General features: G+C 37.1%; 50 protein-coding genes and 1 riboswitch. Of the genes, 10 read left to right on the top strand and 40 right to left on the bottom strand.

Annotated elements, in window-relative coordinates:
• Positions 1–162 precede the first annotated feature (162 nt).
• The 4 genes from FEZ33_RS04760 to FEZ33_RS04775 form a co-directional block, all read right to left on the bottom strand.
• Entirely contained in the window at positions 163–1161 is a 999-nt protein-coding gene (locus FEZ33_RS04760; RefSeq protein WP_171031285.1) for an MraY family glycosyltransferase, read from the bottom strand.
• Between the two features lie 34 nt (positions 1162–1195).
• Positions 1196–2023: an NAD(+) synthase gene (gene nadE / locus FEZ33_RS04765; protein ID WP_138404261.1), complete on the bottom strand. Its 828-nt coding sequence runs from the start codon at positions 2021–2023 to the stop codon at positions 1196–1198.
• Positions 2024–2026: 3 nt separating this feature from the next.
• Positions 2027–3526, bottom strand: a complete 1500-nt coding sequence (locus tag FEZ33_RS04770; RefSeq protein WP_138404262.1) for a nicotinate phosphoribosyltransferase — start codon at positions 3524–3526, stop codon at positions 2027–2029.
• Positions 3527–3745: 219 nt separating this feature from the next.
• Positions 3746–4681, bottom strand: a complete 936-nt coding sequence (locus FEZ33_RS04775) for a 2-keto-3-deoxygluconate permease (protein WP_138404263.1) — start codon at positions 4679–4681, stop codon at positions 3746–3748.
• A 150-nt stretch (positions 4682–4831) separates the two neighbouring features.
• On the opposite strand from FEZ33_RS04775, the gene FEZ33_RS12575 reads away from it, so the two are divergent.
• Positions 4832–5773, top strand: a complete 942-nt coding sequence (locus FEZ33_RS12575; RefSeq protein ID WP_212746668.1) for a YdhK family protein — start codon at positions 4832–4834, stop codon at positions 5771–5773.
• A gap of 122 nt (positions 5774–5895) precedes the next feature.
• Here the strand turns inward: FEZ33_RS12575 and FEZ33_RS04785 are convergent, their stop codons facing one another.
• From FEZ33_RS04785 to purR, 5 genes are all read right to left on the bottom strand, one after another.
• The gene (locus FEZ33_RS04785) at positions 5896–7035 is read right to left on the bottom strand and encodes a hypothetical protein (RefSeq protein ID WP_138404264.1); all 1140 of its coding nucleotides are present in this window, start codon (positions 7033–7035) and stop codon (positions 5896–5898) included.
• Between the two features lie 258 nt (positions 7036–7293).
• A complete protein-coding gene (locus FEZ33_RS04790) occupies positions 7294–8694 on the bottom strand; it encodes a sugar transferase (protein ID WP_138404265.1) in 1401 nt (466 codons plus the stop codon).
• A 216-nt stretch (positions 8695–8910) separates the two neighbouring features.
• Positions 8911–9894, bottom strand: a complete 984-nt coding sequence (locus FEZ33_RS04795) for a ribose-phosphate diphosphokinase (RefSeq protein WP_138404266.1) — start codon at positions 9892–9894, stop codon at positions 8911–8913.
• Positions 9895–9896: 2 nt separating this feature from the next.
• Positions 9897–11282, bottom strand: a complete 1386-nt coding sequence (glmU, locus tag FEZ33_RS04800; protein ID WP_138404267.1) for a bifunctional UDP-N-acetylglucosamine diphosphorylase/glucosamine-1-phosphate N-acetyltransferase GlmU — start codon at positions 11280–11282, stop codon at positions 9897–9899.
• Between the two features lie 108 nt (positions 11283–11390).
• Entirely contained in the window at positions 11391–12245 is an 855-nt protein-coding gene (gene purR, locus FEZ33_RS04805) for a pur operon repressor (RefSeq protein WP_138404268.1), read from the bottom strand.
• 192 nt (positions 12246–12437) lie between these two features.
• Here purR and FEZ33_RS04810 point away from each other — a divergent pair, with 192 nt between their 5' ends.
• On the top strand, positions 12438–12830 hold the full coding sequence (locus FEZ33_RS04810) for a hypothetical protein (RefSeq protein ID WP_138404269.1): 393 nt from the start codon (positions 12438–12440) through the stop codon (positions 12828–12830).
• A gap of 173 nt (positions 12831–13003) precedes the next feature.
• Here FEZ33_RS04810 and FEZ33_RS04815 read toward each other — a convergent pair whose 3' ends face one another.
• The 7 genes from FEZ33_RS04815 to FEZ33_RS04845 form a co-directional block, all read right to left on the bottom strand.
• Positions 13004–14152, bottom strand: a complete 1149-nt coding sequence (locus tag FEZ33_RS04815; RefSeq protein WP_138404270.1) for a mannitol-1-phosphate 5-dehydrogenase — start codon at positions 14150–14152, stop codon at positions 13004–13006.
• Positions 14152–14595: a PTS mannitol transporter subunit IIA gene (locus tag FEZ33_RS04820; protein WP_138404271.1), complete on the bottom strand. Its 444-nt coding sequence runs from the start codon at positions 14593–14595 to the stop codon at positions 14152–14154. The genes FEZ33_RS04815 and FEZ33_RS04820 overlap by 1 nt, the downstream gene beginning before the upstream one ends.
• A gap of 13 nt (positions 14596–14608) precedes the next feature.
• The gene (locus tag FEZ33_RS04825; RefSeq protein WP_138404272.1) at positions 14609–16663 is read right to left on the bottom strand and encodes an HTH domain-containing protein; all 2055 of its coding nucleotides are present in this window, start codon (positions 16661–16663) and stop codon (positions 14609–14611) included.
• A gap of 26 nt (positions 16664–16689) precedes the next feature.
• Positions 16690–18480 (bottom strand): PTS mannitol transporter subunit IIBC, encoded by a 1791-nt coding sequence (locus FEZ33_RS04830; RefSeq protein ID WP_171031286.1) that lies wholly within the window; start codon positions 18478–18480, stop codon positions 16690–16692.
• A 168-nt stretch (positions 18481–18648) separates the two neighbouring features.
• Entirely contained in the window at positions 18649–19482 is an 834-nt protein-coding gene (locus tag FEZ33_RS04835) for a metal ABC transporter permease (RefSeq protein WP_138404273.1), read from the bottom strand.
• Positions 19443–20135: a metal ABC transporter ATP-binding protein gene (locus FEZ33_RS04840; RefSeq protein WP_138404274.1), complete on the bottom strand. Its 693-nt coding sequence runs from the start codon at positions 20133–20135 to the stop codon at positions 19443–19445. The genes FEZ33_RS04835 and FEZ33_RS04840 overlap by 40 nt, the downstream gene beginning before the upstream one ends.
• A 27-nt stretch (positions 20136–20162) precedes the next feature.
• Positions 20163–21122: a metal ABC transporter solute-binding protein, Zn/Mn family gene (locus FEZ33_RS04845; protein WP_138404275.1), complete on the bottom strand. Its 960-nt coding sequence runs from the start codon at positions 21120–21122 to the stop codon at positions 20163–20165.
• Positions 21123–21439: 317 nt separating this feature from the next.
• On the opposite strand from FEZ33_RS04845, the gene FEZ33_RS04850 reads away from it, so the two are divergent.
• Both FEZ33_RS04850 and FEZ33_RS04855 read left to right on the top strand, forming a co-directional pair.
• Positions 21440–22378 (top strand): ABC transporter ATP-binding protein, encoded by a 939-nt coding sequence (locus FEZ33_RS04850; RefSeq protein WP_138404276.1) that lies wholly within the window; start codon positions 21440–21442, stop codon positions 22376–22378.
• Positions 22362–23123, top strand: coding sequence for a hypothetical protein (locus FEZ33_RS04855; protein ID WP_138404277.1), 762 nt, complete (start codon positions 22362–22364; stop codon positions 23121–23123). Before FEZ33_RS04850 ends, FEZ33_RS04855 begins: the two co-directional genes overlap by 17 nt.
• A gap of 20 nt (positions 23124–23143) precedes the next feature.
• Here the strand turns inward: FEZ33_RS04855 and FEZ33_RS04860 are convergent, their stop codons facing one another.
• From FEZ33_RS04860 to FEZ33_RS04915, 12 genes are all read right to left on the bottom strand, one after another.
• Positions 23144–23551 carry a YbaN family protein gene (locus tag FEZ33_RS04860; RefSeq protein ID WP_138404305.1) on the bottom strand — a complete coding sequence of 136 codons (408 nt, stop codon included), beginning with the start codon at positions 23549–23551 and terminating at the stop codon, positions 23144–23146.
• Positions 23552–23693: 142 nt separating this feature from the next.
• Positions 23694–24896, bottom strand: coding sequence for a YcjF family protein (locus FEZ33_RS04865; RefSeq protein WP_235888774.1), 1203 nt, complete (start codon positions 24894–24896; stop codon positions 23694–23696).
• Between the two features lie 26 nt (positions 24897–24922).
• The gene (locus FEZ33_RS04870; RefSeq protein WP_138404278.1) at positions 24923–25600 is read right to left on the bottom strand and encodes a zinc metallopeptidase; all 678 of its coding nucleotides are present in this window, start codon (positions 25598–25600) and stop codon (positions 24923–24925) included.
• Between the two features lie 208 nt (positions 25601–25808).
• On the bottom strand, positions 25809–27089 hold the full coding sequence (locus FEZ33_RS04875) for a uracil-xanthine permease family protein (protein ID WP_138404279.1): 1281 nt from the start codon (positions 27087–27089) through the stop codon (positions 25809–25811).
• Between the two features lie 866 nt (positions 27090–27955).
• Positions 27956–28771: an ABC transporter ATP-binding protein gene (locus tag FEZ33_RS04880; protein WP_138404280.1), complete on the bottom strand. Its 816-nt coding sequence runs from the start codon at positions 28769–28771 to the stop codon at positions 27956–27958.
• The gene (locus FEZ33_RS04885) at positions 28771–29688 is read right to left on the bottom strand and encodes an ABC transporter permease (RefSeq protein WP_138404281.1); all 918 of its coding nucleotides are present in this window, start codon (positions 29686–29688) and stop codon (positions 28771–28773) included. Before FEZ33_RS04885 ends, FEZ33_RS04880 begins: the two co-directional genes overlap by 1 nt.
• Positions 29689–29757: 69 nt before the next feature.
• Positions 29758–30708 (bottom strand): ABC transporter substrate-binding protein, encoded by a 951-nt coding sequence (locus FEZ33_RS04890; protein ID WP_138404282.1) that lies wholly within the window; start codon positions 30706–30708, stop codon positions 29758–29760.
• An 11-nt stretch (positions 30709–30719) separates the two neighbouring features.
• The gene (locus FEZ33_RS04895; protein WP_138404283.1) at positions 30720–31676 is read right to left on the bottom strand and encodes an ABC transporter substrate-binding protein; all 957 of its coding nucleotides are present in this window, start codon (positions 31674–31676) and stop codon (positions 30720–30722) included.
• Positions 31677–31695: 19 nt separating this feature from the next.
• Positions 31696–32715 (bottom strand): ABC transporter substrate-binding protein, encoded by a 1020-nt coding sequence (locus tag FEZ33_RS04900; protein WP_138404284.1) that lies wholly within the window; start codon positions 32713–32715, stop codon positions 31696–31698.
• 394 nt (positions 32716–33109) lie between these two features.
• On the bottom strand, positions 33110–34108 hold the full coding sequence (locus FEZ33_RS04905; protein WP_268951501.1) for a D-2-hydroxyacid dehydrogenase: 999 nt from the start codon (positions 34106–34108) through the stop codon (positions 33110–33112).
• Positions 34109–34300: 192 nt separating this feature from the next.
• Positions 34301–34972, bottom strand: coding sequence for a SanA/YdcF family protein (locus tag FEZ33_RS04910; protein WP_171031287.1), 672 nt, complete (start codon positions 34970–34972; stop codon positions 34301–34303).
• Between the two features lie 186 nt (positions 34973–35158).
• On the bottom strand, positions 35159–36199 hold the full coding sequence (locus FEZ33_RS04915; protein WP_425328866.1) for a branched-chain amino acid aminotransferase: 1041 nt from the start codon (positions 36197–36199) through the stop codon (positions 35159–35161).
• A 219-nt stretch (positions 36200–36418) separates the two neighbouring features.
• Between FEZ33_RS04915 and FEZ33_RS04920 the strand changes: the two genes are divergently transcribed.
• On the top strand, positions 36419–37087 hold the full coding sequence (locus tag FEZ33_RS04920) for a hypothetical protein (RefSeq protein WP_138404287.1): 669 nt from the start codon (positions 36419–36421) through the stop codon (positions 37085–37087).
• 55 nt (positions 37088–37142) lie between these two features.
• Here the strand turns inward: FEZ33_RS04920 and FEZ33_RS04925 are convergent, their stop codons facing one another.
• From FEZ33_RS04925 to cls, 4 genes are all read right to left on the bottom strand, one after another.
• Positions 37143–38444: an RNA polymerase factor sigma-54 gene (locus tag FEZ33_RS04925; RefSeq protein ID WP_138404288.1), complete on the bottom strand. Its 1302-nt coding sequence runs from the start codon at positions 38442–38444 to the stop codon at positions 37143–37145.
• Positions 38445–38563: 119 nt separating this feature from the next.
• Positions 38564–39910 carry a polysaccharide deacetylase family protein gene (locus tag FEZ33_RS04930; protein WP_171031288.1) on the bottom strand — a complete coding sequence of 449 codons (1347 nt, stop codon included), beginning with the start codon at positions 39908–39910 and terminating at the stop codon, positions 38564–38566.
• A gap of 34 nt (positions 39911–39944) precedes the next feature.
• Positions 39945–40889: a KPN_02809 family neutral zinc metallopeptidase gene (gene ypfJ, locus FEZ33_RS04935; RefSeq protein ID WP_138404290.1), complete on the bottom strand. Its 945-nt coding sequence runs from the start codon at positions 40887–40889 to the stop codon at positions 39945–39947.
• Between the two features lie 27 nt (positions 40890–40916).
• Positions 40917–42476 carry a cardiolipin synthase gene (gene cls / locus FEZ33_RS04940; RefSeq protein ID WP_171031289.1) on the bottom strand — a complete coding sequence of 520 codons (1560 nt, stop codon included), beginning with the start codon at positions 42474–42476 and terminating at the stop codon, positions 40917–40919.
• Between the two features lie 170 nt (positions 42477–42646).
• On the opposite strand from cls, the gene FEZ33_RS04945 reads away from it, so the two are divergent.
• Positions 42647–43090 (top strand): YaiI/YqxD family protein, encoded by a 444-nt coding sequence (locus FEZ33_RS04945; protein ID WP_138404292.1) that lies wholly within the window; start codon positions 42647–42649, stop codon positions 43088–43090.
• 78 nt (positions 43091–43168) lie between these two features.
• Here FEZ33_RS04945 and FEZ33_RS04950 read toward each other — a convergent pair whose 3' ends face one another.
• The 6 genes from FEZ33_RS04950 to FEZ33_RS04975 form a co-directional block, all read right to left on the bottom strand.
• Positions 43169–43786, bottom strand: a complete 618-nt coding sequence (locus FEZ33_RS04950; protein ID WP_438943005.1) for a beta/alpha barrel domain-containing protein — start codon at positions 43784–43786, stop codon at positions 43169–43171.
• A gap of 308 nt (positions 43787–44094) precedes the next feature.
• Entirely contained in the window at positions 44095–44457 is a 363-nt protein-coding gene (locus FEZ33_RS04955; RefSeq protein WP_138404293.1) for an ArsR/SmtB family transcription factor, read from the bottom strand.
• Between the two features lie 50 nt (positions 44458–44507).
• On the bottom strand, positions 44508–45257 hold the full coding sequence (locus FEZ33_RS04960) for a CPBP family intramembrane glutamic endopeptidase (RefSeq protein ID WP_138404294.1): 750 nt from the start codon (positions 45255–45257) through the stop codon (positions 44508–44510).
• Positions 45258–45266: 9 nt separating this feature from the next.
• The gene (locus tag FEZ33_RS04965) at positions 45267–46418 is read right to left on the bottom strand and encodes a PX domain-containing protein (RefSeq protein ID WP_138404295.1); all 1152 of its coding nucleotides are present in this window, start codon (positions 46416–46418) and stop codon (positions 45267–45269) included.
• 26 nt (positions 46419–46444) lie between these two features.
• Positions 46445–47152, bottom strand: a complete 708-nt coding sequence (locus FEZ33_RS04970) for an HAD family hydrolase (RefSeq protein WP_138404296.1) — start codon at positions 47150–47152, stop codon at positions 46445–46447.
• A gap of 103 nt (positions 47153–47255) precedes the next feature.
• The gene (locus tag FEZ33_RS04975) at positions 47256–47963 is read right to left on the bottom strand and encodes a hypothetical protein (protein ID WP_138404297.1); all 708 of its coding nucleotides are present in this window, start codon (positions 47961–47963) and stop codon (positions 47256–47258) included.
• Positions 47964–48174: 211 nt separating this feature from the next.
• Between FEZ33_RS04975 and FEZ33_RS04980 the strand changes: the two genes are divergently transcribed.
• The 4 genes from FEZ33_RS04980 to mgtA all read left to right on the top strand — a co-directional run bounded on the left by FEZ33_RS04980 (position 48175) and on the right by mgtA (position 53924).
• On the top strand, positions 48175–48903 hold the full coding sequence (locus FEZ33_RS04980; RefSeq protein ID WP_138404298.1) for a glucosamine-6-phosphate deaminase: 729 nt from the start codon (positions 48175–48177) through the stop codon (positions 48901–48903).
• 15 nt (positions 48904–48918) lie between these two features.
• Positions 48919–49731: a helix-turn-helix transcriptional regulator gene (locus FEZ33_RS04985; protein WP_138404299.1), complete on the top strand. Its 813-nt coding sequence runs from the start codon at positions 48919–48921 to the stop codon at positions 49729–49731.
• A 218-nt stretch (positions 49732–49949) separates the two neighbouring features.
• The gene (locus tag FEZ33_RS04990; RefSeq protein WP_138404300.1) at positions 49950–50759 is read left to right on the top strand and encodes a helix-turn-helix domain-containing protein; all 810 of its coding nucleotides are present in this window, start codon (positions 49950–49952) and stop codon (positions 50757–50759) included.
• 114 nt (positions 50760–50873) lie between these two features.
• Positions 50874–51040: riboswitch (M-box (ykoK) riboswitch) on the top strand.
• Between the two features lie 241 nt (positions 51041–51281).
• On the top strand, positions 51282–53924 hold the full coding sequence (gene mgtA / locus FEZ33_RS04995) for a magnesium-translocating P-type ATPase (RefSeq protein WP_138404301.1): 2643 nt from the start codon (positions 51282–51284) through the stop codon (positions 53922–53924).
• Between the two features lie 90 nt (positions 53925–54014).
• Here mgtA and FEZ33_RS05000 read toward each other — a convergent pair whose 3' ends face one another.
• Positions 54015–54839: a helix-turn-helix domain-containing protein gene (locus FEZ33_RS05000; protein WP_138404302.1), complete on the bottom strand. Its 825-nt coding sequence runs from the start codon at positions 54837–54839 to the stop codon at positions 54015–54017.
• A 63-nt stretch (positions 54840–54902) separates the two neighbouring features.
• The coding region (locus tag FEZ33_RS05005) for an IS30 family transposase (RefSeq protein ID WP_138404303.1) at positions 54903–55144 on the bottom strand (242 nt) is incomplete at its 5' end.

Genomic DNA, 55144 nt, shown 5'->3' on the forward strand with positions numbered 1-55144 from the left:
GTGTTTGCCTCCGGCTTCCTTCAGATTCCACCTCACGGTGGACACCCTTGCCTTTAGCTAACAGTTCCTACTGCCAAGTCTGTAGTGGACTTTCACCACCAAGTTATCGCCCATGCCGGGCGCACATGCAAAAAAACATCGCAAAAGCGATGCTTTCAGTTACTATTTATTATCAAGGCGCGACATAAATACTGTTAGGAGCACAATAAGTCCCCCTGAAAGAAAAATAAAGACCCAGCGGAATTGATGATATATTTGAGAAAATATCGCAAACACTGAAAAAACAAGTGTAATCCCAATCATCAATATCACAATTTGCGGCACAGTGAAGCCTTGCCGGAGTAATCGGTGATGCAGATGATCCTCATCTCGCTCAACCATGGATTGCCCATTTAAAAACCGTCGAACAATCGCATAAGAAGTATCAAATAATGGCACCGCATAAAATAAAATCGGCACAATTAGTGAAAATATACTGATATTTTTTAAATTATATACTGTTAAAGTCGCGAACATGAACCCAATAAATAATGCTCCCGTGTCACCTAAGTATATTTTGGCGGGAAACCAGTTAAATGGTAAAAAACCTAGAATCGATGCCGCTAATAAAACGAGCATCATAATGAGAGTGAGTCGAATTGATAGACTTGAAATATAAATCATGACTGTCAGTGTCACTAAACTTGTTGTCGCAACACTACTGACTAAACCATCTAACCCATCTAATAAATTCATCGCATTCGTTACAAAATAAATCCAAGCGATCGTTAATACGTAAGCTAATGAGTCAAATAACCAGGCCGGCACTTCCGCGATTAATACAGACGAAAAAGCCACATCCGTATAAAAATAAATGACATTCGCCGCGATTAAAATGCCCAAAGTCTTCTGCCAAGGCTTTAATTCAAAGTAGTCATCGATGATTCCAGTGAGTAATACAATGGCAGAGGCTAAGAAGATATTCCATTGCGGACTGTTAAAAAGCAAGACTGGAAACATCGTAAAAAAGCCCAGCCAAAAGCTAGCAAACACAGCAATACCCCCATAATTAGGCGGTTTCCCGTCTTTGTTAGGAAGTAGCATTTGCAATATAAAAGTAAAACAAAAAGAAGCGATGAATGTCAGCAATATATTCCATCCGCCTACAGTTATGACTGCCAACATTCTCCCTCCTTTAACTCACAAATCTTTTAATTTATTTCCAAAAATCATCATAAATCGTAATTGGTAAATGACGTTTATGACGTGATTTGATAAACCAATCTTCAATAACTTTGGCATCTTTTTCAGCCACATCTTCCCCACGTAAGTAAGCATCAATCGCTTTATAACTCACACCAAGTGCATCTTCATCAGCTAGTTGTGGACGATTTTCTTCTAAATCGGCTGTCGGAACTTTTTCATAAAGTTCTTTGACAGCACCAAGTTCTTTCAACATTTCTGCTCCTTGACTCTTGTTTAAGCGCCAAAGAGGCAGAATATCTGCTGCGCCGTCTCCAAATTTTGTGAAGAAGCCTGTCACACTTTCAGCCGCATGGTCTGTACCAATCACGGCTCCTGCAAGTTGACCTGCAATGGTGAATTGTGCAATCATACGCTGACGTGCTTTGACATTCCCCTTATGATAATCATTCACTTCAATATTATTGACTTCAACAGCTTCAATCATTGCATTTGTGGCTGCTTCAATGTTAACCGTCATTGTTTGGTCGGCTTGAATAAATTCAAGTGCTAGTTGAGCGTCGCTTTCATCTGCTTGAACTCCATAAGGTAAACGAACCGCGATAAATTGATAACGTTCCTCACCGGTTTCCTCACGCAATTCAGAAATAGCCATTTGAGCAAGTCTTCCTGCTAAAGTCGAGTCTTGTCCGCCACTAATTCCAAGAACATAAGTAGAGAGTCCTTGATTCTTTAATAAATAGTTTTTTAAAAAATCAATCGAGCGACGAATTTCTTTTTGGACATCAATCTCTGGTAAGACCTTTAATTCTTCGATAATTTCTTTTTGTAATGGGCGCATAGCTTACTCACCTTCCTTTAAAAGCTCTTCTTCTATCTCAAGGACATGATCGTCAACTTTATCACGAATATCTTTAATGCTACGCATCTTTTCATCGTATAAGTTTTGAGACAGATCGACTGGATATTGTTCTGGATTCAAGATACGTTTGTACTCATCCCATAAAGCAGAGATATTATGAGCCGCATAGTCACGTATTTCGTCGACTGATGGTAAATCATACACACATTTACCGTCTTTCCAAACTTCGGTGAGTAGTGGACGTGCGGTAAAATCAACGACAGTCTTATTAATATAAGTATGAACCGGGTGGAACATAAAGAGTGACTCTTCTAAGTCTGGACGCTCTTCAATAAGTGCCACGTAATCACCTTCTGATTTACCATCATGGTTACGTGTTATACGCCACACTTGTTTTATTCCTGGTGTAGAAATTTTGGCTGCATTACTTGAAATTTTCATTGTTGGCACTAATTCGCCTTTAGAGTTTTCGATACTTACTAATTTGTATACGGCACCTAAAGCTGGTTGGTCATAAGCTGTAATCAGTTTTGTACCAACACCCCAGTCATTAATTTTAGCCCCTTGCATACGCAAGTTAAGAATAGTCTTCTCGTCTAAATCGTTAGATGCTATGATGCGCGCATCAGGGAACCCTGCTTCATCTAATTGTTCACGAATACGTTTTGATTGATAGGCCATATCGCCTGAATCAATTCGAACACCGATAAAGTTAATCTTATCTCCTTGTTCCTTCGCTACTTTAATTGCGGTAGGTACACCTGAACGTAAAGTATCGTATGTATCTACTAAGAACACCACGTTCTTATGCGTTTTAGCATAAGCAGTAAAAGCTTCATATTCATCACGGTACGCTTGAACTAATGAGTGAGCATGTGTTCCAGAAACGGGAATACCAAATAATTTCCCTGCACGCACATTACTTGTCGAATCAAACCCGCCGATATAAGCCGCTCTTGATCCCCAAATCGCCGCTGCTGTTTCTTGAGCACGACGTGATCCGAATTCTGCTAAAGAATCGTCTTCGTCAACGACTGACTTTAAGCGCGCTGCTTTCGTCGCAATTAAAGTTTGGTAATTCAACATGTTTAATATGGCCGTCTCAACTAGTTGACATTGACCTAACGGACCTTCAACTTGAATCAATGGCTCATCTGCGAAACATAATTCACCTTCTCGCATTGAACGAATGGTTAATTTGAATTCCATATTCTCTAAATAAGTCAAAAATTCTTCTGGATATGTTTCTAAGCTTCTTAAGTAGTCCAAATCGCTCTGAGTAAATTTCAAATTATTGATATAATTTAAAATCCGCTCTAACCCTGCAAAAATAGCAAAACCATTCTCGAAAGGTATTGATCTAAAATAAGATTCAAAGACTGCTTTGCGTTGATCCATTCCATTCTGCCAGTATGTTTGTAACATATTAATCTGATACAGATCTGTATGTAACATTAAACTATCATCTTCAAATTTATACATAAGCATCCTCCAGTAAACTGTTTACTTCATTTCTTGTATATTATATCACATAACTAATAGTGTATTTTAAACCCGCTACTAATTATTCAAGCATCACTTAAATTATTTTAAATATAGCATAAATGGACCAGATTTCATATATATTACACTTTAATGGGCTTTTATGAAGCAATAAAAAAACAAGAAACTTCCGAAAAAGTCTCTTGCCACATATAATTATTACGTTAATTTATTTTCACGTGCTGATAATTTAGCAACAATTGAAGGTGTAATTACACTTGTAATAACAACTGCCATTAATGTTTCAGATGCAGCGGCTGTAACATACTCTCCAAGAACCTCTGGATAAATACTTCCTAAAATTCCTGCTGTTGAAACTGATAAACCAGCAACAGTCATAAATGTCGCACCAACTGATCCATCATTGCCTAAGACATTGCGGTCAATGACAACAAAGATAACACTTACAATGTAGAAGACAATCGTTACAATAATTCCAGCTCCTCCTGCTTGGAATGCTTCAATTAAGTTCATCCCGTAACCTAAGTTCCAACCCATTAACATCGTTAAACCTGGTAAAGCGGGCATGAATAAACTTCTAAAGTTCGGATCAATATTACCAAAGGCAATCCCTGCTGCCATTGGGATAAGCGTACTTAACACAGGCATCCAGTCCATGCCGCCCCCACTTGATATACCAAATACAATCATTGGAACTGCAGCGATACTGAATAGACCTGTGATACCGTAAACTGCTGTATCTTGTTCCGTTCCGTATTGTTGCATTAATGATAAATACACAGCTGGGTTAATTGAACAAATAACAATTGTAAATGCTAAGGCATTGATTCCAAAAACTCCTGGTAAGCCAAAGATTGAAATATACAATAAATTTAATCCAACTCCAACAGCAAATTTAACTAACAATAGAACACCTTGACGTTTTAAAACATATCCGATTTTCTTTAAGTCAATCCCAGTTCCCGAGCAAAAAACAATCGCACCAACGATTCCGTTCGTTCCTGAACCTCCAAAAATATGTTCAGTTAAACCACCTACTTGGAACAAGTTTGGCCAAAAAGTATATAAAATTGCACTAATCAACATTGGGACTAGAAATGTTCCTGCAGGAACTTTTTTAATCGCATTTAACACTAAATTTCAATTCCTCTTATTTATTGGAAATCCTATCATAGCATAGTTTAACACTTATAACTATAAATCATTCTGTGTAAACGTATTAATCATATTTTTTGAAATCGATTTAAATTTGTTTTATAGTAATAAACAGAGGAGATGTTATATATGAAAAAATACATTAGTAAAAGTGCAATGGTGCTCTCAGCAGTGTTATTATTCGGAGCATCCTCCGCAACAAGTTTAAATGGCGTATTTGCTCAAGACTCAGATACAGTAGACGAAATTTCTGAATCGATTGGTGATACGGTTGACAATGCATCTGAATCGGTTGGGGATACAGTTGATGACGCGGCAAGTGATATTAGCGATGCTGTGACAGGTGAAGAAAGTGAATCAACAACGGAAGAACCTGGAGAAATGACGCATGATGACGAAGGTCGCTTACCTGGAAATATTAAGATTGAACGCGAACCTACATATAAAGTAGGCGACGATGTTCAAATTAATGCGACACATATGCCTGGTATGGAAGGCGCTCAAGGGACAGTCGTTGCTGCCTTTGATACAACAGCATACGAAATCTCTTACACACCAACAGATGACAGTGAACCCGTAGAAAATCACCGTTGGATAGTGCAAGAAGAAATTGCTGAAGCAGCTGATCAAGAAGACGTAGACGCACCGTTTGAAGTCGGAGCTGAAGTGACAGTTGAAGCTTATCACATGCCTGGTATGGAAGGTGCAACTGCTACAATCGATGCAGTGAATGAAACAACTGTTTACTTAGTTGATTACATCGATACTGAAAGTGGCGAAGAAGTCATTAACCATAAATGGGTAACAGAAGATGAGTTAGCTACTTTAGATAGCTCAGAAGAAACTGCCCCAGCTACATCAGAGTCGGCTCCAGAATCATCAGAAGATGAAAGTGGAAGCGAAGAATCATCGTCAGATGAAGAATCTGGATCAGAGTCTGAGTCTACTCCTGAAGAAAGTTCAGATGAAGAATCATCATCCGAAGAAGAATCAAGTGAAGAAAGTACACCTGAAGAATCTGGTTCGGAAGAATCTAGTTCGGAAGAATCTAGCAGTGAAGGAACTGAATAATTACTAATAATCCTATCCTCCCATTTCGGGAGGATATTTTTTTACTTACTTTAACCCCAACAATTCACTGCAACAAAAAATACCGCAAAGGCGAACCTTTGCGGTATTAAATCAATCATAAATTATTCTGCAGCTTCTGAGCTTTCTTCAGTCGTTTCTTCTACTGACGATTCTTCAGCTGGCACTTCAGTTGTTTCTTCTGATGTTTCTTCAGCAGGAACCGATTCTTCAGATGTACTTTCTTCTAATGATTCAGTATCTTCTGTTGCTGACTCTTCAGTTGAACTTGCTTCATCAAAAGTTGGTGCACCTTCTGGAACTACGATATCAAAGACTTCACCATGGTTAGCAAAGTTGAATTCCATAGAGAATGCTACGTTAAAGTCTTCTGGGATTCCTTCAGTTGTTTCACCCATATCAGCAGCGATTTCTTCCATGTTTGCTCTATCTAAACTAAAGTCCATTAACATATGCGTTAAGTAGTAAGTTTCTTTAGAGTAACGGAATTCCATCGTATCAACTAATTGGAACATTACACTCTTAGTTGCTTCCATTGAAAGATCCATTTGTTCTTCTAACGTTTGACGATCTTCTTCAGTAACTTCTTGTCCACTTGCTTCTGCTTGTTGAATCGTTTGGTCAATAGTTTCTTGTTTGATTTGTTCCATGTCTACGAGACTTTCAACATCTGCCCAGAATTCATCTGGATTAATATCTTGTTTTAAAGTCATGACGTATTCAGAATCCGTCTCACTTAAATCAAAGTATTTTTGAGTCAATTCAGGGTTACTCATTGTATCTGCTTGTTCTTGCATTTGGGCCATTATACTATCAAATTCGGCAGCAATTTGCTCTTCTTGAGCTGATACATCTTCAACTGTCCAGCTTGAACCATCGAATAAGTAAGCAATACCATCAATGACTGACGCTTGTCCTGCGAAATCCAAAGGCATTGTAGATGGGTTACCTTCTGCATCTGTTGTAACTAACTCACCCGTAACGTCCCCAGCTAATTCAAGTGCAAAAGCCTCTTCTACGTTATAACGGAAGTCAAAGTTTAATGCAGCATCGATAAATTGGTCGGCAGAAACAGTAATTGTTCCGTCACCTTCCATAGATACTACCTCTTGGTTTACCTCATTAAGTTGAGTTAGGACTTCGTCCCAGTTAGTGTCTTGAGCTGAAACAGTGGGTGCTACGACACCGAATGCCATTGTTACAGTTGTCAATAAACTAAAAAATATTTTAATAGATTTTTTCATTTTTTCACTATCCTTTCTTTATAGCTAATTATACTATATTTATAGATAGTAAGCCAAATGATATCCCTTTCCAGCGATTAAAACCAAGAAAACTCAGTATAAATTTATCGATAACCCGACCTTTATTTAAACAATTTATTACTACATTCTTATTAAAAATTGCTACTATAACTCTTTATTCCATCGCATTTATCTAAAATTTAAAACAAGCATGGACTCTTTTGAGCACCATGCTTGTTCATATAAGATTCATACTTTTTATTTCACGATAATTATCGTCTTCGCAAAATCAGACCATTCATCTTGTGTTGAAACTTCTTCCTCATTATCAACACCACGCGAACTCACTTTATCAAATAAGATTTTCACCGTTTGGAATAATAGTTTGAAATCAAAGGCTATGGAAAAGTTCTTAATATATAACAGATCAAAGTTCAGTTTGCTATTAAAGTCGGTACTATACTTTCCATAAACTTGCGCATAGCCGGTAATTCCTGCTCTTACGTGATGTCTTAAAGTATAATACGGGTTCTGCTCCTTAAACTGTTCAACGAAGAACGGACGCTCCGGACGAGGTCCCACAAGCGACATATCCCCTTTAAGCACATTTAACAATTGCGGTAATTCATCAATTCGTGTACTTCGAATAAATTTACCGACCTTTGTCACACGCGTATCGTTTTTCGCCGCTAAAACAGGTCCTGAATCGGATTCTGCTGTCACTGACATTGAGCGGAATTTTAAGATATTGAAGTGTTTTTCACCTTTAGTAATACGCTCCTGCTTATAGAAAATAGGTCCTGGAGAATCAATCTTAATCGCAATAGCTGTTCCTAACATAATCGGTAAGGTTAAAATAGTTAAAACTAAAGAAACTAAGATATCAATGATACGCTTTAACATATTATCTTCAGATGGTATTTCAAAACTAGAAACTTCAATAATACTTTCATCTTCAAAGTTCATAATATTTGGATTAACCATCATTAAATTCTCGAATTGAGTACTTATAAATAACTTTTTATTCTGGCGCATTAAATATTCATAGATATCTAAACGTTGTTCTTCCGGTATATACCCTGTTAAATAAACAATATCCACATGATCCGCCAATTCCTCAACATGTTTTAAGTAATCTGATAAGACTACATGTGTCACTTTATGACGTTTGTTTTTCATTAATGAAAAGTTCCGAACTGCTTCAAGTGCCCGGTCCGATTCTCCAACAACTAAGATTTTCTTTTGACCCCGAAGTTGTTGGTACAGTAAGTAAACCAATACATTAAAGATAAATAACACAAAGGTTCCAACAAATAAGTTCACTAGTAACACTGATCTTGGAAATGTTAGCCAGCTTCCCGCAAAAGTCAGAGCCATAATGTAAACATTCAGTACTAACTGACTTAACATTGTAAAGTAAAAAATATCTAACACACTCTTGTTATAGAAAACATAAGTACCAAATAGAAAGTTAATAATAATGTAACCGATAAATATCCATATATAACTATCTTCAAAAGCACTAAAGTTTCTAGCCGGTATATCGCCTAAAAATTTGATGTAAAATGATAAATAAATACACCCAATCGCCACTATTGAGCTTAGTATAACAGCACCAAAGCGTAACAAGTTATTCCATTCATAGCGATGCTTATTCACGCAATAACTTCCTTTCTTTCATTATTCTACTATAAAATAATTTATATATAATGTTCTTTTTCTACCCTGTTTAATTCTATACAATTTAAATAGGAATATCAAAGAATTATTCCATATCTAGGCTAAACTATCAATAGTAATCTGCTTAGAATATGTTTTGACAATAAAAAAGCACCAACAAGATGACTCCTGTCGGCACTTTCAATCACATCATGATTAGTCAATTAATTTAAATTGTTCTTCAAATAATGGACTCACTGAACGGTTTTCGTGGATACGTTTAATCGCCTCTCCCACAAGTTGAGAAACCGTCACTGTTTCAATTTTATCTAAATATTTTTCTTCTGGTAAAGAGATTGAATCTGTAATAATCACTTTTTTGATTGGTGATGCTTCTAAACGACTGATTGCTGGTCCAGATAATACTGGGTGTGTACAACAAACATAAATATCTTTTGCACCCTTTTCCATTAAAGCATCTGCTGCTAATGTAATAGTTCCAGCTGTATCAATCATGTCATCAATGATGACACACGTTTTCCCTTGTACTTCTCCAACGATATTCATGATTTCAGCGACGTTTGCTTTTGGACGACGTTTATCGATAATCGCAATCGGTGATTTTAAGAATTCGGCTAATTTACGAGCACGAGTCACTCCACCGTGGTCAGGTGATACAACAACAACATCATCACCTTCAAGATGGTTATCGATAAAGTAATTTGCTAATAATGGCGCACCTAATAAGTGGTCCATTGGAATATCGAAGAAGCCTTGAATTTGAGCCGCGTGTAAGTCTAGCGTTACTAAACGATCTACCCCAGCTTGAACTAACATATTTGCAACTAACTTCGCTGTAATTGGTTCACGAGGTTGTGCTTTACGATCTTGACGTGCGTAGCCATAATAAGGAATAACAACGTTAATTGTTTTTGCACTTGCACGACGCAATGCGTCAATGGCAATTAATAACTCCATTAAGTGGTCATTCACCGGATACGATGTTGATTGTACCAAATAAACATGGTCCCCACGAATACTTTCATCAATATTAACTTTAATCTCACCATCAGCAAACTGAGATATATTAATATCCCCTAATTCTACACCTACTTCATCCGCAATCTTCTCTGCTAACGGGCGGTTAGAACTTAGTGCGAAAATTTTAAGTTTTGAATCAGAATATGGTTTCTCTATCATTATTAATCCTCCAGATTTTGTTTGTCTTTGAAGCGTTTCCAGTACTTGTCTTTGTTCTCTTGACGTGCTCTAGCAATTGCAAGTGCTTCTTCTGGAACATCACTATTAACCGTAGAACCAGCTGCAATGATAGCACGATCTCCTACTGTTACAGGTGCAACAATATTTGACCCTGAACCGATGAATGCGTCATTGCCAATTGTTGAACGGAATTTATTCTTTCCATCATAGTTTACAAATACAGTTCCACAACCTACGTTGACATCTGTACCAATATCCGCGTCACCGATATAAGTTAAGTGTCCTGCTTTAGAGTTCTTCCCAACAACACTGTTTTTGACTTCTACGAAGTTTCCGATATGTGTTCCTTCTCTTAAGACACTCTTAGCTCTTAAGTGTGCAAATGGTCCCACAGTTACATTTTCTTCGACATTTGCAAATTCTAGCACAGATTGACGAATTTCAACATGGTCAGCAATATTTGATGATATAATTTCTGAATTTGAACCAATCGTTGAATGTGAACCAATCTTTGTATTTCCTTTAAGGGATACGCCAGATTCAATTAATGTATCTTGTCCAATTTCAACATCTGCTTCGATATAAGTTGCTGTTGGGTTAACAAACGTAACACCGTTACGCATATGTTTTTCATTGATGCGTTTAGTCATTAAGCGTGTTGCTTCTGCTAACGCGATACGGTCGTTAACTCCAATAGCTTCATCAAAGTTATCCATCGTAAAGGCTTTAACAGTATCGCCAGCTTCTTTCATAATACTAATCACATCTGGTAAGTAATACTCACCTTGTGCATTTTCGTTGCCGACTTTATCCAAAGCTTCAAATAACGCTTTATTATTGAAGACATATGTCCCCGTATTAATTTCTGTAATGGCTTGCTCTTCTTCGTTTGCATCTTTTTGCTCAACAATTCGTGAAACCTCTTTATCACTTTGTCTAACTACACGACCGTACCCCGCTGGGTCTTCGGCGATTGCTGTTAAAATTGTTCCTTTAGCATTAGATTCTTCATGGAATTCGAACAATTGATTTAATGTTTCTGCTGAAAACAAAGGTGTGTCTCCACATATTACAAGAGTACTTCCTTCTTCATCTTTTAATAGATCTTTAGCTTGTAGTACAGCATGACCTGTTCCTAATTGTTCTTCTTGTAATGCAAACTCAGATTGATCAGCTAATACATCTCGCACTGTTTCTGCACCGTGTCCTACAATTGTTACAATTCGCTCAACATTACTTTGTTGAACTGCTCGTAATACATGTTCTACCATTGAGATGCCGTTTATCGTATGTAGCACTTTATATAACTCTGATTTCATACGTGTTCCTTTACCCGCTGCCAGTACAACGGCTAATCGCTTCTCCATATAAACACTCCTTATTTTAAACATTCTACTCTTAATAATTATAGCGATTATAGGCGAAGATATCTACCGTTTAATTTGACAATCCTAAATGAAACGACAAAAAAACGTTTACTCTGTTAATTGATTAAATAAACTTCCTGGTTGAACATCCAGTTCATAACGTCTCTCTTCATCGTTATAAACTAATTGAACACTAATGAGTGAATCGATTGGTAAAGTTAATTGGTTCGTTTCGTGTGAACGATTCTCACCAAGAACACAAACTCCGACCGCCGTCGAATCAAATTCTTCAAGTAGTGAAATCATCCCTTGCGCCGTTCCACCATTACGAAGGAAGTCATCTACGATTAAGACACGTTGATTTGTTTTCAGGCTATTTTTTTCCAATTCCATTTTCTTAATTGTTTGGTGTGACCCAGATACATAATTAACAGAAATCGTTGGGCCGATGCCATCTGTTGAATCACGTCTCGCGATTACATAAGGAACATTTAAATAGCGTGCAACAATCGTTGCTAGACCAATTCCTTTTGACTCCACAGTCATGACTGCATCAATATTATTATGGATATAATGAGAAGCAATCAATCTGCCTACTTTACTTAACATGTATGAATCTTGCAAAATATCACTCATATGAATGTAATTACCTTGTAAAATTCGCTTTCCATGCATAAATTTCTCAATTAAAGTATTCAACAACTCTTTCTGTTCTATTAAAGGAACTTTTGGATAGAAGATAATTCCACCCGCTGCACCCGGAAACGTCTTTATTTCTCCGAGTCCATTAATTTCAAAGACTTCTCGAATAAAATCAATATCTTCACTAATTGAAGATTTAGCGGCATTCAAAAACTCAACAAAATAAGACAAGTTAATTAACTGTCCTGGTCTATCTACTAAGTAATGGGAAATATACAACATCCGTTGATTGCGTTTTGGTTTATAGTTTTTATCAGTCATAATGAAAGTCACCTCTTAAGCATATATTACCAAAACACAAACAATAAATATATATACTTTGATTTTGTTCGTGTTTAATTTCTTCCTTTGTTCGTGTATTTTTCTTTCTCATAGGGAACAAGCCTATACTATGTTAAAATATAGTCAATATTAAACTTCGCGTGATTAACGTAAAAAAGGTAGGTAAAGTAAATGGCAATCAAAATCACTCGCCGAACGGGTTGGTTATTCAATATGGGTGCAAAATTAAACATAAAAATCAATGGAGAGGTCGTTGGGAAACTGGCAGACAATAGTTCAATTAATATTGACATCTCAACGCCAGAAGTACAGTTACAAGTATCTCAATTCGGTGGTTTGCGTAGTAATAAGCTCCCAATCTTTGATGGCGATATTGTCACAATCACTGCCTCACCTTTTAGTTCCTTTAGTTTTCTTGCGATCATCTTGTTGATGTTAATATCTGGCTCACTTTCCGAAACACATTGGACACGGTACTTGGCGACTATTGCACTCTTAGGTTATGGAATTAGTCATTTTATGATTCCTGGCTATCATTATCGGTTAAGTAAACGACACTTGTAAGATTTCTTAACGATATTTTTTTAGCGAAACTTGAGCCAAATCGCTAATCCATTTGGCCGGAGTTGGCGCTACTCATGACAAACCGTTATCCCATTTGGCTCAAGTTCACCCATTTACAATAGCAGCACAAAAAAGATCACCGGACTGAGTCACGGTGATCTTTTCGTATTTATCTATTTTTCTACATTCGCAACAGCTGCTACAATACGGTTTAAAAGAACTTCATCTTCAAGTTCTGTTACTGTACGCGCAACTTGCTCAACTGATTGTTCTTTTAACATCGCTTGTAAATGTTCGCTCTCTTTATCTTCTAGATTATCGTAATGGAAAATCATTCCGACAACTTCCATTAAATTTTGATACTCTAAATCGCGTTCTTTAGCTTCGTGAATTGGACGAATAAAGCGCTCATTTGGTCCTAATTTACGAATCGGTGTTCTCGCCACTCGAGAAACATCATCCGAGATATAAGTATTTTCAAAGCGGTTTACAATTTTATTTGCATAAGCTTCGTGTTCAGTTGCATCAAAATCCCATTTGTTAATTAATAATGCGCCTGTTTCTTTGAGTACATTTTGTAAAAGGTTTAAAATTCGCTCATCACTGATAGCTTCATCAATTGTTTTGTAACCATAGAAAGCACCAGCATAAGCTACAGTAGCGTGTCCTGTATTTACTGAGAATAGTTTACGCTCAATAAAAGGCTCTAAATTCTCAACATATAATACACCTTCTAGGCGGATATCCTTTGCTTTCACTTTCGTTGAGTCAATTACCCATTCGCTAAAAGGCTCAACGGATACGAATAAAGGATCCTCATGTTGTTGATTCGGCACAATACGGTCTACTGCTGCATTCGGGAAGCCAACATATTGTTCCACATAAGATAAATTATCTTCCGTTAAGAAACCTTCAACCTTTTCACGTAAAAAGTCTGATCCACCAATCATATTCTCACAGGCAATTATATCAATCGCTTCTGTAACGTCTGCTTCTTGACGCGCTTGAATTCCTTGAGCAATTAATTCTGCAATGTAAGGAAGAACGTTAGGTCCAATGGCAGTTGTCACAATGTTTGCTGATTTAATTGCTTCAACAACCGCTTCAGGTTCTTTCCCATTGTTTAAACCATCAACATTATCAATATGAATTGTTTCGCCATCTTTTGCTGCATAGCCAATGTCATACTCTTTACGTTCTTTTAATGCATCAATAATCGTCTCGTTAATATCTACGAAATCAATATGGAAACCATTTTTAGATAAAATCTCTCCAATAAATCCGCGTCCGATATTTCCTGCTCCAAAATGTACTGCTTTCATTATTCTACTTCCTCCTCAAACATCGCGATAATCTCTTCTGCTAAATCTGCATTCGCTAAGCGTACAACATTTTCAACATCTGAACAGAAGACAGCGATCTTAGATAATACATCTAAATGCTCATTCCCAACGCCGGCAATTCCAAAGATCATCATAGCCATCTTTTCTTCATTTTCTCCTGGGGCAAAGTTCACGCCTTGAGGTACTTGAGCAATAGTAATGCTTGTTTCTTTCACAAACTCTTTACCTTCATCGGTACCGTGCGGAATTGCGACAAAATTTCCCATATGAGTCGTTACAACTTGTTCACGTTCTAACATTGAATCAATGTAACTTTCTTCGACCGCTCCATCTTCAACAAGTAAAGTTCCAACCGCTTTAATTGCCTCTTCCTTCGTTGAAAATGTTTGATTTAATAATATGTTTTTTGCTTTTAATTCCATACTTCTCTCTCCTTTAGTGTAAATGTTGAACTTCCTTAACAAAAAGTGAACTGATTAACTCGCGTATCTCTTCTAAAGTGCCTTTTTCATAAATGACTGTATTAATATCACTTTCAATAATGGATGAACTAATTAAACCTAACAATTGTTGTTGATAAACTGTCATCTTTTCAGGTGCAATCATCAATAACATGCGTTTTAACTGAATCTCTTGTCCATCCATCCCAACAAGAGCAAATGACCTATCTAATTCATAAATACTGAAATAAGGCTGTTTCACCCAATGATTCGAACTATGGAACAAGGCCACACTTGATTTAGGAATCCCAATCGGTGCTTTTAAGTAGCGTTCATTCACTTTACGGCTAACCTTAGCTACATCTTCAATAATGTCTGAATTCAACTCTTTAATTATTGCCTGTAAGGTTAACTCTACAGTTGCCTCCGCCTCAATTTGGGTTAGATCAAGCTGATCTAAAATGTATTTTGCATCCGCTAAATAATCGTACAATTGATCAAAAGACAAATTTGTATGTTGCGTTATTTGACTCTCCACGTTTTTATCTTCTTGGATTCTTGCATGAATATCTTCCCGAATTGACGCAATTTCTTTGTCGGTTAGAAGTGGTGATATGACACGGTAATCCCGGTTCATCCCGGATAAATAAATTGTCGACAAAATCAATTGATACTTAGAAAAATCGACTAATTGGAGCCTTGATAATTGAATGACTGTTACCGAATTAATTTCAGGTAAATAGCGTTTTAATCTACTTTCTAAAATTTTCCCCGTTCCAACGCCACTTGAAGAAACAACAATCGCATTCACTTCACGTTGAATGCTTGGATACCTTTCTAGACTCGTCGCAAAGTGAATCACGACATAGGCTTTCTCATCATTAGTTAGTTCATGACCTGTGAAGACTTCTTCCCACGCCATATCTAATGCCACAGCGAGATTTGGATACTCTTCATTGATTCGCTTCAAAACAGGAGTATCTAGTTTGTAATCGAGTAAAACTGGTCGCTTTAAAGTGGCTTGAATATGCGCTACTAAGTCATAAAACAAACTATCATCATAACGGAAATCATTCCCCGTATGCTCAGTCACTAAACGAATTAACTCTTTTACTTGATAAGTTAATTGCGAATCAAAAGTTTCAAAAAATATACTTTGACTCGTCTTGTAGTTTAAACCTTCGAGTTGTAAGGCAATAAAATGTCGTTCATCCAAATCTATGGCTAGGGCCATTTCTGAGGAAATATAACCCAATATCTCATGCGACAAATAGATAATATCTTGAGAAATCGCTTTGGCTGGAATGGCTTCATTAATTGCATGTCCAGCTTGAATTCGGTCAATAGTCAAAGCTAAGATAATAATCACATGTTGAAGTTGATTATCAGTTACTTTAATGAACTGTTGGCTTGACTCATGATTAATAGCCTCGTTTGCGTAGTGTAACGATTCTGGCGTCAAACAAGATAGAAAGTAATCGTTAAATTGACTCTCGGGATATTCTTTTAAAGTGTTTAAATACTTAAAGAAATCATAGTCCTCCACACTTCCATAGATGAGTTGACTCGCAATCTCACGACGTTTGCGTTCCCTCGCAATGACGGTAAGCCCTTGAAACTTAACTCGATCAATATACACACCGAAACGCTCAAGTTCCTCTTCAACATCATCTAAATCGCTTTGAACCGTACTTGGACTCACCCGTAACTCTTCTGCTAAAGCTTCCATTGTCAAACTATCACTAAGTAATAGTCTTAGTGACAAAGCCCGTTGACGTTCTTGAATCGTCATTTCGCTTGGCTGGGCATCTTCAATCTGTCGTCCAAGCGAATGAATCTTCTCTTCATCGCCTTCTAATTGGTAACCCACGCCTCTTTGATTAATAATAGAAACGTTAGAATGGGCCAAAGTTTCTTCCAGACTCGCTAGTTCACGATACACAGTCCGACGGCTTACGTCTAATAGGTCAGTCAATTCTTTTACTTTGACACCACTCGGTGCGTTCAGCAAAATTGACACTATGTGTCTTTCTCGATCTGTTAAGAACATTTTACCCCTCCTAACGTTAGTTTTGTTTATTTAAAATATTCAATTAACTGATTGTAATGACTTTCATTTAATAGTTTATCATAAGTGTCAACCATCACGTTAGCATATTGCTGACGAACTTTTTCGCCCACTTCTGGTGTCGCAATTACTAAGTTTGAACTATCATTGCTTAAGTCATTAATATCTTTTGCTTCAACCGGAACATTGATGCCATTTTTCGTAAATTGATTACGTAATTGTGACGCTGCCATTGTACTTGCCCCAACTTTTCCGTCATAGGCAACAAATACTTGCTTCACTGCACTATAATCAATCGGTCCAACTGAAGTCGCTGCTGTTTCTGGCTCGCTAGCCATAACCGGTTCGCTAGTTGCCACTGGCTCATCTGATTTTTTGTACATATCATTTAAAATCTCATCGTAACGATCGCCATCTAAGAAGTTCTCAACTGATAAGTGAGTCGATGATGGTGATTGTTTGCGCGCACGATTTGTTAATTCTTCTTGAGTAATGACTAAAGTTTTCGAATCATCTTTTAAGTTATTAATCGCTGAATTCGTTACTTTAATATCAATACCTTGAGATTTCACTTTCTTACGAAGTAATGAAGCTCCCATAGCACTTGACCCCATTCCGGCATCACAAGCGAAGATAATTTGGTCAATCTCTTCAAAGGCTGGTGCAGAATCTGATAATGCTTCTACATCTGTACTTTGACCTTTTGAAGATGCTTTTGCTGCTTGAGTCGCTGCTACTTGTTCTTCAAATGTATCATCGACACCGGCTTTACGATCTGATTTAATAATCACACCTGCAATTAAGAATGACACAATTGCTGAAGCTATCACACCTGCATAAACGCCTAAGTGACTACCTTGAGCAGTCATCGCTGTAATCGCAACAATTGAACCTGGTGACGCTGCACCTGTAAGACCAACATCAAATAGAGAGAATACGAATGTCCCTGTCATACCCCCAGCAATGACTGCTAAGAATAATAATGGTTTCATCATAACGTATGGGAAATAAATTTCGTGAATCCCACCTAAGAAATGAATAATCGCTGCACCTGGTGCTGAACCTTTTGCAGATCCTTTACCAAGGAACATGAAAGCAAGTAGTACCCCTAAACCTGGTCCAGGGTTAGTTTCTAATAGATATAGAATTGATTTTCCTGCTTCAGCTACTTGCTCAGAACCAAGAGGTGTAAAGATACCGTGGTTCAACGCATTATTTAAGAATAAAACTTTCGCTGGTTCGATAAGAATATTTGCTAATGGTAGTAAGCCTGCTTGAACTAAGGCTTCTACCCCAACACCAATCATTGACGTTAAACTAGCAACAACTGGTCCAACAACCACAAAAGCAATTAATGCTAATGCAAATCCAATTAAACCAGATGAGAAGTTATTGACTAACATCTCAAAACCAGATGGAATCTTATCTTGGTATCTCTCATCAAATTTCTTGATTAACCAACCACCTAAAGGTCCCATCACCATTGCACCAATAAACATCGTTACATCTGACCCAACAATCGCACCTACTGTTGCAATCGCACCTACGACCGCTCCGCGATCACCATGTACCATCTTACCTCCAGTGTACCCAATTAAGATTGGAAGTAAGTAACTTAACATTGGCCCAACTATCCCAGCAAAATCTTCATTCGGAAAATATCCATCCGGAATGAATAGGGCTGTTAAAACACCCCACGCAATAAACGCTCCAATATTTGGCATAACCATACTACTTAAGTAACTACCGAGTTTCTGGACTTTTGCTTTCAGCCCTGCATTATTTTTTGTATTATCCACAACGACGCCTCCTTAATTTAATTTGTATTCAATTATTATAATATAGACTTTTTGGTAACGCTTCAATAGAAAGCAACTAGGAACTTTGGCACACTTCTTTGTGACAATGACACACTCTATATAAAATGACACAAAAAAGCCAAACTCTCACGAGCTTGGCTTTAAAGTTTACGATGGATTATTCTGTTTACGTTTGCGTAAAGTCACAAAGTAAGTAGCCAACGAAACAATGACAAAAATCACGATAAACGCTAAGGTAATCGACGCTCCTGGTGGTGTATCGTATTCGTAACTGGCAAATATTCCAGCAAATATTCCAATTAAATTAATGATAATACCAATTACAATCGACTTCCCAAAACTATCCGATATTTTAATGGCCGTTGCAGATGGGATAACGACTAAAGCTGACACAAGCAATGCCCCAACAATCGGCATCATGATACTAATCGCAACCCCCGTAAATACTGAGAAGATAATTGAAATCAAGCGAACTGGTAAGCCACTTGTATAAGCCGTCGCCTCATCATAACTCATCACATAAAGCGTTCTTCTAAAGATTAGATAGAAGATGACAATAGTAATTGAGAGCCCAACTAGAATTTTTACTTCACTTGGCGAAATTAATAAGATTGAACCAAATAAATATTGATCAATTTGGAAATTACCTGAGTTCGAGTTCAAACTCACTAATACTAAGGCTATCGCCATTCCGGCTGACATCATAATCGCAACGGAAATCTCTGAAAAGGTATTGTAAATCGTTCTTAAGTATTCAATGATAATCGATGCCCCGACAACAAATAATAATGTCGAAAGCGTTGGATCTACTTGCAGGAACATTCCTAAAGCCACTCCTGCTAAGGAAATATGCGATAAAGTATCGGCTAATAATGACTGTCTACGTAAAATTAATAATAAGCCGATGATTGGTGTAATAAAGGAAATCGCCACACCCGCAATTAATGCGCGTTGGATGAAGTCATACTGAAGCAACTCCATGGTGTTCCCCCCTCTCTAACAAGTCGAATTTCACGATCAAAAAAGCCATCCAGTTCATTATCTGCATGTGTGACCATAAGAATCGCTTTCCCATGAACTTTAGATGTATGGCGTAATAATTTATAGAAGGATTTTCTTGACGCGACATCCATCCCGGTTGTCGGCTCATCAAGGACGAAAAAGTCTGGGTCCATTGCAAAAGTACGAGCCAAATTAATTCGCTGCTTTTGACCGCCGGATAATTCCCCGACTTTACGGTCTCTTAAATGATCCATCCCGACAGATTTCAAAGCTCGATCCACATGTTCATAGTCTGTGTCGTCAAGCTTTTTGAACCAACGGCCTTTTGGGTAACGACCGGATTCAACTAATTTCTGAACGGTACTTGGAAAACCCGCATTGAAAGACGTTACGTTTTGCGGAACATATCCTATAGATAACTTCTCTCCAAATTGGTTTAGTTTTGAATAGATCACTCGTCCCGTTGCTGGGTTTAACAAACCGAGTATATTTTTAATTAAAGTTGATTTTGCTGCACCATTTTCCCCGGTTAAGATAACAAATTCACCAGGTTCAATTGTAAAGTTAATGCTGTCTAGCACTTTCTCATCATCATAGTAAAATGATAAGTCATGCACTTCTAATAGAGACATAATGTTACACCTTTCTAATTGTTCGTTTTATTTCGTTAATTGGGCTAAGTTCTCTCTCATTATACTGAAATAATCCTCACCTTGCTCAATTTCTTCTTCTGTAATGAATTCCAACGTTCTTAATGGCCGTAACTCTGCGCCGGTTGCTTGGCTCACTGTTTCTGAAATAGTCGTTGATGTTGTCGGGTCAACATAGATAACTTGGATATTTCTCTCGTTCACTACATTGGTCATTTCAGCTAACTGTTTAGCACTTGGTTCGGCATTATTCGCTAAACCACTAATGGCTAATTGTTCTAAATCATAAGCATGAGCTAAGTATCCGAAAGCTTCATGTTGAACGACAATTGTTCGGTTCTTTAGATCAGCTAAACCGACATTAAAATCTTCATTCAATGCTGTTAATTCTTCAGATAGTTTTGCCGCATTCTCAGTATAAGTTGCTTCATTCGCTGGATCGAGTTCAATTAAAGCATTTTTGACATTCTCTGCCTGCTGAGAGTAAAAGTTTGGATCTAACCACGTATGCGGATCAAACTCATGCGAATGACCTTCTTCGTGTTCATGGTCATGTTCGTGGTCGTGTTCCTCTTCATGGCCTTCCTCATGTTCCTCTTCTTCATGGTTATGGTCACCTGATAATAATTCGATGCCTTCCGTTGATTCAAGCACTTGCGTTGCCTCTTGATCAACAATACTTAATAAATCACTGACAAAAAACTCCATCTCATCATCTTGATAGATGAATAAATCCGCCTCTTGAACAGCAACAGCATCTTTAGCCGTAGATTCATACGAATGCGCATCTTGTCCACTTTCTAAAAGCATCTCGACGTTGACAGCCTCTCCACCAATTCGACTTGCTAAGTAATACACTGGATAAAATGTTGTCATTACCGTCTTTTTGTCTTGGGCATGAACGCTAACTCCAGGTACGATTAAAGCAAAAGCAACAACAAATAAAATAAATTTCTTAAATAATTTCATAATGATTAACCTCTCTTAAATGTAATGGTTACTATTTAGACTTTCACTATGTTACTCCCAAAGTTTACGAAAGTCAAGACTATTAAACATGACAATTTAATCATATGAAAAAGCACACAATTATATACCTTACTCTTCGTATTTATTGTTTGACGGTGTTATTATATATAAAAGGATTAAGTGTGTTAAAAAAATGGTCTGAATAATTCACATATATTTCAATATACAACTAGAGACCTATGAAAAATGCATTCAAGTCACGTATATTTAATTAGAAATGATCGCATAGCCAATCATGCGAATGAGAGGATAAGAAAATGAAAAATTCGCTAGTATTAGAAGTGAACAATGTATCTAAACAATACGGAAAACAACAAGCGTTAGACCACTTTAATTTAAAAGTGAACAAAGGTGAAATCGTAGGTGTCGCGGGTCCCAATGGTGCTGGAAAAACAACTTTATTTCGAATTATTACCGGGATGACTCCCGTTTATGATGGGGACTTAAAGTTATTTGGTTCCTTAGATGCGACCGGTTTAAGGGAAAATCGCAAGTATTTAGGGACGATTATTGAAGACCCTGCCTTCTTTCCGGAAATGTCCGCTAAACAAAATTTAGAGTTCTATCGGATTCAAAGAGGCGTTAAAGATAAGAACCGCATCGACGAACTATTAACACTTGTCGGCTTGGCCGATGTTGGAAACAAGAAATTTAAAGGTTTCTCATTAGGTATGAAGCAACGTTTAGCCATTGCTTTAGCTTTAATTCATGAACCTGAACTGCTTGTCTTTGATGAACCAACCAATGGTCTCGACCCCGCAGGTATTATTCAAGTGAGAAAGTTACTGCAAAAATTAGCTAAAGAAACACATTTAACTATTCTTGTCTCATCCCATATTCTTTCGGAGTTAGAAAATTTAGCAACCCGCTTTGTAATCGTAAACCATGGTAAGAAAATCGATGAGTTTACTAAAGAAGAATTACAAGAACGTCTGCAAAGTTACTTTGAGATTAAAGTAGATAATACTGACTTAGCTAGCCAGCTACTTGAAACACAGTTAAATACAACTGAATTTGAAGTAACAGCTGACGGCGTGACTCATGTATTTGACGCTAATATTGAAGCTAGCGATATCGCTGATACGTTAGTGAAGAACAATCTGAAACTTTCTCATTTATCGCGTAAATCTCATAATCTTGAAGAGATGTTTATTAATTTAACTGAGGAGGCGCATTCTAATGATGAGATTATTTAAAGCTGAATTATACCAACTTTCAACCCGTCTTGCACCAAAAATTTGGTTACTTGTTGGTTTATTACTGGGTGCAGCCATTCCAATAATTTTCTATCTCGGCACTTGGTTAGAAGAAGGCGTTCGCCCGATTATTCAAGTCCTACCGGCAGAGACCTTAATTTACTTTGCCTTTATCCCATTAATGACAAGTACCGCTATTTTCCTATTAATTGGTCTAGGCAATACGGCTTATCACGACGAAACGAGAAACCGTACTTTAATTAATACAGTGAGTACAGGACACTCCCGAGTGAAGATTTATTTAACTAAATACTTGAGTAGTCTATTCTTAGCCTTTTGCTTTTTATTTATAGCTATCTCTGGATTTGCGATTGCCGGTTCTATGATTTTCAATGGAGGAATCTCGATTTATTATGAGATTTTATTTATGGAAACAGTTTTAAGTTACTTACCTATTTGGTTAATGTACTTGGCACTTTTTCAAATCATATATTTCTTCTCAACGAGCAATGCTTTAATGAATTTAACGATATTAGGTATCATTGCTCTGCCTTTAATCTTACAACTCTTGTCACTGCGCTTTGAGTTTATCGAAATGATTGAACCTTACATCTTTACCCAATTAAGTCCAGATAATCCAATCATGATTCAAGGGGTTGATTTCACACCATGGTTAGCCTTGATCTATTTTTCTATCTTTATGTTCATCGGAATCAGTCTATTCAAACGACGTGAAATAAAATAGAAAACACGAGCTACTTCGGATTAATTTCCGGTGTGGCTCGTGTTTTTTTCGTTGCAATGATATGACTCTTCCCTGTCAGGAACGACTAAGAACAAGACATATAGAATGCCTAACATTAATAAAGCTAAGATTATTTTTACAAACATGATTGGTGCGAAATAAATTGATATACCCATTAAAATCACGATATTAACAAGCATTTTGTATTTCTTTTTTCGTGGAATAGATTTTGTTTCAACGTAATCTGATACGTAAAACTGGTACATTTTTGTTTGTTGCAACCAGTTCGTAAAACGTTCAGAGCTTCGTGAAAAAAAGAAACCAGCTAATAATAAAAAGGGAGTCGTCGGCAACACAGGTAAGATAGTCCCAATAAATCCTATCGCAAATGTAATAAACCCGCATATAATGTAAATATATTTTTTAATCAATTTATATCCCCCCTTTTTTATTATTTTAAGATGGTATCATTGTACACTTAATCACAAACTGTTTCAAAGATTCTTTTGAATTTATACAAAAAAAGTGATTGTGTCCAACATATTGGAAACAATCACTTTGATTCAACGCTTACAGATTTAAAAATGAACCTAACCATTCAGGTAAATAATTTTCCTTAATATCTTTAGGTAGGTTTTCGTAAACAACGTCGAGTTGTTCGGATAAATTTTTGTTCATTATTTGTTGAATTTCTTTAATCTTCATATCGCGTCCATTAATTTCAGCAATCGCAATTTGACGTAGAACTTCAATATAACTGAAGGCTAGAGCAACAGTTAATACGCTTGCAGTTGTCCCAGAGATCATCCCACCAGCAACTGTTCCAATCCCTGGAATAAGTTTAAAAGCTGATGACACGAGGATCTTACCGAAGTAAGTCACCCCACCGGTTCCGCCAATTCCTGCAATAATTGACACGATTTGTGCTTTGTCCAATGACAAGCCAAATATAGACGTAATGTGCGCTAACATTGTGATTTGCATGGGTACAAGAAGCGTGGCATCTGAAATCGGAATCGGTGAAAAACCGACCCCAAAAGCAGAAGCTACATACTTATTCGCCCAACGCCTAGCGTGTTCCACTTTAATGTTCAAATCTATTTGTTGGGCGTTGATAAAAGCCTTGTGTACCTCTGTTGGCACCACTTCAAGTGTTGTATCAATTAATTCTTGTAATCCATAGGCAGGAATTCTTTGTTCGCCTCGAATCAAATACGTTTTCGCTAATAGTGGAATAGTTGACTGAACTGGCAAATCGAGTTCGTTTAAATATTTCTCAAAGTCACTATTCTTCTCACCAATTGACTGCGTCATGATTAATAATACAGGCACATGTTCAGCCATCGCTTCAATTAACTCAATTTCAAAAGGTTCAATCCGGGCCATTGTACTGTTAATACAGTAGTAAACTATATCGATGGCCTCATGAGATCCTTTTTCTTTTTGGCTTTTAATTAAATTTGAAAGTGATAGTAACACTTCATGCTGCGCTTCTGGATTAAGCTCTAATCCTTTTGTGTCATACAAAGTCAGTGGGACACCTTCTTTAGTAATTTTCTCAACGTGTTGAGTAATCGGTTGTCCAACACCGGTTTCTACTAATTTTTCTCGGAAGACAGCATTTATTAAAGTACTTTTACCACTTCCTGTTTTCCCAGCAACTAAAATATTAATGGGTTCAATGCGGTCCACTTCTTGCTGAGTCTTCTCCATTAAATTATTCGCGATATCTCGATTCGCTTTTCTTTGTGTGATTTTATTCCATAAGCTCACAATCTACCATCCCTTTCAATTCATTCTTATCTTCTGCGGTTCGATATTAGAATGAGTCGTATTAACTGGAGCGCCGTACTTAACGTGGCTGCAATATATGTGAAAGCCGCTGCATCTAACACTTTTTTCGCTGCGGGCACTTCTTCCTGCACAAATACTCCTGTATCCCCTAGAATCGCTAGGGCTCTTTTACTTGCATCAAACTCTACGGGTAAAGTGACTAATTGGAAAACGACAACTAAACCAAAAGCAAGAATCCCTATATTAACTAAACCAGTTAATTGAAATAATAAACCAATTAAAATTAAAGGCATCGCGATAGATGACCCAATTTGAACGACCGGTGCAATCGCACTTCTTACTTTTAAGAATGCGTAATCTTTTTGATCTTGAATCGCATGTCCAACCTCATGGGCTGCTACGGCTACTGCAGCTACTGAAGTTTGATCATAAGTTGCTTCTGATAAGCGCAACACTTTATTTCTAGGGTCATAATGATCAGTTAAACGCCCTCTTACTTGTTCCACTTTTACATTAGATATTCCTGCTGTTTGCAAGATATGCTCTGCTGCTTGCTTCCCTGTAATTCTTTTTTCTGTATCTAATTGATCGTATTTATTGAATGTCGATTGCACACGATTTTGTGCAAACATAACAATTCCCATTCCGATAAGGACTAAAATGTAAGTCCAATCCATAAACATATGTATTCCTCCTTAGTTGAAATCACAATAATTATACCATATATACCATTATTCTTTGCATCCGACAACTTGTAGCTATTATACAACATTGACATTAATTTAAGATGAATAAAAAATAGCCGAAACGCTTTGAACGTTTCGGCTTGTAGATTAGCGTATATTTATTATCGCATAATTTGGTGTTTTGGCATCCAACTTAAGGCGGATATTATTTTTCTTCAGCAGGTAAAACTAAGTTTAAGATAATTCCAACAACCGCACTTAAAGCTGTTCCTGAAATAACTAAGGCTGAACCTACTTCAAGAACTGCCCCACCTAAACCAATAACTAACATCGCACTTGCGATAATTAAGTTACGTGATTGGTTGAAGTCTGTTCTATTACTGATTAAAACTTTTAACCCATTACTTGCGATAACCCCGTAAAGTAGGATGGACATTCCACCTAAAACTGATTGAGGAATTGTCGAAATTAGAGCCGTAAATTTACCTAAGAAACTGATGATAATTGCAATAATAGCAGCGTTACGAATGACTGATATACTCGCAACTTTTGTCATACCAATAACTCCAGTATTTTCCCCGTAAGTTGTATTGGCTGGTCCTCCAATAAAGGCTGAGAATAAAGAGGCAATTCCGTCTCCGGCTAAAGTTCTGTCTAAACCAGGTTTTTTAATATAATCATGCCCTGTAATTTCCCCAAGAACCATCACATCTCCCATATGCTCCGCAATTGTTACAAACGCAATTGGAATAATCGCTAATGCTTCAGCACCAAAGTAGAAGTTATATCGATCTGGACTGTTTCCAAAAGGCAGGCGAATATCTGGTAACGCGAACCAACTTGCTTCTTGAACTGGTGTTAAATCTACAATCCCTAGTAAAATCGCCACAATATAACCCACAATAATTGCGATTAAGAATGGAATTACTTTCGCAAAACCTTTTCCTTTAAATGTCACAAATACAGCTACAGCAAATGTCACCACTGCCGTTAGAATTTGACGCCAATCTCCACCTGCAACAAATCCAGCATTTTGAACTGCAGTTGCTGATAAACCTAATCCGATAACAACAATCATTGGTCCAATAACGATTGGTGGAAATAATTTATTAATCCAGCCGCTTCCGATTATATGTATGATAAATGCTACAGCAACATAAACAAGTCCAACTAACATAATTCCAGTTTGAGCGGCATCAATACTTCCGCCCATTTGATCAATCGCAAATGACATCGCTGTAATATAAGCAAATGATGAACCTAAATATACCGGTACTTTAAACTGAGTCACAACCATATAAATCAGCGTCCCAACCCCACTTGCTAAAAGTGCCGTCGACACTGGTAAACCTAATACTAAAGGCACTAAAATTGTCGCACCGAACATCGCAAACACATGTTGGAAACTTAATAATAAACCAGGTATTAAAAATGGCTTCTCATGCACATCCAACAACATTCTTTTTTCTTTTCCTGAATTTTCCATATAAACAGCTCCTTTTTGTTTAGGTTCATTTTGGACAAAATAAAATAGCCCTTTGCAATAACAGGGCTTTAAAGAAGTTCATATGTAAATCGATGGCCTGCTCATCGCAAAACCCTCTATAAAATGAAGTCTTTAGTAACCTCTCTGGATTACTTTAAAAGTCCCTTTAACCTGTCAAAATTTTACCATGTATATGGAATATTGCAATAGGAAATGTAGGATTCATTGAATATAAATTTAGGAAAGGATGTTGATGGGGGTGTTGGGTGTTGACATGGGTTGTTGGATGGTTAATGGGACTGGTCATTTGGTGACAGGGGAAATTGGACGGTTAACAGGACAGGTCAACACATGACAGGGGAAATTGGACGGCTAACAGGACACGTCACCGCATGACAGGGGAAATTAAACACCTAACAGGACTCGTCGCCTCTTGACACGGGAAATTAAACACCTAACAGGACTCGTCATCACATGACAGGGGAAATTAAACACCTAACGGGACACGTCATCGCATGACAGGGGAAATTGGACGGCTAACAGGACACGTCACCGCATGACAGGGGAAATTAAACACCTAACAGGACTCGTCGCCTCTTGACACGGGAAATTAAACACCTAACGGGACGGGTCATCTCATGACAGGGGAAATTGGACGGTTAACAGGACAGGTCAACACATGACAGGGGAAATTAAACACCTAACGGGACACGTCATCTCATGACACGGGAAATTAAACACCTAACGGGACAGGTCAACACATGACATGTCCTATTAACCCACTCCCACCTCCAAACCCATCACAAAAACCGGCCAGCAGTCACAATTTGCAGACTGCTGGCCGATGTATTGGAATATGTTTCTAATTAAGATAATAACATCGCATCAGATGCTAATGTTTCACCTGATTCTTGACGGAAGAGTTCCATTAAACGATCAATCGTTAAGTTTTTCTTCTCTTCTCCGCTCACATCAAGGATTATTCTACCTTGGTGGAGCATAATCAGATGGTTACCGTATTTTACCGCATCATTCATATTATGGGTAATCATTAATGCAGTTAATTGTTGTTCGCTCACAATTCTATCTGTTAATCTGAGAACCATTTCACTTGTCTTAGGGTCTAGAGCTGCCGTATGCTCATCAAGTAGTAATACTTGTGGCTTACGTAATGTTGCCATTAATAGCGTTAGCGCTTGGCGTTGTCCACCAGATAAGTAAGCAACGTCCGTAGTTAAACGGTCTTCTAGTCCTAAATCTAATATCTTCAAGCGTTCGATCATTTGTTGGCGATCCGCTTCTTTGACACCTTTACGAAGGCCACGTTTTAAACCACGGCGATTTGCTAGCGCCATATTTTCCTGGATCGTTAAACGCGCGGCTGTTCCCATCTTAGTATCTTGGAACACGTACCCAATTGAGTCTGCACGTTTGTTCATCGGAAGGCGTGTCACGTCTTCGTAATTGATTTTAATTGATCCTTCATCAGGTGTCAGTGAACCATTAATTGTATTGAGTAAAGTTGATTTACCAGCACCGTTACCACCAATAACCGTTACGAAATCACCATCATAAAGTGTTAAATCAATGCCTTTTAGAACGTGATTCTCATTCACTGTTCCACGTTCGAATGATTTTTGAATCCCTGATAGTTCTAATTTAATTTTTCTTTCTTCAGTCATTATTTCGCACCTCCGCTCACTGCGCTCTTTTTCTGTCTACCGAATTGTCTTTGAATTTGAGGGAAATACAATACAAATCCAAGTAAGATAGCAGAGAATAGACGTAAGTCAGTTGGACGAATATCAATCCATGGTTGGTTTAAAATAAAGTCAATAATTAAGCGGTAAATGAAACTACCTAAAATGATCGAAGTTAAACGGAAACCAATTGATTGGTTAGGAATTACCACTTCAGCAATAATGACTGAGGCCAGTCCAATAACAATGGTACCAATACCCATACTTAGATCGGCAAAGCCGTCTTTTTGTGCTACCATTGCTCCACTTAAGGCAATCAACCCGTTACCAATAATATAGCCTAAAGTCTTCATAAGGTTTGTATTAATCCCGTTTGCTTCACTCATTCGTGGGTTATCCCCAGTTGCTCGAAGCGATAGGCCCATTTCAGTATGTAGAAACAGAACTAATAAAGTAATGATAATCGCTAGGATAATCAAGCCAAGAACCGTTACAGACATATTTTTACTGAAACCAAACATATCTTCCATAGGTGTGAAAATCGTTTCTTGACCCAGTAAAGCTAAGTTTGAACGTCCACCCATGACTTGGAAGTTAACCGAATATAAACCTGTTTGTAGTAAAATACCCGTTAACAGCGGTGGGATATGAAGTTTTGTGTGTATCCAACCAGCGAGTAAACCACCGGCTGCCCCACCTGCGAAAGCTGCAGCAGTTGCGAGAAATGGGTTAAGACCATTTGTAATTAAAATGGCTGCGATGGCGCCCCCTAAGGGGAACACTCCTTCGGCTGATAAATCTGCGATATCAAGTAATCTGAAGGTAATGTATACCCCAATAGCCATGACTGCCCATACAACCCCTTGGCTAAAACTTGATGAAATAACATCTAGAATCATAAGTTAAACATACTCCTTTAATAAATTTTAAAAATCTATATTATCTTACCATATTTTAATGAATAAGCACTAATCTATTTGAATTGAACTTGCATCAATATTCACCGCTTCTGCGAATTCTTCATTGACAATTAACTCAAAGTTATTACCAACTTCAACTGGCATATCAGCTGGCGATAAATCTTCATCTAACATACGCTTAACCATGTCAGCTGTTTGAACACCATAGTCGAAGTAAGAGTTTGAAATCGTTGCTAAGCCATTGGCATTAATTGTTGAGTCAGATGAGCCAATTAATGCTAAACCAGCTTCTTTCCCAATATCACCTACAAGTGAGATTGAACTATCAATCGTATTATCAGTTACTAATAAGATAGCATCGGACTCATTAACTAAAGCAGTCATCACTTGCGCAATATCATTCGTGTTCGTTACTGATTGGACAATATGATTTAGTCCTTTTTCTTCGATAACTTCTGTCGCAATATCAACTTGATGTTGTGCGTTGACTTCACTTGAATTATAAATTGTTCCGATGTTTTGTGCATCAGGGACAACTTGTAGTAATAAATCCACGTGATCGGCAATTGGGCCTAAGTTTGTCGTTCCAGTTAAATTACGTCCGGGCGCTTCCATTGAATCAACTAACATCGCTTCAACTGGCGCTGCCACTGCTGCAAAAAATATTGGCTTTTCTTCTTCAACAGATGCTAAAGCTTGCGCAGCTGGTGTGGCAATTGCAAAGATAATATCATTATCTCGCGCGACTTTTTCTGATAATGACTGCAATGTTGACATATCGCTGTTCGCATTTTGTAAGTCCCACTCGACATTTCCATCTAAAAGCTCATCGATGCGCTCTATAAAACCGTCACGCGTATCATCTAATGCTTCATGACTGACGTGTTGTAAGATACCAATTTTAATTGGTTCATCTTGGGCTTTAACCGTTTGAGTTGCTGGAAAAATAGATACGAACGCTAAGGCAATGATTGTTACTAATTGAATTATTTTTTTCATTTTATATGCTCCTATTCAATCGTTGACGGATCGACACCGATGGCTTCAGCAAAATCTTCGTTCACTACAATTTGAAAATCTTTCCCTAATTCAATTTCCATTTCTCCAGGGTTTAAATCTTCATCCAACATGTGAATTACCATTTCTGCTGTTTGAACACCGTAGTCTTCATAAGAGTTTGATAATGTTGCTAGTCCGTTTGTTCTTACAACTGAATCAGATGACCCAATTGTTGGGATCCCTGCTTCTTTAGCAATATCTCCAACTAAAGTAATGGCACTATCAATCGTATTATCCGTTACCATAAACATCGCATCGACATTACCAACAAGTGCATTCATCACTTGTGATATATCGTTCGTACTAATCACTGTTTGAACATCCGTCGCTAAACCTTGTTCTTCAAGTAATTCAACGGCTACGCCCGCTTGAACTTGTGAGTTGACCTCACTTGAGTTGTAAATTAAACCAACTGTTTCAACATCTGGAAAATTACGTATTAATAAGTCGACTTGTTCTTCGATCGGCGCCATATCACTTGTTCCAGTAATGTTTCCTCCTGGAGCTTCGATAGAGTCTGCTAAACCAGCTTCAACTGGATCTGTTACTGCTGCAATAAAAATTGGCTTCTCTTGTTCAACTGATGCTAAAGTTTGAGCTGCGGGTGTTGCAATGGCAAAGAGTATATCGTTATCACGTGCAACTTTTTCACTTAATGATTGAAGACTCGATTGGTCACCACTGGCATTATTAATATCCCATTCAATACGGTCGCCATAAGCTGAATTGTCTAACGTCTCTTGAAAACCTTTCAGCACTGCATCTAAAGCTTCGTGCTCTACATATTGAACAACACCTATATTAATTGTTTCTTCTTGTGCTTGGACTGCTTGGCCACCTGCTAACATTGGAAGTAAAGCTAATACAACGGTAGTAATAATATTAATAAATTTAAATCGACTTTTCATTTTGAATTCTCCTTATCTTTTATTCGGAATCTTCAGAGCTCTCTTCTTCAGATTCTTCTGTATTTTCTTCATCTGATGTTTCTTCTGAACCTAAATCAATATTTGATAAATCTAGACCTAATGTTTCTGCATTTTCTTCATTAACAACTAATTCTAATGTATCTGCGGATTCAACTGGGATAATCTCACCAGATTCAATGATTTCTACTAACATTCCCGCTGTTTGTTTACCTAATTCGTAATAATCTAAACCATATGTCGTTAACCCATTTGCTAAAGCCATATCCTTTGATCCACCGATAATTGGCAGCTCAGCTTCTAATGCTAAATCTCCAACTAGTGTCATTGCACTTGCAATTGTGTTATCTGTTACTGTGAAGATTGCATCTACGTCATCATTAACTAAACCACTCATGACTTGAGAGATGTCATTCGTTGAAGTCACTGTTGCTTCAACAACTTCAATGCCAGCTGCTTCAAGGGCTGCTGTTGCTTTTTCTGCTTCACTCATTGAGTTTGCTTCACCTGAGTTATAGATGATTCCAACACGTTCTGCGTCAGGAACAACTGCTTGGAGTAAAGCTACTTGGTCTTCAATTGGACCAGCATCGGTCGTACCTGTAATATTTGCTTCTGGCTCTTCTAAGTTTTCAACTAAACCTGCACCAACAGGGTCACTGACTGATGAGAATAATACGGGTTTCTTTTGTTCGACATTCGCAATAGCTTGAGCGGCTGGCGTTGCAATAGCGAAAATATAATCACTACTGTTCGTCACATTCTCACTCATTGATTGTAAGTTTGCTGTGTCTCCTGAGGCATTTAAATAATTTAAAGTTAGGTTTTCACCTTCAACATAACCGGCTTCTTCTAAGCCATCAATGAAACCTTGATAGTTTTGGTCTAATGATTCATGCTCTACAAATTGAAGGACACCTACGTTAATTTCTTCTTGATCTTGTGCTTGCGCAGACATTGGTGCTGCGATTGTACCTAATGCTAATAATGAAACTAAGGCTGTTTTTAAATATCGATACATAATTTATTCCTCCATTTTTTCTATTTTTTATAACAAAAAACCCCTGTCAGATTTGATTAAAATCTAACAGGGGTAAAGAACTTCTCTTATCCTCTATATAGGTGAACCTCTTTGATACACCCGCTTTAGATTTTAATCTTTCGATTAGTTATCTATGCGGGCATCATAATTGACAGCTCCTCATAGATACAAACGTTAACGTTTACGGTTTGTATCTATCGTTGTCAGATACAAACACTATCTAAAGTAGCTGTAAAAATATGATGATAATTGTATGCAAAGAAGTTTAGTCATCGAGAATGTTCCTTTCAGTACGTTTTTGTTGTATCTAATATAACTGACTCATTATTATAAGTCAACACATATTTCAATTTTATTTTAATCTTTTTATCATTTAATTCACACGATGTTGGTCTGTCCCCGTTTTAATTACTTCTAAAGCTGAGTTTAATCCGCCTTCAACTAAATTTTGAACAGCAATATCTGTGTAATAAGCAATATGTGGCGTATAATGAATGTTTGGATGATTAAGAATTTGAAGGAAGACTTCATCTTCAATTACCTGGCCTTCCCAATTTTTTGGAATAAAAGGCCCTTCATCTTCATAGACATCTAAGGCAGCATTTTTAATTTGTCCACGATCAATCGCTTCAATTAAGTCTTGAGTCTTCACAATCTTACCGCGGGCTGCATTAATTAACGTTGTGCCCGGCTTCATCTGATTGAATAAATCATGGTTAAACTGGTGATAATTGTCTTCAGTCAATGGCATGTGGATGGTCACAATATCAGCATCTTTGATCGCTGTTTGCAAGTCAGGTTGATAAACTACGTGCTCTTTGAACTCTTCGTGTTCGACAATATCATACCCAACCACTTCAGCGCCAAAGCCATGTTTATATATTTTTGCGACTCTTGATCCAATTCGACCGACACCGATAACAGCTACTTTTAAGCTTTGAATCGAATGACTTCGAATGCTTGGCTCCCAGGTGAAGTTTTGTGACGCCACCCTTTGGTCGATTTCATCACTGTTTCGAATCAGACGCATGGCAGCGTAGACGGCAAACTCTGCGATTGATTCTGGAGAGTAACTTGGGACATTTGTAATGATGACATCATTGTCACTCGCTGCTTTTAAATCATACATTTCATAGCCGGCGCTTCTTTGAGCAATAACTGGAATTCCCAACTCTTTGAGCTTCGAGTAGACAGGCTCTACAATATCGGAAACTTGCATATTCGTTATCCCATCAAAGCCTTCTGCTAAGTGAACTGTCTCTGGCGTTATATATTCTGGTGTCATTTCGACATGAATCGAATGCGCCTTCGACCATTGCTCCATTACCTCTGCTTCTTCTGGTGTCACACCAAATGCGATGATTTTTGTCAAATGAATCTCTCCTTTTAATCTAAAAAAGCCCGTTCAGATTTAACTAAACGGACTTTCAAGTGATGTCGTTGAATCAATTTATGCACCGTTTATTCTTGTTGTCGCTAACCAAGATGGTATAAGATAAATTGTTAAATTCATATTACGCTATTATGTGACTCAAGTCAATTTATTTTTAATTGAATTCTCATTTTAATTTAATTCTTCTTTGCTGTCGGTTAAATCACCTGAGTGTTCGAGACTAAAGCCGAGATTCATCTCCGGTTGATCATCTTCATATCCTAGGTAAACAATACCAAAATCTTTCAGTCTAGCAAATACCTCTCTAATTTCGCGTTCAAAGCGAGTAGAATTTACTTCTTCAGCAGCTACCCCAAGCGCCTCACAGCCTAAGCCTTTAGCAAGTAGTAAAGCTCGCGGAAGGTGATAGCCTTGCGTGACAATCACAACTTGGTCCAAACCAATCACTTCTTTTATTCGGTATAAACTTGCATGTGTGGAATAACCTGCATGATCTAAATAAATTTGCTCACTTGGCACCCCTTTGTCGACTAGATATTGTTTCATAACGCCGACCTCATTGTAGTATTGGTCCGCATGATCTCCACTCATAATCAGCGGATTATCTAGATTCTCCAAATGAATTTCATATGCTTTATCTAAACGATTCGCTAATATTTGACTCGGGTATTCATTATTTACAACGCCCGCTCCAAGTACAAGGATTGGCACATCATCATTCATAGTTTGATTTATTTCGTTCGCATCGACGACATTCGAACTTGTTGAGAGAATAACAAACAAGTTAATTCCAATCACAGCTAGGGCAGCTAATGAAACAACGGTTAAAAGAAACTTGCCCACGCTTTTTATAATAAAACAAATAAAATTAACAATAGTAACGATCGATATTCCCTCCCTTGAAATTTGACTGTTTAGTATATTACCAATCATTTTTAAGGGGTTCAATATATAACCGTTATATTTAATAAATAATTATACTTTAATAAAAAAACTACACTATCAAACGATAGTGCAGCTTTAATAAACTTATTTAGTTACATCGACGGTTTGAACCCAGCCTTCAGGTGCTTCAACGTCACCCTTTTGAATTCCTACTAATTCAGCATAAAGTTGTTGGGTAATTTCCCCTACTTTAACACCGTCTGTATAAGTATACTCTTTATCACCATGCGTAATTGAACTGATTGGCGCAATGACCGCAGCTGTACCCATAGCTCCCGTTTCACTGAACTGGTCTAATTCATCCACATAAACATCGCCTTCGACAACTTCTAAGTCTAAACGGTTTTCTGCTAACCAAATTAACGAACGTTTCGTAATACTTGGTAGAATCGATGGCGATTTAGGTGTGACAAATTTATTATCTTTTGTAATACCGAAGAAATTCGCAGAACCAACTTCTTCAATCTTCGTATGAGTCGCTGGATCTAAATAAATCGCGTCACTATACCCTTGGTCCTTCGCAAGTTTTCCTGGTAAGTAACTACTTGCATAGTTTCCACCAACTTTTTGTGCTCCCGTTCCTCTTGGTGCCGCACGGTCAAAATCACTCACTAAGAATTTAGACGGCGCCATTCCACCTTTAAAATACGGTCCCACAGGCGTCACAAAAACAGTGAATAAATATTCTTTTGCAGGTTGAACCCCAACTGTATCGCCGATTCCAATTAATAATGGACGAATATATAAAGTCGCTCCACTTTCATAAGGAGGGACCCACTCTTCATTGGCACGTACAACTTCATGAATTGCGTTAATAAAATCTTCTTCTGGATACGCTGGCATTAGTAATTTTTCAGCTGAATCTATTAAACGTTGTGCATTTAATTCTGGACGGAATAATTGAATTTCGCCTGTTTTAGTGCGGTAAGCTTTCATTCCTTCAAAGGCTTGTTGTCCGTAATGAAGTGCTGTTGATGCTTCAGAGATGAAGACATTCTTTTCTGTTTCAATACGTCCTTCAGACCACTCGCCATCTTTATAATATGCACGGAATTTTTTTCCCGTATCAATATATCCGAAGCCTAACTCGCCCCAATTAATCGTTTCTGGTGTTATCTTAGTCAAAACTCTCATCCTTCCAATAATAAAATCATAGTCATATACTACAACTTATTGATTAAAAAAGCTACAATTCTATGAGAAAACTATTTGAATTGTCTCATAATACTTTATTTATCCCTTATTTAACGTGTATTGCAATATACTTGTTATCTTTCTGTTATAGATTCATGTTACAATGCTTATACAATTTTACAAGAATATGCATGTCGAAAGGAAATATATATGAAGAAACTTTTACTACTCACTCTACTTTTCACTTTAAGTGGGTGTAGTTACTTTACGAGTGAACCTGAAAGTGTCACGACTCCAAATCAAGAAACGCAAACAGAAAGTCAAAGTGAGGAAGTTGCTCAAGAGGCAACTGAATCAACGCCAGCAAATAATACCTTTGACAATGTCTTTAACGAAACAGTTATTGGACAAGATCGCTACCCTGCGACAACGTTACCTGATTCAATTCCCATTAGCGACTTACGTGTAGCCATCGATGAGTTCTACACAGAAGCGATGCCAGAAGACGAAAAAGAAATGAATTATGAAAAAATAGATCCTGAAACGATCGAAACACTTCAAGAAACATTCAGTGAAAATGAAGTCTACGAGCCCCTTGATATTACCGTGGACCAAATTTCGCTTGAATTAGGTGGCGAAACAAATTATATCGCGCGTATCGTTGTTGGTATGCCTTATGAAGAAGCTGAGGATTTAATTGAGGAACATGATATTTTAGTCCTAAATGAAGCTCTCAGCCAATTAGAAAACCGTTTAGTACTCTTAGCTCATTACGATGGAGAGGCTGATACATTAACGCCGTATCATTTAAATAATAGTACAACGAGTATCTTCTCGCTCGCAGATTCTGAAGGCGAAACTTCTTCAGATTCTGAATAATAATTTATGACATAGTAAAAGCCCGTCACACTGTAAAAAGGTGACGGGCTTTTGTTTATTTACCTAAACTTTTACGGTAATTTTTAACAATTTGTTGGCCTACTATGATTTTATCTTCGAGTAAGATGCTTACGATTTCTTCATCCGTGAGCTCTCGATCAGAATCATCAATTATTTGGCTAATCGTATCTTTAATATAATTTGCAGACAATCCATCACGTGTTAGTGAACGGGATGTATTAATAAAGTCTGTAAAGGCTGAAACTTGCTTGTTAAATTCGATATTCTTATTCGATGCAATATGGTACACAATCGGCTCAGGTAAGCGGGTTTCTTTCGCAATATCCTTCATCGATAACGTTGCCTTATATTCATCTTTCCCTAAGAAATAACGTTTATGTGCTTTAACCATACACATGACCACTTCTAAGATGAGCTGTTCGCGAATACGCAAGTTATCTGCTAAGCGTTGGTAGCCTTCTTCATGCGGCTCAATATAATTATTCAGTTCTTCATCTTTTTTTGCAGCCATCTCATCAAAGTAAGTCTGATTAAAAGAAATTTTTGGATAGTATTGGCGGTTATAACGAATCTGTAAACCTTCACCGACCGGAGTAATTGTTACATCCGGAATCAAGTTAATCTTATCGACTTGATTAAATAAAGCAGCTGGGTTAGTACGCAATGTATGGAAGTAATTCACACTCTCCATAATCTCATCATAAGAAATTTGCGTTTGAGCTTGAATCTCAGCGTAATCTTTGTCGCGTAACTCATCGAAAAACACTTCTAATAAGTAGTAAGCTACATTTGGCGCATGTAAATCTTGTTCTGTTTGTAACATCATCGATTCTTGTAGATCATAAGCACCTATACCAGCGGGCTCCAGTTGCTTAATTAACGTCACCGCATCTAATGTAACGATAACTGGCATATCGATTTTCTTGGCTAATTCATCTACCGTGTATGGCAAATAGCCTCTTTCATCTAAATGTTCAATCGCTTTAACCATCGCATCACGAATATCAGTATGGCGATATAACAAAATCTGCTCGAATAAATACGTATCTAAACTTTGGGCACTTTCCTTTAATTCTTCGGCTTGTTTCGTACCTTCAAAGCGCTCAAAAGCAGGGATTTGTTGCTCAATACTATACTCTAAATCGATAAATGGATTATCTAATATCGCATCTTCTAAATAATAAGTTAATTGCTCAGCGTTTAAATCAAGTATATCTAATAATTGCGGATTACTCATAATGGCTGAATTTTTTAACCCTTCAAAGACTTTTACAGACTCATCCTCTTGAATGGTTATTTGATCTAATGGTTCTTTTTGAACGTCTCGTTCTTTCATCTTGTCACTCCTCTCACTTATCTTCTCTTTAATATTATAGATTATTAAAGGGCTTTCGTCTATTATATCAATGCAGCCGTTGCATTTTCACAACGGATGCATTTAGATTATTTTATAAATTATTCCGCAAAGAAACGGTGCTGGAAATCTAATTCCATCGGTGTCACGAATTCATACCCTTGTTCAATTAATTCAGGGACGTAGCGCGCCACAGCATCAACGGTATATTGCGCAGTATCATGCATTAGAACGAGCATATCATTCGATAAATTCGCCATCACATTCTGATAAATTAACTCCGCATCTTGAAGTTCCCAGTCTAAGGAATCCACATTCCAAATAATTGACGTCATATCTGAAAGTAGACGAACAACCCGAGGACCTCCCGCACCAAATGGCATTCGGTATAAGGTTGGTGCAACGCCCGTTGCATCCACAATTGATTCTTGCGTCCATTCGATTTCCTGAATTACTTCTTCATCCGAAATCTGGCTGAAATCAGGATGTGAATAACTATGGTTCGCAATGATATGTCCTTCTTCAACTATGCGTCTTGCCATCTCAGGATGATCATCAACATAAGCCCCATAGACGAAGAATGTTGCTTTCACACCATTTTCTGCAAGTATCTCTAAGATTTGCGGGGTATATTCCATATTTGGTCCATCATCGAAAGTTAAAGCAATTTGAGGCGACGGATTGAGTGGTGTTCCTTTTAGTCGTTCACTCAGTACTGGGTTTGCGAAAATCGCATCCAAGGTTGGCTGCTCATAATTTCCGTAACTATGCCCGTTTATAATCGCCGCGACTAAATTATCCATTGATAGATGATATGACTCATAAGTTTGCGCCATATACGGCTGATCCGTAAAGTGACCTGCTTTATCGGTTAACTCATTAGCTAACTGAACAACTTCATATAAGTTACTACGAGTCACTGTTTCAATACTTGTAAAATTCTCCAGCTCACTTCTTAATGCATCCATCTCTTGTAATTTTCCAGGGGCTTGATTTAATAAATCATTGCCTTTAGCCACATATTCATTCTCTTCATCTGGTAAAGCACTTTGAGTTTGAGCAATTAAATCAGGCGTAACTCCTTCTCTAACTAAAGGGACTTCATCCATTAAAGGATTCCCTGCGAATACCGGTGATAAGGCTTCTAAGACTTCAAACTGCGCTTGAGCTTCGTCAACTGTATTATTTAATTCTTCTCTTGAGTCTGAAGGTAGCTTATTGGCAGATATTTCTGCTTGCTGAATCTCCTCTTGGGTGACATCGGATCTTAATACTTGATTATTTTGATCCTCAAACAAGATACTAATATCTTCTTGGGCTGCTTGTAATCTCTCTTCTTCTGACGGATAGAAAGCACTATATAAAACAACCAATACTAAAAACATCCCAAGTACCGATAATAATATTTTTCCAACATCTGATTTGATAAACTCTGATATAAATTTCATTACAACAAGTAGACCTACCTTCATTTTTTACTTTTTATTCATTCTCCAAATACGTATTAAATGTATCTCCGTGTTCAAAATCTCCATATTCAAAGCCGCGCATAAACCAAGCTTGACGTTGCTCTGCTGATCCGTGAGTGAAACTATCTGGTACAACCCGACCGGTTGCCCGTTCTTGAATCGTATCGTCTCCAACCGCAAAAGCTGCTTGTAGGGCTTCATTAATATCCCCGGATTCTAACAAGCCTTCTTCTTGAGCATATTTAGCCCAAACTCCGGCAAAGTAATCCGCTTGTAATTCTAAACGCACATTTAGTTCATTTGCTTCTGTCTCTGACAATGTTTGTCTCACTTCGTTATATTCATCCATCACACCAATTTCATTTTGGATATGATGACCAACCTCATGAGCAACAACATAGGCCATCGCAAAATCTCCTGGCGCCCCGTATTGTTGCGATAAATCACGCCAGAAAGATAAATCAATATAGACATTCGCATCGGCAGGGCAATAGAACGGACCTGCTTGAGAACTTCCAAAACCACAACCAGACGTTGCAGTCCCACCTTCATATATTACCATACCTGGCTCGTCATAAGTCATATTCTCAGTGGAAAATGACTCATTCCAAAAATCTTCTGTACTCGCTAATACAGAAGAGACAAAGTTAAACTCATCATCAGTGACGCCTGTCTCACTTTGTTGCGCCTCATTGTTCACTTGAATTTCATTTGTTGGTTGGTTCATATTGTTGCCACCAAGCAAATCACCAAAGCCACCTAAGGCGCCTCCACCTAAAACGGAGAATAGAATGACAGCAAGGACAACCCACTTACCTTTACCGGGTATTAGAAACAACAGATTTAATAATCCCCCACCCATCGATGAGCGCGAGCCGCCTCTGTTACGACCTGAACCGCCGGATTGTCCACGACGATCTTGAACATTTTTACTACGACGTAAATCTTCCCATTTCATAATTGTTCCTCCATTTTTTTGGTTTTTTTAAACAAATGGTGCTATAAGTCGAAGAACTGCGTCCCAAACACTACCAATGAGACCCACTTTAATATCTTGTAACTGGATACGTCTAGATTTCGCTTGAGAATCTAGAAAATCTTTACTAATATCTTCAATCACTGGGTGATAATAAAACATCGTGCTCGTTTCAAAGTGCAAATAAAGTGACCGATAATCTAAATTAATCGTACCGACGGTCGCTACTTTATTATCTGAAACAAACGTTTTTGCATGCAAGAAGCCGGGTGTATATTCATAAATTTTAATCCCAGCTTTCATTAACGGTCTATAATATGAACGTGTCAGCCTAAATACCATCTTTTTGTCCGGAATGCCGGGTGTCATTAAACGAACATCCACCCCGCGCTTAGCGGCTAATTGCATCGCTGTTTGTAATTCATATGAAATGACGAGATACGGTGTATAAATATACACATAATCTTGGGCATTATTTAAAATTTCACGGTAGACATTCTCCCCTACGGGTTCAACATCCAAAGGCGTATCTCCAAAAGGCTGAACAAAGCCCATCTCATTCATTGCTGCTTCATCTTCTTGTATTTCACGTGTTTCATTCATAATATGATCAATTCGAAATGGCTCATAGGATTCGTCCGTATAATAGAAAGAATTCCACATATTTAAGAATAAATTCGTTAAATTCCATGTCGCTGGCCCTTGAATTCGAACCATATTATCTTTCCAATAACCAAAGCGTTCCTTCACATTAATATATTCATCCGCAATATTTAAACCACCCGTATAACCAATCTCACTATCAATAATGACAAACTTTCGGTGGTCACGCGTATTATATACCATTGAAATTAACGGTTTTACCGGATTAAATTTCAAGGCTTTAATACCTAACTCTTCAAGTTGCTCATCAAAATCTTTAGGTAGACGTGTAATAGATCCAAAATCATCATATAAGAACCGAACATCGACACCTTCTTTGGCCTTTTCCTTTAATACTTCAAAAATCGAATCAAACATTACGCCTGTTTCTACGATGAAAAACTCAATAAAAATTGTACTCTTTGCTTGTTTCAAGTCATATATTAATGATGACATCATCGATTCTCCATTCGGAAAATACTTTGCATCAGTATTTGTATACACCGGCATATGCGCATAATTGCTTATATATTGACTTAAAGCAGAAAGTCTTTTATCTTTCTTCTCTAAATATTCTTGCGCTGATGGAACCGATGTCATTTCTTTTGAATGCAGCTTTTGCAATAAATCCACGCTTCGACGCATCCAAATTATTGGTCGCTTGTTACCTATCATTAAATACAGTATCCCACCAAATAAGGGGAATAATGTAATGGCAATGATCCAACTCATTCGATATGCTGGACTCTCATCTTTATTCACTAGATACAAAACCATGATAATTGATGCAAAAGTGAAAGCAAACTGAATATAAGCTGAATAAGCAACAATATTGTTCATAATGATGACAAACCACACAATCTGAACAATAAATGCCACTGCAAGAACTCCCACACGTTCTAGCGTTGACTTTTTCTCTGGTTTCATTCTTTGCATCCCCTCCATAATACTTATTTTTAACTACTATTTATTATAGTAAATATTTTCTCATAAGACTATTAATCTATAGTATTATTTTGTTTTTTTGACTTTTTGTTCCTGATTTATCATAATACTCATATGAAATTCAACTCTAAACTTAAGAAAGGAGTTCCATTATGAAAATACTCATCGATGCAGATGCTAGTCCTATTAAAAACGAAGTCATCCAACTAGCTGAAAAATTTCATCTCGAAGTTGTCATTGTCTCTAGTATATCTCATTATACCTTCGACACTTATCCAGACTTTGTCAAAGTCATCTATGTTGAGACCGGTACAGACCGCGCTGACTTTAAAATCGTTCAACTTGCTCAGCCAGGAGACATCATCGTGACTCAAGATTACGGTCTTGCCTCATTATTACTGCCTAAGAAATGTCGCGTCATTCACCATAAAGCTTACGAATATACACAAGAAAATATCGATCTACTTTTACATCGCCGCCACTTTAGTGCGATGGAAAGACAAAGCGGTATCCGTACAAAAGGACCGAAAGCTTTTACAGATGCTGATCGCAAAAAGTTTTCACAATTTTTATTACATATTTTACAAAACTCATAAAGGTAAATATTAAAAAAAGAGCCAGAAGGTTGAGTGATTCTCAACCGCTTGCTCAATGTAATAATTTTGACTTCTAATTTAGTTAGATAACGAGCGATAATTAACCATGACTTCTGCAAATATTTCAGCACTTGTCGGTGGTGTAAAGGTAATAGCATTCGCACCCGCTTCGATCGTTTCTTCAATTGATTCCTCAGTTGGCCCTCCGGTCGCTATGATTGGCACCATTGGTCCAACTTCATCACGGATTTGTTTAACTAAGGTTGCTGTATTGGCTCCTGCCGATACGTTTAGCATATCTGCTCCAGCGTTTAGCTTCGTAATATAATCATCTTTATCACTTGCAATCGTTGCAATCACTGGTACATCGATGCGTTTATTAATTTCTGTAATCACTTCTTTCTTCATCGGTGCATTGACAATGACACCGTAAGCTCCCATTTGTTCAGCTTGAAAGGCAAGGTCTACACTTCGTTGACCCGTTGTCGTTCCGCCACCCACTCCAAGGAATACAGGCACTGAAGAAACATCGACGATCGATTGCATAATTGTTAATTGTGGTGTAAATGGATAGACAGCAATCACAGATTGAGCATTACTGTTTTTGATAATCGCTACATCCGTTGTAAATAAAAGTGATTTAATCCGTTTTCCTAATATTTTCACTCCAGATGCTTTATAGATCGCATCAGGCATTTCAACAATTCTTGTTTTTAACTCTGCTTGAAATTCTGGAATAAACTTCTCTTTCTTTTCAGGTTGTTCAGAAACAACATCTGTTAAAATTATACGTTGTTCATTGTCTTCTGTTATTTCCGTTGTAACAGCTTGATAACTTGGTCCTGGCTGTTCAAATCGATCACTGTTAAATTTTTCTTCGTTTGTCATAATTCACACTCCTTAATAATACTTCTACCATTCTATACAAAAAAGACCACAAATTAAAGTTTTCTCACCTACGGTTACCGAGAGCACTTTCTTTGCGGTCTTTTATAATTTTCCTATTAAACTTTTTCAGTCATCATCGAAATATCTTTCGCTACATCTAGTAAAGACATCACTTCTTCATTTTCTAAGGCATAAACAACACGTTTACCGTGTTTTTCTGACGTTATCACACCACTGTTACGTAATGTAATTAAGTGATGAGACGTCGTTGCGACTGACGCATCGATAAATCGTGAAATTTCATACACGCATAATTGCTTATAGTGCGCTAGGAGTTCTACGATTTTAATTCGATTTAAATCACCTAATACTTTAAATATATCAGCTTTACCTTCTACTATATTAGTGTCAATTATATTTTTAACGTTAGCCATTTCCAAATCAATGGCTTCGTCATTTAGGCATTCATATTGAGACATATTGTCACCTCTCATTTTACAAATATTATAATTTGGTTATCACCATAGAATTATAGCATTTGTATTGCCATAAATCCAATGAAGTTTTGAATGATATGTAAAAGAATTGGATATTCAAGGCGTCTCGTATATAAATAAACTAAGGTAAACCCTGCAGATAAGACAAAGTACACCATGAAATCAATCCAGTTAGCTGGACCATGTAACATCGTAAAGATGACTGCAGCCACAAATGCCCCAATAATTGGCATTAAAGAGAATGTATACTTCATAATTAAACCTCTTAAGATATACTCCTCAGTAATCGGTGTTAATATAACGATATTAATAAACATTAAGATTGGGCTCATATTCTGAACTAAGGACTCGACCGCCGTTTGGTTCCCTGGTTGGACATAATCCGGTGCCGCAAACATAATAATCATATTAAGTAGCACTTGAAGTAAATAAATGAATACATATATTTTCAATGCTGTGGTAACATTTTGCCAACTGAAGGATTTAAAATCAAAAAATTTAAACCCTAACAACTTGCCTGTCACAATGATTAAAACCGTTAGACCAAGCATCTGTAGAAAATACTCCATCGGTGCATGCGTCATTAAATTAAGTATATTGCCTTCTGTCAAAGTTTCAACAGTTAATTCAACTTCAGCATTGAACGCACCTCGTCGAATGACCCATGTCTCAGCTAAGACCCGCACATAAAAGTAGGCGGCAATCAAAAGTGGGGCTTTCCACCAACTCCCTTTTACTTGATCAGACCATGGTCTCTTTAATTCATTCCATACACCTTGCATAACTTACCTCTATTCTTCAGTTGTCTCGAACATATCTGGCGTGAGTGTTGCTTCTAATTCATTGATTTCTTGAATAACATCAAAGCCTACAAATTCAGCGAACTCTTCATACGAATAAACGATCTCATCTGTAAAATCAATGATTGTCCCCGCACTTTCAAGTAAGTATAATTCGATACCTGTCATTTGTTCTTCATCGTTCATTGCAACGAGTCCCATACCGAACACACCATTCTCATAGTCGACGTTCATCGTCCCTTCAATCGCCGTTGTCGCTCGATCGAAGAACTCAGATAACTCTGGGTATTCTTCCTGTTTCGCTTGCACAATTTCATTGTAAAGTGTTCCAATGTCCCCCGCAATCATGACTTGCTCGCCCATCTCGTTCGCTTCAAACGCATTGATGACTTCTTCATGACCTAACCACTCAATCGCAACTTCAGTTAAGAAATCTTCCACTCGAAACATTTCTAAATTGGCACTATTTAAACCACCTTCAGTCGAATCCAATTGCACAACTTTCCCTTGAAGTTCGTCATAGTTTTCTTGAGTGAAGACATAAAAATCTTCCACGACCGTCCCAGCATAAATTTGAGGCTGTGTATTCAAAGCATCGGCAGCATATTGAATTAAATCATCCACTGAAATATGTGCTTCTTGAATGGACTCACGGTCACTTCTTGAGAAGATGGCACTCGGTAAATAAGGAGGTCTTAATTGAGCGGTATAATATTTATCCCCGTCTTTTAATGAGTTTTGAGAGATTAAATCCATTTCCTCACCGACAACAACAAAACTAGCATATTCAACTGAACGTTGTTCTAATTGACTCACACCTTCTAAAAAGGCAAGCGGTGAAGAAGTATCCAAAGCTGATTCCATTGGTACTTCCTCAGTTTCTACAATACTTTCAACTTCCGAACTCTCTTCAGTTGATGCATCCTCTGTTGCCTCTTCTGATGTTTCTTCTGAAGTCTCCTCTACCGATTCATCAGAACTTTCTTGACTTTCTTCTTCAGCTGGAGCTTCCGATGTAGACTCTTGTCCCCACTCAACTGATTCGATGGGAGAGATATTTTCTGCAAAAGTAGTTATGACAGGTGAAGATACACCGAATAAAAGCGCCAACACAAGGAGGCTAAGTCTTTTTTTATTGTTCATTTACTTTGTTCCTTTCTAAATGACTTTTACTGAGCTGCATTAATAATATCTACCGTATCTAGCAATTCATCAAAGTGGCTAATAATATAATCCGCTTCTTTAAGATGCTCACGGTGACTTTCTTCAGTAGCTAAACCAATCGATGCATGTGTATGCTTTCCATACTCCATATCAACCGTTGAGTCGCCGACATAAATCATCTCATCTAAACAAATATCATATCGTCTGGCAATTTCGTGAAGAGCAGTTGGGTTTGGCTTTGGTCCAAAGTCATCGGCACCGCCAACAAATTCAAAGTATTGATCAATGTTTGCTAACTTTAACGTTTCCTCAGCAATCCGGCGATTATCATTGGTAACAACAGCTAATATATAATCATCTTTGAGGGCTTCCAGTGCATTCATTGCGCCGTCCATTACCAATACATGCTCACCGTGATCTTTGACATAGTCTAAATAAGTATCTTCTAAGATTTCTTCAATTTCAGAGACCGGCATATCCAAAATCTTACTAAATTCTCTAGCTTGGTCAATGATACTGCCCGCAGCATAAATTGAATTAGCCACAACCATATCACCTTCCACACCCATATGCTTTCTGAATGCTTCTTTGTCTTCGTCATTCAAATCGGTTTTATCTAATAATAAGTTAGTCACATCGACACTTGGTTGGTCCCAAGTCCTTCCTAACTCTATTAATGTTCCATCTTTATCTAAAATAATTGCTTTAATCAATTGAAAGTCCTCCTAAAAGTTGTTAAATTCCCATTTATTGTATCATATTTGTATGCAAAAAAAGAATGCAAACAGCGTATGTTTACATTCTTCTAGATATAATTTAAATTTGTAATCCGAAAAAAATTAACTCATAGATATAAGACAATGGCATGAATGAACTTGACCAATACACCGGAACAAAGTCCGCACTAATTAAAGCTTTGGAAATCATCGGTATAGAATATCTTTGTCTTCTCCCAAATTCCACCATTATATTAGCAAATTGACGAAATGATAAATTTGAGTTATTACTGTTTGAAGCCATAACTGTCCCAAATGGTAACGTGTTTGCTTCGTTTCCTTGAGTTGATTCGTCGCCTTCAGGTGTTTCATCCACACTTTCAGAAGAATCCATATCTCCAGGTGTTTCTATCGTTGACGATTCTGGTCGACTGCTTGAGCTATTATCTACTTCACTTGATTGTGAAGAGGATTCCACTTCTTCTCCGCTTTCTTGGCTTGAACCTGTTTCTTGGCTTGAACCTGGATTTGATGACTCTGGCGGTGTTTCTGATTCATCACTGCTCGATTCTTCAGGTTCAGATTCAATATTTTCAGGTGGATCTGGTGGAGGTGGTAACTCCCCTTCTTCACCATCTGCAATGGGTTGTTCAAAATCATCACGACCATCTTCTAAATAACTTCCTTCGTTTGAAGAGTTATCAATGGCTGCTACTTGAACTTGAGATGTTTGGCTACTTATAAAAATTAAAAGCAACAAAACAACTAAGCCCAAGAAGAAATTTTGCTTACGCTTATTACAATTCATAAGAGCCTCCTTTAGTTTAATTTTTCCTTAAAATAAATATATCATAATAATTACCAATGAAGGCGATTAACATACATTTGTAGCCATATCATAATAAATTTAATATAAATAGAAACTATTCTGTCACATTACTGTAAAATACAATTAAAAACTTGCTTAATATAGACGTTATAAAGTAAAATAAATTATATAATTAACAAGGAGGATATATATGAATATTTTTGTATTTGAAACATCCCTAGAAGCATCACAATACGCTTACGATTTAGTGGCAAAAGCTTTAGAATCTGGCGCAAACACATTTGGTCTAGCTACAGGGTCGACACCTGAGGAATTATACTCAATTATCCGTGACTCTGATTTAGACTTTACTGACGCTAAAGCAGTAAACTTAGATGAATATTATGGTTTACCTGCTGATAACGATCAAAGCTATGCTTACTTCATGAAAAAACATTTATTTGATGCAAAACCATTTGCACAAACGCATATTCCTAATGGAACAGCAACAGATGTTGAGAAAGAAATTGAAGATTACAACACAATTTTAAGCGAGAACCCAGTTGATTTACAAATTTTAGGTATCGGTTCAAACGGACACATTGGTTTCAACGAACCAGGTAGTCCCTTCGATTCAAAAACACGTTTAGTTGATTTAACTGACGAAACAATCCAAGCGAACAAACGTAATTTCGAATCCGAAGCAGACGTTCCTAAAAAAGCTTTCTCAATGGGAATTGGTTCTATCTTAGAATCCAAACAAATTGTATTGATGGCTTTCGGAGAAAACAAAGCAAAAGCAGTTAAAGAGACTGTTCATGGTAAAGTTACTCCTGATGTTCCAGCAAGTGTCTTAAAAAACCACTCAAATACTGTCATCTTGTTAGATAAAGCTGCAGCAAGCCAGTTAGATCCAAGTGACTACGAAGTTATTAGCTAATTTTTTCTTATAAAGATGATGAACAAAAACCTACATAACCGATTAAATCGTTCAGATTCTCTCTATTACCCTTTTCGTATTCATTCAGATACCGTAGCAGCGGGTAACTCAGTGAATTACCCAGGCTTTGCAACTTATACTTTTCTATATGTTACGCAAGGAGTAGGAGAATTAATAACAAAATACGAGACCTTCAGTTTTGAAGGTCCTTTTTGCATACTTATCCCTAGACTCATCCCCTTTAACCTATCATCTGACGAACATTCCCCATTAGATTTACACATAATTGAATACACAGTGAACCAACGGGAGCAGGGTGAGAGAAATCTTGACCAATTTAAGATAGTCAATATAGATAATAATAGTCTAAAACATGTTGTAACACTCTTGTTAAATGAAATTAATTCCCCTTCGAGACATTTTAATGCTATAATGGAACATATTTTCAATTTAGTTATGATTTATGACAATATTAACATGACTCAAATGTATGATGGCCCTGAACACTTCCATATCAGCGAAAATGTTCGCCAAGCCCAGTATTTTATCGAACATAATTTCCACAAAAAAATCTCTGTCAAGGATGTTGCAGCGCAAACACAATTAAGTTCAGATTATTTTATTACTGTTTTTCATGATGAATTGGGCTTGACGCCCCATCAATATATCATTCGCTGTCGGATGAATCATTCACACTTTTTGTTAGAAAATACGCACAAATCAATACAAGACATCGCAAAAGAATGTGGTTATAAGTCATCAAACCATTTTTCTACAAAATTTAAGGAATTTTTTGGGTATTCCCCACGAAATTTAAAAACAAAATAATACTTTTACAAAATATATTTATTTTATTTTATTTGTTGAAGTTAGCATGTTAATATTGTTTGTGAGTCAGGTCTTGAGTACGTTTTCGTAGTCATTAGCAAGATGCTGATAAAAAAATCGTAAAAATTTAGTAAAAAACATTTATATTATTCATTATGTGTAATATAATGTATTTATAAAAATGATTACTCAATTTTTGAAAAAAGGAGGTTAGGTTTATGTATATATCAAATATTAATTCGTCTTCAATTAAATTACAGTCAATCGAAACTGAAAGTATTCCAACAACAGGTAAATCTATTACTGTTTTTTCAGAAAACAATTTAACATTATTATACATCGTTAAAGGTGCGACAGATTTCAATGTAAATGATCGAGAAGGTCAAGTTAAGAAACGCGACATGATTTTACTTAATCCTGAAACAACATTGGAATTAACAACAATCCGTAAAGTTGAGTGGATTAAAATCACTTTGACTGGCATTTTATTTACTTCAAGCCTTGATATTGATTCAAAAAGCCAGATGTTCGTAACTGAAGATACATCACAATCAATTAAACGTTACTTAGATCTTGCTATCTTAGAACATACACATCGTTTCCGTGGAACAGAATTAATTCTTAAGAAATTACTTGAATGTATTATGGTGCACGTACTTAAGAATAGTGAGTTATCAATTAAAGATGCAAGTGTTCAAGTGAAGAATGATGAAATCGAACGTATTCAACAATACATTCGTAAAAATTATTCACAAAAAATCTCATTGGATGATTTATCAAATCACGTTGGAATCAACAAGTACTATTTAATTCGTCTATTTAAGCAAAAAACGGGTCTATCACCCATTGATTACTTAATTCATGTGCGTTTAGCCGAAGCTGAGAAGTTACTCGCTACTTCAAACATTACCATTTCTAAGATTTCTGATATGGTTGGTTTTCACTCACCATCTCATTTCTCAAAGACCTTTAAAGAGTCAAATCACTGTACACCCTCTGCTTTCCGTAAGAAGCACAGTACTGATTAAAACTAAATACAAATTTTAAAAGCATTCTGTCTAACAAAATAGATAGAATGCTTATTTTTTAAAATTAAATTTGACTTTTTCTTCCTGCGTGATATAGTTGAGTTTGGAAAATTTAATAAGATTTGTTAGGTGAGGCTCCTATACATACATAGGCTATTGCCCAAAAACGTCCAGAGACGCCAATGGGTATAACAGGAATTGTCGAAATAAGGCTTTTCATAATGTAGCTAACAGTTATTGTTTACGATGTATAGTGCTGAAACTCCACAAAGAATCCGTATAAATTTTTTTGTGCGTTTTTTTTGTGTCCTCGCTTGCATAAGTGAGGGCTTTTTCTATTTCTTATGAATTTCCAACGATTAATTAAAAAAAGGAGGGAAAACAAATGGACTCGTCCAGGATACAGAGATTTCAAATAAATATCGTCGATGCATCAGGTCGTGCCTATTTGTCGACTGTCATAATCTCCTGATGTCTCACACTTTTGAAGTCTCATTAATATTAATTAAGGAGGCAGTAACAATGAAAGACAATAAATTACTAAATTACTTTGACTTAGCAAGTCTAAGCATTCGAGATTTAATGAAACAATTAGGTATAAAACAAGAGGGCTTTACATATCAAGAAGCCGCAGATATTCAAAGTATTGATGGAAAGAACGAAATTAATTATGGTGCAGATAAACCATTATGGAAAGTGTTTATTGATGCGTTCTCTTCTCCCTTTACACTCGTACTTATTGTACTGGCATGCATTTCATTTTTAACTGAGTATATTCTAGTCAATCCAGGCGAGAAAGATGCGACCAGTGCGGTCATTATCATTTTGCTAGTTTTACTTAGTGGCATGATGTCATTTATTCAATCTGTTCGGTCAAACCGTGCGGCTCAAGCTTTAAATCAATTAGTTGAAGTTACTTCAACGGTGAAACGCGAAGGAACGTTTAGAGAAATCCCAACAGAAGATATTGTCTTAGGTGACATTGTACACCTTTCAGCCGGGGATATGATTCCGTCAGATATTCGTTTAATCCAGACGAAAGACTTATTCATCTCTCAAACATCCCTGACTGGAGAAAGTTACCCGGTTGAAAAATTCGCGAACACGATTATTACAGAATCCGACTCTGAAACGAACTACGACACGTTAGCATATATGGGAAGCGAAGTTGTGAGCGGAACTGCTGAAGGTATTGTTGTACGAACTGCAAACAATACTCTATTCGGACAAATTGCTCAAGATCTCAATCAAGAACCGGTAAAAACTAGCTTTGATAAAGGAATCGAAAGCACATCTCAATTACTTATTCGCTTCATGATGGTCCTTGCTCCAACTGTCATTCTGATTAATGGCTTAACAAAAGATGATTGGTTACAAGCTTTACTTTTTGGAATTTCAGTTGCGGTTGGCCTCACCCCAGAAATGTTACCCATGATTGTCACTTCTAACTTAGTCAAAGGTGCAAGTACTATGGCAAAAAAAGGGACAGTCATTCGAAACCTAAACTCAATTCAGAATTTTGGAGCCATAGATGTTCTTTGTACTGATAAAACAGGAACACTTACTCAAGATAAAATCGTCCTACAATATCATCTCGATATTGACGGCAATGAGAATAAACGCGTTCTCCATCATGCATTTTTAAACAGTTATTACCAAACAGGTTTAAAAAACCTCATGGATGTTGCCGTTATTGAAGCAACCGAAAAAGAATTCGAGATTGAAACTTTTAACTATAAAAAAATCGATGAAATTCCCTTTGACTTTAATCGTCGACGCATGAGCGTAGTTGTCGAAGATTTAACTGGGAAAACGCAAATGATTACCAAAGGCGCTATAGAAGAAATGCTTTCAATTAGTCAATACGTTGAAATCAATGGTGAAGTCCAACCACTCACGGAAGAAGCAAAAGTAAATGTACTGAACACAGTGGATGATTTGAATTCTAATGGTTTACGTGTTCTTGGACTTTCACAAAAAACAAATCCTGCAGGAATTGGCGAACTGTCAGTTAAAGATGAGTCTGACATGGTTCTCATTGGGTTCCTAGCCTTTTTAGATCCTCCTAAAGAATCGACGAAGGAAGCTCTGAATGCTTTAAGAGATCATAATGTTAACGTGAAAATATTGACCGGTGACAATGCTTTAGTTACTCAAGCGATTTGTTCACAAGTTGGAATTAATGCGGAACATTACTTAACTGGTGACATCGTGAGTCAAATGAGCGAAAATCAATTAGCCGAAGCTGTCGAAACTTACAATGTCTTCGTAAAACTCAATCCAACACAAAAAGCAAAAATCGTTCGCTTATTACGAAAAAATGATCATGTTGTTGGTTTTTTAGGTGATGGAATCAATGACTCACCTGCTATGAGAGCAGCTGACGTCGGTATTTCTGTAGATAATGCCGTTGATATCGCCAAAGATTCTGCAGATGTTATTCTGTTAGAAAAAGATTTAATGATCCTTGAAAAAGGGATTATTCTAGGCCGAAAAGTGTTTGGAAATATAATGAAGTATATTAATGCGACAACGAGTTCTAACTTCGGAAATATGTTCTCAGTACTGATTGCAAGTATTTTTCTACCATTCTTACCTATGCTACCCATGCAACTCTTATTCTTAAACTTACTATATGACATCTCTTGTATGTCAATGCCTTGGGATAATGTAGATGAAGAATATTTAAAAGCACCAAAAAAATGGGAATCTTCTAGTATTCAACGATTCATGATTTGGTTTGGACCAACAAGTTCAATTTTTGATATTCTGAGTTTTGCTGTTTTATTCCTAATTATCTTACCGCAGTTTTTAGGTGGTAACTATTCTAGCCTAAATTCAGAAACACAAGAATTATTCATTGCTTTATTCCATTCGGGTTGGTTTGTTGTCTCTTTATGGACACAAACTCTAGTATTATATACATTACGCACTAAAAAGTTACCGTTCATTGAAAGTCGTCCATCAACGGTTATGACCTTTTTCACGTTGTTAGGAATTGTCATTGGGACGATTGTGCCATATACACAATTAGGAACTGCCTTAGACTTAACGGCGCTTCCAGATACTTTTTGGCTTCTGCTCTTAGGTATTGTTATTGCTTACTTAATTCTAGTCACTATCGTAAAGTACTACTATGTCAAACGATACGGTGAGCTATTATAATAATTTTTAACGAGTTCTTCGGGACTCGTTTTTATTTACAAAAAAACCTAAAGTATCGGCTTTACCTTACTTTAGGGAGTGTCTGTTATATTATGAAATACGTTTATTCATTTCTTTTGTATTTTTTTTACGATATTCAGACGGCGTACAATCATTCACTTCTTTAAATGATTTTGAGAAATAGGATGGCGAATGAAAACCGACATAATCCGCAATCTTAGAAACCGTATAATTTGATTCTGCTAATAGTTTTTCCGCTTCAGCTAAACGAACTTGAATGAGATAATCAATCGGCGACAAACCTGTCCGTTGCTTAAACACACGAATAAAGTAATACTTCTTCATGCAAATATGACTCGCTAGTTGGTCTAGCGTCAAACGCTTTGAATAATTCTCTCGAATAAAACGTTGAACTAATTGAATTTCATCGTCCTCAACTTGCACATTATCATCTTTAATCGTCAAATCTTTACTTCTTAATATATGTGCTACCACACATTCAATGAGTTTTTTAGTTATTAAAGCAGTCCCTTCAAACTCATTAGCGTCTTCAACAAGCGCTAAATCCAGATAAGCCTTCATTTGGCGCGTCTCATCGTGAGTGACATAAAGCTGTTTAGTCGAATCAATATCGATACTTGAAATAAATAAAATCCCCGACAAGGTAAATTTTATCCACTCGACCTTGCGAAGTGGTTCGATTGTCAATTCCATCCCAGGATTTAATATGATTAAATCTTCTTTTTTAAATTGCCCACTGCTTAACTTGGTTTCGTAATTCCCTCCACCTTTAATGATATAAAGCAATGTCACCTGATCTTCTGAATAAATAGTTATCGGTTGTTTTGTAGTCATTTCTTCTTTATTTATTGCATGTAATTTGATTGATGATGAATTGATATTTGAAATGTACATAACTATCCCCACCCTTTTCTTTAAATATGTTGAATTGCAATAATTAATGCGACAATTTTTTATTTACTCAATTAATAAGAGTTCGTGTAAAAATACTTCCAAAGGTGTTTGGTAATCTAAGCATTTCCTAGGTCGATTATTCATTAACCACAAAGCTTGGTTGAGTTCTTGGGAAATTACTCTAGCGAGGTCTGTTTTCTTAGGAAAAAACTCACGCAGTAAACCGTTAGAGTTCTCATTGGTTCCTCTTTGCCAGGCACTATAAGCATCGGCAAAATAAAAATCAATCCCTGCTGCTTCGACCT

Source organism: Ruoffia tabacinasalis (assembly GCF_005864045.1).
GTDB classification, from domain to species: Bacteria; Bacillota; Bacilli; order Lactobacillales; family Aerococcaceae; genus Ruoffia; species Ruoffia tabacinasalis.

Coding starts and splice junctions, on each gene's coding strand:
- nadE (WP_138404261.1), bottom strand. CDS start 2,023: ATGCGCCCATTACAAAAAGAAATTATCGAAGAATTAAAGGTCTTACCA.
- FEZ33_RS04770 (WP_138404262.1), bottom strand. CDS start 3,526: ATGTATAAATTTGAAGATGATAGTTTAATGTTACATACAGATCTGTAT.
- FEZ33_RS12575 (WP_212746668.1), top strand. CDS start 4,832: ATGAAAAAATACATTAGTAAAAGTGCAATGGTGCTCTCAGCAGTGTTA.
- FEZ33_RS04785 (WP_138404264.1), bottom strand. CDS start 7,035: ATGAAAAAATCTATTAAAATATTTTTTAGTTTATTGACAACTGTAACA.
- FEZ33_RS04795 (WP_138404266.1), bottom strand. CDS start 9,894: ATGATAGAGAAACCATATTCTGATTCAAAACTTAAAATTTTCGCACTA.
- glmU (WP_138404267.1), bottom strand. CDS start 11,282: ATGGAGAAGCGATTAGCCGTTGTACTGGCAGCGGGTAAAGGAACACGT.
- purR (WP_138404268.1), bottom strand. CDS start 12,245: ATGACTGATAAAAACTATAAACCAAAACGCAATCAACGGATGTTGTAT.
- FEZ33_RS04810 (WP_138404269.1), top strand. CDS start 12,438: ATGGCAATCAAAATCACTCGCCGAACGGGTTGGTTATTCAATATGGGT.
- FEZ33_RS04815 (WP_138404270.1), bottom strand. CDS start 14,152: ATGAAAGCAGTACATTTTGGAGCAGGAAATATCGGACGCGGATTTATT.
- FEZ33_RS04820 (WP_138404271.1), bottom strand. CDS start 14,595: ATGGAATTAAAAGCAAAAAACATATTATTAAATCAAACATTTTCAACG.
- FEZ33_RS04825 (WP_138404272.1), bottom strand. CDS start 16,663: ATGTTCTTAACAGATCGAGAAAGACACATAGTGTCAATTTTGCTGAAC.
- FEZ33_RS04835 (WP_138404273.1), bottom strand. CDS start 19,482: ATGGAGTTGCTTCAGTATGACTTCATCCAACGCGCATTAATTGCGGGT.
- FEZ33_RS04840 (WP_138404274.1), bottom strand. CDS start 20,135: ATGTCTCTATTAGAAGTGCATGACTTATCATTTTACTATGATGATGAG.
- FEZ33_RS04845 (WP_138404275.1), bottom strand. CDS start 21,122: ATGAAATTATTTAAGAAATTTATTTTATTTGTTGTTGCTTTTGCTTTA.
- FEZ33_RS04850 (WP_138404276.1), top strand. CDS start 21,440: ATGAAAAATTCGCTAGTATTAGAAGTGAACAATGTATCTAAACAATAC.
- FEZ33_RS04855 (WP_138404277.1), top strand. CDS start 22,362: ATGATGAGATTATTTAAAGCTGAATTATACCAACTTTCAACCCGTCTT.
- FEZ33_RS04870 (WP_138404278.1), bottom strand. CDS start 25,600: ATGTTTATGGATTGGACTTACATTTTAGTCCTTATCGGAATGGGAATT.
- FEZ33_RS04875 (WP_138404279.1), bottom strand. CDS start 27,089: ATGGAAAATTCAGGAAAAGAAAAAAGAATGTTGTTGGATGTGCATGAG.
- FEZ33_RS04880 (WP_138404280.1), bottom strand. CDS start 28,771: ATGACTGAAGAAAGAAAAATTAAATTAGAACTATCAGGGATTCAAAAA.
- FEZ33_RS04885 (WP_138404281.1), bottom strand. CDS start 29,688: ATGATTCTAGATGTTATTTCATCAAGTTTTAGCCAAGGGGTTGTATGG.
- FEZ33_RS04890 (WP_138404282.1), bottom strand. CDS start 30,708: ATGAAAAAAATAATTCAATTAGTAACAATCATTGCCTTAGCGTTCGTA.
- FEZ33_RS04895 (WP_138404283.1), bottom strand. CDS start 31,676: ATGAAAAGTCGATTTAAATTTATTAATATTATTACTACCGTTGTATTA.
- FEZ33_RS04900 (WP_138404284.1), bottom strand. CDS start 32,715: ATGTATCGATATTTAAAAACAGCCTTAGTTTCATTATTAGCATTAGGT.
- FEZ33_RS04920 (WP_138404287.1), top strand. CDS start 36,419: ATGAAGAAACTTTTACTACTCACTCTACTTTTCACTTTAAGTGGGTGT.
- FEZ33_RS04925 (WP_138404288.1), bottom strand. CDS start 38,444: ATGAAAGAACGAGACGTTCAAAAAGAACCATTAGATCAAATAACCATT.
- FEZ33_RS04930 (WP_171031288.1), bottom strand. CDS start 39,910: ATGAAATTTATATCAGAGTTTATCAAATCAGATGTTGGAAAAATATTA.
- ypfJ (WP_138404290.1), bottom strand. CDS start 40,889: ATGAAATGGGAAGATTTACGTCGTAGTAAAAATGTTCAAGATCGTCGT.
- cls (WP_171031289.1), bottom strand. CDS start 42,476: ATGAAACCAGAGAAAAAGTCAACGCTAGAACGTGTGGGAGTTCTTGCA.
- FEZ33_RS04945 (WP_138404292.1), top strand. CDS start 42,647: ATGAAAATACTCATCGATGCAGATGCTAGTCCTATTAAAAACGAAGTC.
- FEZ33_RS04950 (WP_438943005.1), bottom strand. CDS start 43,786: ATGCCTGATGCGATCTATAAAGCATCTGGAGTGAAAATATTAGGAAAA.
- FEZ33_RS04955 (WP_138404293.1), bottom strand. CDS start 44,457: ATGTCTCAATATGAATGCCTAAATGACGAAGCCATTGATTTGGAAATG.
- FEZ33_RS04960 (WP_138404294.1), bottom strand. CDS start 45,257: ATGCAAGGTGTATGGAATGAATTAAAGAGACCATGGTCTGATCAAGTA.
- FEZ33_RS04965 (WP_138404295.1), bottom strand. CDS start 46,418: ATGAACAATAAAAAAAGACTTAGCCTCCTTGTGTTGGCGCTTTTATTC.
- FEZ33_RS04975 (WP_138404297.1), bottom strand. CDS start 47,963: ATGAATTGTAATAAGCGTAAGCAAAATTTCTTCTTGGGCTTAGTTGTT.
- FEZ33_RS04980 (WP_138404298.1), top strand. CDS start 48,175: ATGAATATTTTTGTATTTGAAACATCCCTAGAAGCATCACAATACGCT.
- FEZ33_RS04985 (WP_138404299.1), top strand. CDS start 48,919: ATGATGAACAAAAACCTACATAACCGATTAAATCGTTCAGATTCTCTC.
- FEZ33_RS04990 (WP_138404300.1), top strand. CDS start 49,950: ATGTATATATCAAATATTAATTCGTCTTCAATTAAATTACAGTCAATC.
- mgtA (WP_138404301.1), top strand. CDS start 51,282: ATGAAAGACAATAAATTACTAAATTACTTTGACTTAGCAAGTCTAAGC.
- FEZ33_RS05000 (WP_138404302.1), bottom strand. CDS start 54,839: ATGTACATTTCAAATATCAATTCATCATCAATCAAATTACATGCAATA.